The following is a 43,076-nucleotide window of genomic DNA, read 5'->3' on the forward strand; positions in this document are numbered from 1 at the left end:
TCCCTTAACACGACAATTATTTATGATAGACGCGACGAAAAAACACAAAAAGCAGCGATTGAAATGCTGCCTTTTTAACTTTAACCTTTGTGATTACGCCTATCAATTATTGATTCTATTATTGATAGTCGTTTATCAAAATTAGCAATTAAATGATTTAAACGCACTAGGGCATAAACTGAGATAATGACAGGAGCGCTTAAGCCAATTTCGGATAGTTGTTTTAAAATTGGGATTATTTCCAACGTGGCCCCCCTATTTTAACAGCTAAATACATTTGCTCTGCATCGTCTTTATCAACACCACTAGCAAGCATCATATTTAAAAAAACTTTGTGAACTTGCTTGTGTGGTCTTGACTTTGTTTGACAATAAACGTCATGTATTACGCTTGCTTCACGATACTTACCGACAAATGGAGAACCGATATAACGCCAAAAAAAACGCGGAATACTCGCACCGTCAACAATTGAATTTTTTGGCGCTAACCATTCAAGACCATCACCATCTATAAATGAGAAATCTTTCTCTAACCTCATTGTTCGACCGTCTGGTAACCATGTTGCCGTTACATTACCTATGAACTTATTGGTCATCATTTAACCTGTGTTCCTTGCCAGTAATTTTGGTCTTGGTGCGTAATATCGTAAATCCAACCACCTAACGTCCAGTGTTCATTTCCTGTTATATTTCTACCAACAGCTAAAACACCTTGATTAAAAATATTATCTTGATTAGTGGGGTTTATGCTTTGCCCTGCATTATTTATCGTATTACTGATACTTTCATTAAACAGATATATTGCAACAGCGCCAACAGCACCTATGGCTAAAACCATCCCTGTTTTCGTATCTAAAAATTGAGCCGCTTTCATTATGTAAAACCTCTCTCGAATCCTATTTGTATTTGCTCGCTACTGTACGGCTGCTGACCATTCTCATGTTTTATGATTGCAGCAATTAATAGCGGATATTGGTTAAACTCCAACGGTTGCCATGATTGAACGCCAACAATCTGCGATACGTGATTAATATAACTTTGAGTGTCGTTTTCATCTGTCGGTGCCCATCTGTTGATAATTTGATTAATTGAATTTAAACCGTAAATATTTTTATAGGTACTCAGTGTTCGCGCTAATGCTCTTAGACCGTTTTCAGGCGTATCAAAAACAATAAAACCTTGATTTTCACCAATAGCACCCTGCCACTCCTGCCAGTTTCCAGTGGCGCGAATGTTTCCAGGGTTATTATTGCGAATACCAAGAGGTAATGATTTAGTGACCATGTAAAGACCTACGACAGCTAAAATAAAAAATGATGTTAAGTAAAAATTATTATTCATTACCACTCGCTCACATTTTCTTTTCTTGCAACATCATAATCAAACTCGTTACTTATGTTATATATTGCGTGTAATGTTTTTGCGTTGTTTGTTGAAGATGTATTCACATTGTCACATTGATATTCGAGCTTAAAACCCTCTTTAAATTCTAGACAATTACCTTGTGCTGCTGACGCTAAAATAAATGGTAATTCAAAATAAGTGACTTCTGAACTCATAACGCTTCCGAACGACAAAACAAAAACATATTTACTTGACTCTACACCTTGAGTAAATTCATATTCTTTCACTTTGCCATCAATTGTTAATGTAAGTATTGTTTTTGCACCAACCAAATGAACTGGTGAAATTATATGACTAATAAAACCCTCCCCCACTTCATCCACTAACACCTGTTTTGTTGTCACATTTGATGGTGTAATCTCTTTACCACCAACCCTTGACTGATGCCAAGACGGCGTATTCAACTGCAAGCCTGCAACTCTTATCATCGTCTTACTATCTAAAAACGTTTGTCCTATATAAGTCTTTTTGTTTTCTGTTATCGCTAGTGTATTCATTAGAATAATTCATCCATCGAACGCACATCAACTGACCCTGAAACGGGAATCAAACTCATTGATTGTTTATTTGTCCACTGATGCAAACCTGCCGCTAAAATAATACCATTCACTGCATCATTAACGTAACATGGCGCTGAAATATGAAATGTCCCTGATTGCCTTGTTATATTTTCGGGGTATATTTCAGTGATTGAATTAATGTTTTTCACATCATTTTGTATCACTCTGTTAGCACTATCAACACCTACGGCACCAGACAAACTGGAATCATCAACACTGGCAATACCTGCCCAAAATTCTATGTCCTGAGTATTAACAGATTCAAATACTATTTGTTCGCAAGGTGTACCGTACACACTTAAATCTATTGACAACCCTGATTTTATCGACGTTCGTAAATTCCACCCTGAACCCCGAAACTCAGCCGTAGCCGATTCAGCCAAGCGCAAAACTTTAAAAAACCTAGCCGTTACACCTAACTCGGTTGCATTGCTTGATATTTCTTGCCTTAAAATCATTATGCGTACTTCCTTAGTGCCCATGCGCCACCAACCACAGCGGCAGCAATCGAAATATATCTAACCATGTTTTGAATACCCTCAACATTATCATTTAATGCAACATTACCTGCGACCTCTAAAGCCGAGTCTAAGCTTTGCTCTTGAAGATTTGCCATATCTAACATTGATTGATTTAACATACTTGAATTATCAAACAAATAACCACCGAATAATGCAGTTAATTCGCTATTCGCCTGTATTGATTGTTGTGATAAAAAACCGACATCATCGCTATGCTTCTGTGCTTGAACTGCTAAATTATCACCCATCATATTCAATGAATCTTGATGTTGAGTCGTTAGCATATCTGCCGTACTAATTGTTTTATCAACAAGTAACGCATTATTTGTCATTGCAGAATCAGTTAAATACGCTAAATCTGCACCAAATTGACCACCCAAAGCTGATGTTGATGCTATAACAGAATCAGACAAATACGCGCTATTAGCTAGCGAATCAGCAGCGACATTTGTTACATTATTATTCGCCTCGCTAACAGCCATCATAGAACTTTCAGTAATAGCCCTATTGTCAGCACTAATCATACCTAAACCGTCAGCAAATACACTTAACACCCCGTCAACAAGATAAACAGCACTATCAACAGTATTTGCAACTGCATTTGATGCTAAGCTAATAGCATCACCAACAGCACCATAATCAGTGCTTGTTATACTTACGTTTGACGTAACAGCACCAGAAATTTTATTGCTATCACCTAAATCAAAAGATGGCGTTAAAATTGAACCATTTCCGCTTGTCGCGTAGTTACGATTATCAGTAACAGAGCTTTTATCAGCCGTTGAATTACCAATACCGCCCGATGAAAAACTATTTCCCCCACCAAACGGATTTAATCCACTCAAAAGACCCATCCCCTCAACCCCTTTAAATTAACTTAAGCGCTTTCGCGGCAAGCAAAAGACCAATACCGATTAATATTGCATTAGTACTAATGCCGCCTGAGCTTTGTGAGCCGAAGTTTATACCTTGATTGCCGTAGCCCGAGTCACCACCTTGTGACGCCCCTGAGCTACTTGATGCTGAATAACCCATCTTAAACGCCCGCTGATTGTCGCTTGTTATACATACTAATTAAAACTGATGCGACAACCGAAGCGGCCACCGAAGTCAAAAATGTTTTTGTATTCATTTTGAACACCTTACTTTTTAGCTAAAAGATAAACCACGGCCAACGCAAGAACACCACCGACCAAATAAGTTGGGTTTTCTTGCATTGTTTGCATGATATTCGCGTATTGATTACTATTAAGCGGTTGTGGTTGGCTAACATTTGCCATTTGCTCAACCGTATTGTTTAATTGTTGCTGCCCTGCAATCGTCGCATCAGCTTTCGCCTCTTCGGTTCTCCAGTTCAAATAGCCGCTCGCTAGCTCTTGGAAATCATCCCACATAACACACCCCTTTTTTAGATACCGTCAAATGTAGTCAGGTACTCAACAACAATATCAAAAGCACCTGATGTATCTAATGTTGTGCGTATTCTAAAATCATTAGCACCCTGCACAACTAGCGCTTGACTTGGGTCACCCTCAAGCGTGAAATCAACTGATGTGTGTTTTGATGAATTAGGATTGCGCCCATGGTCAACTTGAACACCAGCACCTAAGACTTTGTCAAAGTCATACACTGGACGTTCGTTTACTTCCACTTCTGCCTTGCTAATATCATCTTTAAACAAATGAACTGCAGCAATACGACCCTCTCGGGGGATATTATCAATTTCTTTTAAACCAGATGTGGCTGAACTTGCAGGAAAACGCTTGATTTTTGTAATCATACCTAACGCACTTTGATTTGATTTAACAGCAAAAGCGCTTAATACTGGCGCTGCTGCTGCCGCATCAATATCAACACGCAAATCAAACGTAGCAACGTCTGCTGTACCAATTGCAGTCATTCGACGCAGAGAAACATTATCCATTTCTGGACGCACAAACCACAATGTAAAAACACCGCTTTTTATATTGCGCTTGTAGTGCTTATTAATATCTTGCAAGCGTACTGCATCAATAAAAGATTGAATAACTTTACCGTTGATACGTACTTCAATATTTTTTAATTGTGCAAGCGTTACTCCTGAGTATTTAATGTGAATAGAATCGTAAGTCGCACCTAGCGGCAATTGCAACGTTGCCGTTGAACCTGCTGATACGTTAGAAAAACTGTTTTGTGATTTGAATTGACGAGCCATAATTTAACCCTCAATTAACCAGTTATGCGACGAACGCTAGAAATTTTATTACGTGCCATATCCGCAATAAGCGAACCGACAGCAACGAGTAAAACCATTTTTAATGCGGATTTTGGCATTTTGAAAACTCTCTTTGTTTGTTAAAAAAACTTGTAAATGAGTTTTTACAATCAACCAAAAGTGAATTTTTTCCGAAAAAAAAGCGCCTAAAAACGCTTTGATTCGTTAACGCCTTTTATTTATCAAAGTCTCCCCTAAAAATCATTACAATTACCCATAACCACCAACCAAAAAAGCCGATAAGAGGTAAAACCATCATAATTTGATGAATCATTACGCCTCCATTGTTGCTGCTTTTGATTTATCTAATTTGTATTGGCTTAACGTCTTTTGCCATTTAGCTTTTGAATTACCACGAACAACGGTATTAGTTAGCATATCTCGTTCAAGGTAATCTAGCGCTTGCAACTCGGTTATATCATCCTTGTTAACGTCCAATTCTGCCGCCATATATTTTCGGTCTTTATCGCGAGCCATTCTTCCAACCCAAATACGCGAAATATTGCCGAGAATTGTTTTATCTGACTCGCTCGGCCTCTGTGTTACTGCATAAATCGTTATTCCACGTTTACGGCCACGACTCACTAAAGTGTGCCACCCTGCAGGTGCCTTTCCTGGAGATGTTACCCCTGCTATTTCTTCCGCTACACAAACACAATTACCCCACGTAAAAACAGCTTTCGCCCAAACATTAAAAGCCGCATCTCCGTTTGCAACATAACGCACTTTTAATGCGCCTTTAGGATTACGTTGAACCAATGAAATTAAAGCCTGTGCCGTTCTGACTGTTTGAACACCCTTAACCTCGTTGTATTCATCATCAGGGTCGAAAATAACCAAACGACTAGCATTTTTTATTTTACCCTTAACCTTGTATGACTTACCCGACCCCGAAGAACCACAAAATAATTCTATTTGAGCTTGTCTAGTTGTATCAATTCTTTTATTAGTCAAGGTTAATCTCCTCTACATCGAACGAATTTACACCACTAAAGTCGGCTTTTTTCGTTTGTTTTGGCTTTTCCTGTGGATTAACCTCTTTTTCTTTCTTGTCAGCTAAAACTCGCGGCATACAAATCATACCCGTAGCCATTAGCGCTGTAATTTCAACACAAAAATAATTACCAGCATCAGGAAAATACTTATCTAACAAAGCACCGTATGCCTCTGCTAACGCTTGTTTCTCTTCTTTCCTAACTTTCCAGTGTGGAACCACAATATCAAAACCCATTGCGATAATGGGAAATAGAATTTCGCTTGTTTGCATTTCTGGTTCATTATTTGTGCTATCTTCAATCAGCCCATTTTCGCCAACTTCCCCACCGTCAACGCTCACCGCCTCTAATAATATCGCATCAAACTCTGATTGCTGTTCAATATCATCATTTGATACTGACTGCTCTTGAATGACATCACTCATCATCACCCCCCCAATCATTAAAGAATTCACTTAAAAACGGTCTTTTCTTCGTTACGGGTTCAGGCGTTAACGGCTTTTCAACACGCCTTGGCTCGGGTTCAGGCGTTAACGGCTTTTCAGCGCGTAATGGCTCGCTTTCTTGCGTTAACGTAACAACAGGTGGCGCCCCGTTGTATAACGTTTCAATTCGTATATTTTCAGGCTGACCATCATCCCAAAATACGGTTTTTTGATTTAGCCATTTTTGGCCTTGCGGTAAATTTGGCGCTATTTTTCCGCATTCAGAAAAATAATATAGCTTGCCGCGCTTATCTGCTCTAACAACTGATAACTTATCTGACAAAGGACAAAGAACGTGACCGATATTTTCATTTGCCATAACACACCGCCCGCGCTATTACACCGTTGAAACGCAACTGCAACTTACCCAACCTTTCTAAATGCTTTTTGACTGCAAACAATTGCGCTTTTTCTGCTAATTCTGTTTCTTTACTCATTTCTTGAATAAGAAACAATAATTCTTTCTTTGATTCACTTGCTAACATTTTCGTGTCTCCCGACAGTAAATAAAAAAATACGGGCGTTTCACAACGTGCCGTAAAAAACTAAAAAATCAATTGCCCTCCATATAAAACTTAGCAACACCCTTTTTTATAATTTTCAATCTCAACGAAGCAAAAACAGTCTCATTGTCTTTTATTAAATTAATTTTTGCAGTACGACCATCAAAAGAAATTAAACCGTTGTCTTTTATTACGCTACAAAAATCAAATAAATCATCAATATTGCTTGCAGGCAAAAAATTAGAACCATTTATCTCGTATAATATTTCTTTAACGTTTCTTATATCAAAATAAATGCTATTTGGAGTCTTATCACTACAACGAAGTGGCAGTTCAACCCAATAATTATCACATTCAACATTCCTAAGAAACCTAAACCAACGCGAAAAAACCTTACTCATATTACTCCCCCTTGTATTCCCTTAATTGATTATCTTTTACTTGGTAAACATGACCATCCCCCGTAGAAACTCGATAACCATTACTTAAATAATCCATCTCTTGAGAATTAAAACCAAGCGGCTTAAGTGTCGATGCCTCGGAATCACTAGCCCTAGCCGTACAGTTATTGACAGGACTCCAAGGGAAAACGCTGCCGCGCTTTCTTAAAAGATAAACACCCTCGCGAGTTTCTTCGTAACCCGTAGAGGAAATAAGCCCCTTGATTTTTTTGATTCTTTCACCGTAATCGTTGGTTGATTCTTCATAAGCAAGATTAACCCTACTTGCTTGCATGGCTTTAGTGAATGCGTACCACTTGCCGCTTTTTTCCGTTGTTTCTACTGCTTGCCTGATTTTTTCAATTTCGTCATTTTCAGCGGTTAATGCAAGACGCCTGGCTTCTCGATATATCGTGACAGGCTCCGCTCCAAAAAACTGGAATTGTCGTATGCACCAACGGCTAGCCCAAGCGGTGGCTCGTTTCGCTCCTTCGCTTGCTGACTTACCGCTATCGAAATCGCTTGCGCTATCTTGCTCAGTCTTATTATTTTCAATGTACTCTCCATTTATATTTTTAGATAGATATTTAGCAATATAACCCGTTGCACTACCTTTGTTCGGGTCGATTACTTCAACTGTAAAGCGGTGCTTGTCAGCACCTTTTTCGCAACCATCAACTTGCATTGCGTAATCTTCCATCGTGTAAACAAGCGCGTTTGCTTGCTCAGGCAAAACAAATAAAAGCATATGCCAGTGTGGTGTAGCGTCATGATGCGGCTCAGCCACCCGAACACCATAATAAATTACATTTTTACGTTTTAATTCTGCGCGTATTTTTGACCATGTTTTAACTAAATAAGCTTGTGCATCCTTTGGTGTGCAACCATTCCATTTTTCACTTGATGCATGATATTTACTTGGCGCTGTGATAGTTACAAATAATCCTATATATCCATCGTCAATCGCTAAATTTTCCAATCCGCGACAACGAATCATTAATTCAGTAAAGCGGTTTTTTGGGTTCGAGCTTGAAGCATCGGCCATATCAACCAAACTAACGATGTTTTCGTATTCTGCGCCAGTGTCGGGGCATGTATTAATACTTACAAGCTCCATTGCTTCTAAGTAATCGCGGTTTGCTTTTTGTTGGTTGTTCCACTCGCTTAATGATTGCGCGGAAATGTACGGTGAAACCTTTTTTTGCACTTCACCAATAGCTATTAAGATATGCTCGTTAGTTTGATTTTTGATACGCATGAATTTTCGTAACCACCACTTTTCGCAACTCATACGCAAAATAGCGCATTCAGCGGCTTCTATCATTTCGTGCTTTTCAACTTGATTTTTATATGGCGGTAAAATACCCCAATCAGCGCAATATACCGCCAGTTCACTATAAGCGAATAGTATTGTCTTTTCGTATTCTTCGCTTTTCATTGCTTCACCGACTATTGCAACCATGCTTACACATTCGTCAGCGGCTTTTTTTGCGTACTGCTCCACAACTTCATCACGTCTAAGCGCTTTTGGGTTTTTAAACGGACAATTACTTAATATTTTTTCAACTGGCTTTACAACATCTCTCAACCAGATATTAGCGAATAATTCACTGTTGCGAGTGTTTGCGCGTTTTTTGTTAAAAATCTTAACGTAATGACGTATTAGCCTACGCTTAACGTAACGTGGTAAATTTTCTGTTTTTGCAAAAACAAATTTACGAATTGATTTAAAGTGGGAATTAGTAACAAAAATTTTATGCTTATCTTTGTTACTGTGGTCTTTGATTAGCGGGGTAAGTAACCGCCAAAGTTGGCGGTCTGCTGATACGTTAATCATGGTAAAAGCAACTTTAATTTATTAATTGCCCTTTCTGGATTATCAAAGCACAAATAAACGTATGCATCCTCAAATATCTGTGCCACTTCGTGAGCATTGACAGATTTGAACAGTAATCCATAACCCGTTATTACACCTCGAACCATTGCCTTGTATTCAACATCATCAAGCGTACACGATATTTGATTTATTGCTAACTGTGCTGTTTTTGACTCTATATTGTCCACATGAGTATTATCCATAACTAACACCCCACCGTATTTGTACTACGACGAATCATTGCCGCTAAATCTGCTAATTTATCAGCTTTTTGCTGTGTAATTTTGAATTGATTTTGCTCTTGCTTGTGGGCTTTTAACTTTTCTTTGAATTGCGAAACGTGCGCTTGCACTGTTTCTATACTTGATTTGTTTGCTTGTATAATTTCGTGAGCGCATTCACGAATAAACGCTTCGTGTGCAACTGCATCAAAATTTTTGATTTTGTGTGGTATTTCAATGTGTTCAGTCATTGTTCAGATTCCTTTTAGTATGATGCGCCCCTTAGTAAAAAATTCCGTGGTTTGTTGCAACGCCCCACGGAACAAAAGGGAACTATTAATACTTTCAAGGCTGTAAATGGCATGTTTTAGAGTGCGAACTACAAAAAGCAAAGCAGTAGCAACCCCGAAAGCATTTAAATACTATAACAAGCATTCACATATGACAACTAGCATTCAAGTATAGCAATACTCATTACACTGCTCTATACTTAATACGCGAACTACAGAAAGGTGTAAAAACAATGAACTTCATAGATGTGCTAAACTCAGCAACCACGGGCGTTTCAGATTATGCGCTAGCTAAAAAACTAGCAATAAGTTGTAGTACTGTTTCAGCTTGGCGCAACCGTGGCACAATACCAAGTGATGAAATATTAGAAGTATTATCAGAAATGTCTGGAATACCTATTGAAAAGGTGTTCTACGCTGCATACGCTGAAAAGATACATAACCCTATTGTTGCTGAACTTTTACGAAATAACAGCCACTTAGCAGCATAAACAGCAATAAATATTTATTCTAATTAACAGTAACTTAAAGCAACTTAACTTGTACATAATGAAAGTTATTAACAGTTTTATTTTAGCTTAAATAAAGCAACGAAATCTAATAGATCAGACCATATCTAGACTAAACTAGGTTGTTTCATTAACAAAACAGCCTAGTTTTTACTTCTTTTCTATACCTCACAAGCATTGCACCATCAAAATTTAAAAAACTATTATTTAATCAATAAATAATAATACAAATGTGAATAAATATATTTGTTATGCCCCGAATAACATACTAAAATCCATTTCGCTCAACAGGTAGACATTAATTTTTAAATACTGGCTAAAGACTGTAAAAGAGGGTTATCTATTGTTTTTTGAAGGCGCTGAAAAAAAGGCTCAGATCCAAATTGATATTCAAAAAATATCATTATTAAATGACGTTAACGATCAATTCTGGCAAGCACTTGTTCAATGTTGTAATGCTCAAATACTTTCTTCAATAAATAATGCGCAATGCAAAGCGTTTTTACTGTCTGAATCCAGTTTATTTGTTTGGCATGATAGGCTACTGATTTTAACTTGTGGTGAAACTCAACTTGTGAATTCAATTGAATACTTCATACAACACATTGGTAAAGATACAATACAGCAACTTACCTATCAACGAAAAAACGAATATTTTGCGCATGCGCAACCAAGTTGTTTTAATGATGATGTAAAACTATTATCACAATACCTTAACGGTAGTGTTTATCGTTTTGGTGAACTTGACGGGCACCATAATTATTTATTTAATTACGACAAAAATTTTAATGCAAATCCTGAGGATAAATCTTATGAATTCCTTGCTTATCAAATAAGTGAGAAAGCTTCTGCCCTGTTAACAACCTCTGGAATTTCTGCGAAAAAAATAAGACAGTTTTTATCATTGGAAACAATATTACCTGACTTTACAATTGATGATTTTGTTTTTAAACCCTATGGTTATTCACTCAATGCAATTAAAGATGATAAATATTTAACCGTTCATATAACACCTCAGACAAACAGCAGTTATATCAGCTTTGAATCTAATATTGACTTAATTGCCTTTGCACCACTTTTTATTAATATTTTACAGCCTTTGTCGTTTGATATTCTTAGTTTTAATGAATTTGAGTTTTCAGAGAAAACATCCCCCTATCGAAAGACGAATTATGTGAGTAAAACATTAGTAGAAACGACACTTTCTAATGGATATAAAATAAATTTTGCAAATTTTATACTACCGCAAGTAAGTTTTATTGAACCGATAGCATTAACACTTGAGGGTGAGGGAATTATTGGGAATAAAACCCTATAATTCCCAATAATAGATGAAGGCAATGAACAAAGACTAGTTTTAGTTTAACTATAAACCATTAACTATGGCTTTTATTAACGGTGGTCCTTGATAAATAAAACCAGTATATATTTGAACTAAACTAGCACCAGCCGCTAATTTCTCATTGGCATCATTACTTGAAGCAATACCACCAACACCAATAATTGGAAGCTTATTATCAAGTGCTTTAGCTAATATACGAATAACGGTTGTGCTTTTGTCTTTAACTGGTGCGCCACTTAAGCCACCTTGCTCGTTTCCGTGTTCAAGTTGTTCCACGCCTTCACGAGATAGAGTAGTATTGGTAGCAATAACACCGTCAATCTCATTTTCTAAAAGGCATTGCGCTATAGAAAGTACTTCTTCTTCGGTTAAATCTGGCGCTATTTTAACGGCAATAGGTACATATTTGTTATATTGTTTCGCAAGCGCTTTTTGTTCTATTTTTAATGCTGATAATAATTCGTTTAACGCATCGCCATATTGTAATGCTCTCAAACCTGGCGTGTTTGGTGAAGATATATTCACAGTGATATAGGTAGCAAAGTCATAAACTTTACGCATACAGTGTATATAATCATCTTTCGCGTTTTCTTCTGGCGTGTCTTTGTTTTTACCAATGTTAATGCCAAGCACACCAGTAAATTTAGCAGATCTTACTTGTGATACAAGGTAGTCAACCCCTTTATTATTAAAGCCCATGCGGTTAATAATAGCGTTCGCTTGTGGTAGTCTAAAGATACGTGGTTTATCATTACCAGGTTGTGGACGAGGTGTGACGGTACCAACTTCAATAAAACCAAACCCCATCGCATCAAAGGCATCAATGCATTCGCCATTTTTATCTAACCCTGCGGCTAAACCTAATGGATTAGGAAATTCAATCCCCATAACCTTAACTGGCTTATTAGCTACACGTTGCTTATAAAAAGCGTTTAAAGGTGATGAACCTGTACTTTTCAGTCCTTTAATAGTCAATTCATGAATAGTTTCTGCATCAAATTTAAATAATACTTTACGGATAGCTGGATAAAACATAAAACCTCAAACTCAAGTTAGTTAGGTGTAGCGTAGGAATAAAAAATCCCCGTCTGACTTAATTACATTTACCTAAAGTAAAGAATTTAGTCGCGCGAGGATTTTATCAGCTTACGGATTTTATATAAATTGCTTTTATGGCAAAAGATTAACTTTCTTTAATTAACCTCTGACAGTTTAAGCTTAGCAACATTAATTCACGTAAAGCAACGGAGAATTTAGCAAATTCATGGGTTTGCCCTACTTTAAAATCAGACAGTAAATGTTTCCAGCGTTCTAACGGTTGTGAATTTGTCTCAACCCAAGTATCAAGCATGTTATCAATGTCTTCTTCTTTCGCTGTACAATCACAATGTAAAACCACTGACGTCAATGAACGTTGCTGCCAATCTAACTCTTCTCTAAAAGATGCTCTAGCGAGTGCTTGCCAATGATTTCCTACTGGTTGACGAGTAATTTGATCTAAGAACCAATGTAACTCTAATCGAACACCTAGCTTAAAGTATAAATTAGCAACTAATTCTACGTCCCTACCATCTTCTTCTGCAATTTCGGTAATATCCAATGCAGAAAAAATAGTGCTTAACTGTGAAATACGTACCGCAATGTCTGTTGGTACACCAGCGGCAATCAAATCACCTTCTACACGTTTTAGCTCTTCGGCTTCACGATCAATAATAAAGCTATTAAGTTTTTCCGACATAATTGCAAATGTTGGTTTAAACAGCGCAATTGATTGCGTTATTGATAATGACTTATTACGATGACGTAAGAACCAACGTGTTGCACGTCTTACAGTTCTACGATATTGGAATAACATTTCAGTTTGAATAGCAGTCGGAATTTTATTATTCAATACTTCTATTTTCTTCCAAAATTCTTCAAGTTCAAAAACAGCACAAGCCATGGTATAACTGTTTGCTATTTCAATAACCGTAGCACCTGTTTCTTCCCTCATACGATTAACAAAGTTAAAGCCCATGTCATTGCCAATTTTATTTGCGAGTTTTGTCGCTATAATTTCAGCTCTAAGCGGGTGTTGCTGCATTTGTTCTTGGTATTTATCTTGTAACAGTTGTGGGAATGCATTAATCAATAATTGATTATGATACGGGTTATCCGTTATTTCTGGATGAACAAGATCTTCTTTTAGCACCATTTTGCTATAAGCAAGCAACACGGATAACTCAGGGCGAGTTAAACCTATATTTTTAGACAGTCTATGCGCTATTTCTTCTTCATCAGGTATAAACTCTAATGCTCTATCAAGTTTACCTGTTCGTTCTAATTCTTGAATAAATCGCACTTGCTCTTTTAATTGATTAACACCACGCATGGCTGTAATTGAGAGTGAATGTGTTTGTCGATAACAATCTTCAATCACTAAATCGCCCACAGCATCCGTCATATCATAAAGCAGCTTATTACGCTGTTTAACCGTTAAGTCACCATTTTGTACTAAGCTATTCAGTAATATTTTAATATTAACTTCATTATCACTACAATCAACACCACCTGCATTATCAATAGCATCAGTATTAATGCGGCCACCTTTCGCTGCAAATTCAATGCGTCCAAGTTGAGTAAAGCCTAAATTTCCGCCCTCACCTACCACTTTAGCTTGTAGCTCACACCCATTAATTCTTAAGGCATCATTTGCTCTATCACCTACTTCTAGGTGCGTTTCTTTTGAGCTTTTCACGTATGTGCCTATACCGCCATTCCATAGCAAATCAACTTCCATACATAAGATAGCCTGAATTAAATCATTAGGCGACAAGCTCTGTTTTTGTGTGCCCAACATTTTTTTGATTTGTGGCGTTAATGCTATTGATTTAACATGACGGCTAAAGATACCACCACCAGCAGAAATTAATTTTTTGTTATAGTCTTCCCAACTACAGCCAGGCAAGTTGAACAAACGTTCACGTTCTGCGTGAGATTTTGCTGAATCAGGCGTTGGGTCGATAAATATATGCATATGGTTAAAGGCAGCTTGCAAGCAAATATGTTTAGACAACAGCATACCGTTACCAAACACATCACCCGCCATATCACCAATAGCAATACAGGTAAAATCAGTGCTTTGGCAATCAATATCCATTTCTCTAAAGTGACGTTTAACAGACTCCCAAGCACCACGAGCAGTAATACCCATTGCCTTGTGATCATAACCAACACTACCACCTGAAGCGAATGCATCACCTAACCAGAAGTTATACTCATCAGATATACCATTAGCGACATCTGAAAATGTTGCCGTTCCTTTATCTGCGGCAACCACTAAATAGGCATCATCTTCATCAAGGCGCACTACATCAACTGGTGGTACTATTTCACCATTTACAATATTGTCGGTAATATCAAGCAACGCGCGAATAAACGTACGGTAGCATTCTTTTCCTGCTTCAAATATTTCTTGGCGTGTACCATTAGGCAATTGTTTACAGACAAAGCCACCTTTTGCACCAACGGGTACAATAACACTGTTTTTGACTTGTTGTGCTTTAACTAACCCTAACACTTCTGTACGGAAGTCTTCTCGTCTGTCAGACCAACGTAAACCACCGCGCGCAACTTTGCCACCGCGTAAATGTACCCCTTCAACTTGAGGTGAATACACAAAAATTTCAAATTTAGGTACGGGTTGTGGCATTTCACTTATTTTTGAAGGCGTGAGTTTAAATGATATATAAGGTTTCTCACCCATTAGTTTATCTACTTGGAAGTAGTTAGTTCTAATGGTGGCTAAAATCATTTCAACAAAGCGTCTAATAATTCGATCATCGTCTAGGTTAGCCACATTATCTAATGAACTTTCTATGGTTTCTAAAAGTTTTGTATGTGCTTTTTCTTTCGCACTTTTACTTGATGTATTGCTTGGATCAAACCGTCCAATAAATAAGTTAATTAGTAACTGTGCAATATCAGGATAGCGAGCAAAGGCATCTTCAATATAGCTTTGACTAAAACGACCGCCTATTTGACGTTCATATTTGGCAAAAGCACGTAAAATTGAAACACTTCGTCCTTCTAACCCGGCCCCTAAAATAAGACGATTAAAACCATCATCTTCAAGATCGCCTTGCCATACTTTAGCAAAGGCTTCTTGGAAAAGCGTTTGCACGGTATAAATATCAAAAGCATTATCACCGTTTAACAGCATTGAAAAATCTAATATCCAGAAGGTTTCACCATCTGAGGTTTTAATTGCATAGGGGCTTTCGCCAATAACACGCAAACCAAAATTCTCTAACATGGGTAAAATGTCAGACAGATGGATGGGATCACCTTTATGAAAAAGTTTTAACTTAACAAAACGGCTTCCTGCTTTTTCTTCAACAGGCTGATAAAATAACATTTCTAAACTGTCTGAAAAACTTACCCTTTCAAGTTTTTCAATATCAACAATAGCAGAGCCCGGTAAAGCTTCATCTTTATAAGATTGTGGAAACTTAATGTATTTACTGCATAAAGCTTTAGCGGCTACTTCACCTTTATTCTCAGCAAGTGCGCTGGCTAATTTATCATCCCAGTTACGTGCAGCTTCGTTTAAATTCTTCTCAATTTCTTTCACATCAATATCTGCTTTTGTTGATTTAACTTTAACAATGTAATGCGTTCTCGCTTGCACTGATTCAGAAAAATAAGTGGTAAATTCAACTTCTTCATCACTACCAAAGGCTTCTTGTAGTAAAAGCTGAGTTTCGATACGTAATTTAGTGGTGTAACGCTCACGCGGCACATAAACCATGCAAGAATAAAAACGGTCAAACGCATCTCGTCTTACAAATAAACCACAATAGTCACGTTCTTGCATTTGGAAAATGCCTAATACGTTTTGCAATAATTCTACAACATTACTTTGCAATATTTCGTCACGTGGGAAAGTCTCTAAAATATTAATGAGCGTTTTGTATGCATGCGTGCCTTGAGCAAAACCTGAAGAATCACACACTTGTTGTACTTTAGATTTAATTAGCGGTAAATCCAAAGCGCTGCTTGTATAATAAGAAGAGCCGAACAAGCCAATAAAGCGCTCTTCGCCAATAACATTACCTTTATCATCAAAACGTTTTACACCTATATAATCTAATTGCACAGGTCTATGCACTCGTGAACGAGAATTAGTTTTGGTTAAAATAAGGTGGTTACTGCCTAAAGCAACTTCACGACCTGAAGCACTTAGCGTAGAAATTAACCTGCTCTTAACCGTGCTAGAATTTTTTAACAAACCAAGACTAGAATCAAGCTTCGCTTTAAGTTTAATATCCCCTTTTACCGCTTCAACATCATAAGAACGATACCCCATTAATGTGAAATTATTGTTAGCAAGCCAGGTTAAAAACTCTATTGTGTCTGCTTTTGCTTGTTTGTCACCAGGTAGTTTACCTTTGGTCACTTCTGCAATCGTGTTATTGAGTTGATCAAGCATAGGTTGCCAATCATTCACGGTTAAAGTGATGTCTTCTACAACACTAAGCAACTCTGCTTTAATACTGTCAAGTTCCTGCTGACTAGACTGGCGATCTATTTCTATAAAAAAGACGGTTTCTTGTGAAGTCGCTTTGATTTTTTTATCAATATTAGACGCCATTTCAACAATATTTTTATCTTCATCTCTTACAATTTTTAAAGGCGCATTAAGCATAAGATGAGGAGATAGGCCTAAACGATTTAACGCAATTCGTATAGAATCAACTAAAAAAGGCATATCTTTAACGATCACTTCGATAGTGGTATGGCTTGATTTCCAACCATTTTTACTTACCGAAGGGTTAAAAACATGAATAACAGGTTCATTATCTGTGTGCTCATTAAATGCGCTCCACAAACTTAATGTTGCACCATACATATCACTCTCATTGCGTTCGGTTAAATCAAGCGACGAGATATTTTTATATAAAAGAGATGCAAATTGAGCAACTAAATCAGCTGATTCAGTCGGTACTTTTTTCTTGATCAATTGTGCTACGTTTTTGAGTATAACGGAGGGAGAACCATTCACTAACGCCATGCTATTTTCCTTTGCTATTTTTATACAGAAATAAAAAAAAGCTTGTAATAATTAAAATGAAATATTTTTATTGTTTTAATAATGAGTAAAGAATCACTATTTATAACCACTATGTTCGGAATCACCTAAAACCATAAGTAAAACCTTTTATAGTATAGTACAGATTTTATGAGTAAATTTAAGGTATTGCGAGAATTATTTTTACTTAACTACGAAAATAATTGTAGTTAAGCAGGGCTTGTTTTTACGGAAATTCTTGTTTATTCAGATATGGTAAATAATAATGCTTATTCAACACCGTTTATTGTTTAAATATTCAAATATTTCATAAATACAGTAGATAAATAATTTTATAATTTATTACAATTATTTTTAACCATTTAGCTTTTATTATGGCGAATAGACTAAAAAGCCCTTAACTCGAAAAATTAAGGGCTTTTTAAATGTTAGTTTTTCTTTAAATTAACAAATTTGCATATCAATTTTTCTTATTCGGCCATAAAAATGCAGCTAAAGCTGGAAGTACAATAATAGCGGCCAACATATTTACTAAAAACATAAAGGTTAATAAGATACCCATATCTACTTGAAATTTCAACGCTGAAAAGAACCAAGTAGACACACCAATTGCAAGTGTAACTCCTGTAATCAGTACCGCACTGCCACGCTCTTTCAATGCAGCAAGATACGCATCATGAACATTAGCACCATTTTTAAGTTCGCTGCTCATTGTTGATAAAATATAGATACCATAATCAACCCCAATACCAACACCTAATGCAATTACAGGTAGCGTTGACACTGTTAAACCAATATCAAGTACGGTCATTAGCCACTGGGCTAATGTTGAAACAATATATAATGGTAAAACAACCACAACGGTTGCTCTAATACTTCTAAAACTCAGTAAGCATAATACAATTACAGCACCGTAAACATATAACATCATCGGTAATTGCGCTTCTGCTACGGCTTCATTAGTCGCCGCCATAACACCAACAGGCCCTGATGCTAATTTAAATTGTAATTGTTCACTGCCCAATTCATTAGACGCAACTTTTACTTCTTCAACAACTCGTTCAATCGTATCCGCTTTATGGTCTTCTAAAAACAGAATAACAGGCATAACACTACAATCTCTGTTCAGTAAACCACTCGAAGATGGTATACGAGCTATTGATTGCACTAAGGTTTGTTTATTACGAGGAATGACTCTCCAATTGGGGTTACCTTCGTTATACCCTGCATTAACAACTTTAGAAATAGAAGCTAAACTAACAGCTGATTGCACACCTGGTACGTTTTCCATACGCCATTGGAATCGATCAATAGTATCCATAGTTTCATAATAGGTACAAGCGTCAGGAGTTGATTCAATAATTACCGACATATAATCAACACTAATGGCATAGCGATTAGTAATTAAAAACGTGTCTTGATTATATCGTGACGACTCATGCAAAGCAGGTGCCCCTGCGTGTAATTCTCCAATTTTTAAATTTTGTGAATTTAAAAAACCAGCAGCATAAATAATAACAGTGAAGAATAAAATGATGAAAGCAGGTTTTTTGGTAGCGAAACTCGCCATAAAACGCCAAATACCACTACCTTCACTAATATTACCAGCATGATTTTTTCTGTCTTTAGGTGTAATGGTTAAATAAGAAACCAGTAGTGGTAACAAAATTAAATTGGTTAAAATAATCATTGCCACACCTAATGACGCAGTAACAGCAAGCTCTTTAATAATGCCAATATCAATTGACAATAAAGTCATAAAACCAACGGTATCTGACAATAAGGCAATACCCCCAGGGATTAATAGCGCTCTAAAGCTTGCTTGTGCAGCCGCTTGACTTGAAACCCCTAAACTCACTTGTTTCACAACAGAGTTGATCATTTGTACGCCATGACTAACACCGATAGCAAAAACTAAAAACGGGACTAAGATTGACATAGGATCTAAGCCAAAACCAAGGGTAGACAACATACCCATTTGCCAAATAACAGCGACTAAAGAACATAAAATAGGCAGTAAAGTTAGACTAATAGAATGGCAAAAAAAGTAAACCATAATAGCTGTAATCACTATGGCTATAAGAAAGAAAGTAACGACTCCTTTCGCCCCTTCTGCAACATCTCCAACCATTTTAGAAAAACCAATAATATGAACCGTTATATTATCTTTTTCAAATGACTGGCGAACATCTTCTTCAAGTTGTGCGGCTATAATAAGGGTATCAAGTTTCTCCCCTGTGTCTGGATTAAAATCTAACAATGAAGCTTTAACCATGGCACAACTGTAATCATCAGCAACAATACTGCCGACAATTCCTGCTTTTTCAATATTAGCTTTTACCGTTGCTAAACCATGCTCATTTGGTTGAAAATCTGCTGGAATAACTGGACCACCCGCAAAACCATCTTCTACTACTTCCACAAAGCGAGTACTTGGTGAGTACAAAGATTTCACTTGAATACGATCAACACCTGGAATAAAAAATAACTTATCATGCACTCCTTTTAATGCGCCGAAAAACTCGGGATTAAAAATGTCACCATCACTATTACATACAGAAATTAAAATGTTATTAGCACCACCAAAGTTTTCCCTATGTTTTAAATAGGTTTTCATATAACTATGGTTAAGGGGTATGTTTTTAGTAAATGAGGCACCTAGCTTAATTTGTGATGCCTGAAACAATAAAAAGGCACTGGCAAGTACAAACAACATCAATACTAAAAATTTATGACGAAACAGACCTACTTCTAAACGGTTTGCGAGAGAGATTTTCATAATATTTTGCGATCCAAATTCTTATGGTTTACGTTTTGATCCAATGTAATCCTAACTTTAGGATAATTTAGATATAATTGTGAGACTAATTTATAAAGAAATTATCTTTATGCCTACATCTGATACTGTCACTAATTGTTGCTTGAACCAAACACCTGCAATTAATGCCTTTCCATCTTTTTGCATTCTCAAACGATAAGTTTGACCATCATCAAGACTTTCAAGTAAAACACCATTATTAGCTAATAAGAAAATTCGCTCGTCATCACTTAGCACAATATCATTTATAAGCGCTATTGCATTTGTTTCTCGTGGCTCCCATGGTTTACCATTATTCAAGCTTCTAAAAACATGACCACGTAAACCTGCAATAAGTAAATTACCTTGATGTGTTCTTGAAATATCAAAAAATGAACCTTGATAAATACTGTCGAATGTTATCCAGTTTTTACCAAAATCATTACTTTTAGCGATTAAACCAATCTCACCAACCATATATAAGGTTCTTCCGTCTAAAGCTAGACGGTTAAAATGAGGCAAAATAAATGAAGCTTCATCTAAATAAGCGTCTTCATCTTCTTGCTTTAACTCAGCTAAATATTGTGCATCGTCAGGTAAAAGTATTTCACTATGAAATTCATTTTGCCATGTTTTTCCGCCATCATTTGTACGAAAAGTTTGTCCGTAAGCGCCAATAGCAAGCCCTTCTGTTGGTGATTTAAAAACAATATCAAACAGTGGCTTTTCTAATGCTGGTATGTGTTGTTGTATTTGCCATGTTAAACCACCATCAGTTGAGTTTAATATCGTTGCATCATGGCCTACAGCCCAGCCAAGATAGTCGTTCAAAAAAAACACACTCGTCAAGGTTGTTTGTAATGGAACATCAGCTTGCTGCCAGTTCACCGCATCTGATGATAAAATAATATGACCACGCTCACCAACCGCAACAAGTTTGTCTTGTCCAACTTTAGTGATATCTAATAATAAGGATTTACTCGCTAGACGCGCTTTAACTGACGGATTAATACTAGCTGAGTTATTTACTTTTGAAGGCAACTCGCTAGCAAAGCTAAACTGGCCTAACGTACATAAAAGTAAAATAATTGAAAGTGGGAAAGAAACAAAACGCATTGTTGAAATTCTCGACATTAATGACAAAAAAAGTACAAAAAAACAATCACAATAATAAAGTAAATAGAAAAGCTAAGAACAAAAACGGCTGGCATCAGCCAGCCGTTTCAACATACAAAGTAGTTATCTTCTACCTTCTCGTCTTAATGCTGATGGAGTGAAATCATCATCTTTTAACTTCACAGAAAAATCATACATTTTAGCTTCATTATCTAAGCCCATAGCAATGTAACGTCTAGACTGAAAGTCATGATAAACCTCAAGTGTAGACCATTGTGTAGGAACTTCATAATAATTTAAGCCATGTGCAACAGCAACGCGATATAATTCATCACGGTCATCATAAATATCAGAAATAGCTACTTGCCAACTATCTTCATCAATATAGAAAACACGTTTTTTATAGATATGCCGCGTATTTTCTTTCAAATTAGCTTCAACCACCCAAACACGGTGTTTTTCGTAACGAACTAAGTCTGGGTTAATATGACCCGGTTGAATAATATCCTCATACTTCACTTTGTCGCTATGTAAACGGTAATCATTGTACGGAATAAGCAACTCTTGCTTACCTTTTAATGTCCAATTATATCGGTTTGGTGCGCCGTTATACATATCAAAATCATCAGTTAATCGTAACCCATCTGATGCACTACCAGGGGCGTCATAAGCAACATTTGGTGCACGTCTTACACGACGTTGGCCTGTGTTATATGTCCATGCTTGACGAGGTGTTTTGATTTGATCCATTGTTTCATGAACTAATAAAGCCGTTCCAGCTAAACGTGCTGGTTCTGTGACTTTTTGCTTAAACTTAAATAAAACATTAGTTTTTTCAAGTTCTGCAGGTGTGGTACCTTCAACGTCATAAGGAAGTAATAATTGCTCATCAAAACCTACGTAGGTAAAATCTCCAGAAGCCGTTGGAGCCGTCTGACCGCCTTCCCTAACAATCGCTTCTCCACGATAACGTACTATGTGGTTCCAAATAGCTTCCAATCCATTTTCAGGAATAGGAAAAGGAATACCTACTGCAGCATTTTTAATGCCGTTTCCTTCTTCGACAAGCTCTGCTCTAGTCGAATTAACTTTAACCGCTTTATAAACATGTTCAGGAAATGACGCACTTCTACGTGTTTGATAAACATTCATTCTGAATGTTTCAGGGTAAGTTTCAAATAATTTGATTTGTCCTGGAGTTAGTAAGTCTTTGTACTCTTGAACATTTTTAGCTGATATAGAATATTTTATTTTATCATTTGGATAGGGGTCTAAATGATGATCACCAACATTGTAACCAGCAGGAGCTTTTGTGATACCACCTGTCCACTCAGGAATTGATCCGTCTTTATTCGCCGCCTGTACAGCACCCATAGGTGTTAATTCTTTACCTAATTTAGCTGCATCTTCAGCTGATATTTTGGCCATCGCAACATTTGAGGTAAGAGCAACTGTTACAGCTAATAATATCGTACTTTTCTTCATTTTTATTTGATTGAAGTTATAAGTCTTAAAAATATGATTTTTCATCGTCGTTGCCTTTTCTTAAATTGAATAACTAATACTTAAAGATACATAATCACGATCTTCAATCTGGTTAGTTGTACCCACACCATCGAAGAAGCTATTGTAGTTTATTTCAGCTTTCCACCTGCTTTGATAGTCCATAGTCACTCCCAGAGCCACCGATTTTCTGTCTTCAACAAACAAGAATAATGGATCTGGCGTAATACCTTTAACATCATGAGAGAAAACTACACGAGGACTCATGTTGATACCTGAGAACACATTTGAATAATCTAATTTAGCAACTATTCTATAACCCCAAGCGAATTCAGTTGGGAATGGGTTTGTTTCAATACCATCTTGTAAACCTTTTTCTAAACCTGGTGCAGCTGCAACACCACCATTTCTAGCCGTTCCAGGCCCATTTAGGCGAAGTACATCTTCATCAGGCATATCATTGATATTAATACCACCAATTTCTAACACACCTGCAAACTGGCTTGCCCCAAGCATAGGACCAAACAAATGAGTTATGGTCATTTGCGCCTGTACTGTATCTGACAAAATAAAGCCATCGGCATTTACACCTGACCCAAAAGGTTGTCCTGTAGTAACATCATAATGTTGAGAAATATTATTTAAATCATCTCTAAGACCTGCGTTATATAACTGTTGAGGCATAGCAGCAAAGAGTAATTCAACATCATCAATTTGTAAGGGTTCATCTTGACGATAACTGACTTCACCTGCAACAGCCGTATTACCTAAAGTAGTATTAAAACTTAGCGCATACATTTTAATATCTTCTGGGTATTGTAATTTTACTTGTGAGAAAGTAGAAAGATCATAGAGGTTCTCCTGTGTAATTGGATTGCCTGCCATGTACGTAAGATCTGTACCAATTGAAGTAGCACTAAAATTAGCTGTTTGACCAGCAAATAGAGGTCTACGACTATGATAATTTACATAATAAAGACTTAATTCAGTTTCATTTAATTCTGGTAAATACCAAGAAAAACGTAAACCATATTGACCACCATCATCAGGTTGCCATTCTGCGGTTTCGCCAGGTGAACGTAAAGTGATTTTAGTAGAGTAAGCTAAGTACATTTGTGCCGCTGCATCACTGTTTATTGCGCCAGTTCTTAACAAACCACCAATTTGATTCAAGCCAGCCATTAACGTAGTTACATCAATATCTGGGTTACCAGAGAATCCAAGTTGAACGTTGTTATTATCACCGCCATCACCAGCAAAATCATTGGTTGAAAAGTAACTTCCTGGTGGTGGTAAAATTGTTTTTTCCCACGAATATTGATAAAACGCTTCAATATTGAAGTTGTCAGTAACCCCTAATGAACCCCAAACCGCGCCAAAGGGAATGAAAGCTTCTTTTAACTCAGCGCCCGGTGCTTTTAATCGTGCAATATCTACTGGGTTTATTTCACTGATACCATGACCAATAAGTGTACTCTCTCCCCAGCTTATTACTTGCTGACCAGCACGGATCGAAAACGGCATATCACCTAAATCAAAATTACCATACACGTAAGCATCAAGTAGTCGAACATCGGTACAAACCTGCTTCTTTGCTTCACTGTCGTCACAAGGGTCATTCACTTGACCGCTAATTGGGTTTGTCCAACTGCGATCATTATCCATCATGGCAAAATCGTAGTAGTACATACCACGAACAAAAATACCCATGCCATCATAATGAACATCTAATTCGTGCGTACCTTTAATTAATTGAGAGAAAGATTCGCCTTTATCATAATTTAAATTACCATTATCACCGTTAGAGGAATAACCACCTGCTCCCTGCCATAACGTAACGTTTTTTGGATTTGCATTTAATGCGGCATTGTAATGACTAAAATCAAAACCATTATTTAAGTTATTGGCTTTAGCAACATTATCATTCCAATTACGATTTTCAGTACGCCAGCTTGAGCCAACACTAAATGTAGAGTCAAAACTAACGTCTACATCACCAAAATTCCATCTTGCAGCTTGTGCACTATTTAGACCAGCGCCTAAAAGTGTCATTGAAAGTGCGGCGGCAACACCAACGACTGAAGGTTTTTTTGAAAACCTGCGAGGGCTATTATTCATGTATTTTCTCCCCTGAAGCAAATCAAGTAATATATAACGTTACTCTATTGACTAAACATATCTAAAAGTAACATTTTGAACAAAACTTAAATGATTATTTGTTTTATTATTTATTAACTAACAAATGCGATAGCTAATTCACAATTGACAGTTAAACAATAATTGCATCATTTCAACTCGGTAGCAAGTGTAAAAACAATAGTTAACTGACTGTATTTTAATGATTTGCATTTAACTATCAGTCGAAAACTTTCAATTGTTTAAAACGGGTGTTTTAAATCAAAAAAAGGAGCAGAATTTTATTTCAACTAAGTTAATGAAATATAGCTTATTTGTGACAAAAAAATGTACCAAATAAAACTAATGATGGTCTGACCACTGTTTAAAGCTATTACTCTAGTTGATTTAAAAAAAAGTAAACTAATCTATTTTTATTAAAGATAAAAATTTATTATTTTGTGTTTCCAAGCAGAAATGGCCATAAATTCCACCATTGGTTAAGTGCTTTCGTAAATGCATTGCTGGAAATTTTACCCTTGTCCCTAAATTTGTTGTTACAACAATAGATAATATTTCACCTCGGTAATAAGGTAAAAATTCATTTGCTGATATATTTAACGAAAAATAATACTTCATCTCAGTTTTATCATAGCTTTATGCTAAATCATTCTTTTAAAATATAGACTGATATATCAATAAATGCACATATCAGTCTTGCGTATACATTCAACTAAGACAATTATAATGTCAGTGACGCATCTAATTTTTCTTTCAGATCATTAGATAAATTAGGTAAGCATTGTAATCGTACTAATTGTGCTTTCATTAATTTTTTATGGGGTTCGCCAAAACTATTAAACTGAATGAGTGGTGTGATCAACCGAGAGGCAACTTGCGGGTTAATGGTATTCAGTGCAGCCACATTATTCGCTAAAAACTCATAACCTTTACCAGAGGTACAATGAAAGTATTTAGGGTTATTCATGGCAAAGGCACCAATTAGCGATCTTGCTCGGTTTGGGTTTTTTAAACTGAATAAAGTATGTTCAGTTAAATTGCTTAGGTGAGTAAAAATTTCCTCACTAGCAAGCGTGGCTGAAAGAGAAAACCACTTATCCATAACTAACACCGTATCTTGCCACTGAGACTCAAACTTTTGCATTTGTTGAGTAAAACAACTTAAGTTGTATTTTGCGCTACAGCTTAATGCGGCTAGTGAGTCTGTCATATTATCTGACTCACTAAATTGTTGTTCCACCAATGCAGTATGTTTTTCAAGTGACGCTAAGTAATGCAAACAAATATTTTTTAATGCTTTATTACTTGTAATCTCGGCTTCAGAAAGTTTAGGGTTTTGTAGAATAGTTTTACAATCTTGAAGCTTTTCTAGTAACGCTTGTTCTAATCCTTGCGCTATAAACAAAGTAAGCGTTTGTATTGCAGAAACTAAAGCAAGGGGATCGACTTCGTCAATTATATCAGCCGCTTCATCAAAGCTTGGCAAAATTAGCTGCTCAGCAATAAAAGCCGCATCTTCATTAGCCGACAAAATTTCAGCAAAACACGTTAAAAGTTGTTTTGGTATCTGAAAGTCTGGCATTAAGGTTAGTGATTTCAGGTAAGACATTAATAATTTCTGTCCTGCATCCCATCGACAAAAACTGTTTTTAGCGCTGGCTATAATCGTCAGTAATTCATCGTCATTTTGAGCAAAATTTATTTTTATTGGTGCACTGAAATCTGCTAACAATGCGATGCTAGGTTTTGATTTAAACCCAGAAAATTTAACTACTTGAGATTTTTCTGTTAACTCAATCATATGCTTTTGTACATCGATTGCATCACGGTGATCTCCAATTAGCTCAATTTTAATTGGAATATGTAACGCTTCTGGAGCAACTTGAACTTTAGTTACTGGCGACTTCTGCGATAGAGTTAAACTGTATATTGATTCAACATCATCAAAATGTTCACTTACGCTGACGGTAGGTGTTCCTGCTTGACTATACCAACGCTTAAATTGCGTTAAATTTTTACCTGACGCGTCACTCATTGCATTAATAAAGTCATCACAGGTAACAGCCATACCATCGAATCGTTTAAAATAAAGATCCATTCCTGCTCTAAAGTTATCTTTACCTAGCAAGGTATGTAACATTCGGATAACTTCAGCACCCTTCTCATATACCGTTAACGTGTAAAAATTATTCATTTCCAAGACTTTTTCAGGGCGAATAGGGTGTGACATTGGCCCTGCATCTTCAGCAAATTGTTGTGAGCGTAATACTCGTACGTTTTGAATTCGTGTTACAGCACTCGAATGCATATCAGCACTAAATTGTTGGTCGCGAAAAACTGTTAGCCCTTCTTTCAAGCTTAATTGGAACCAATCTCGGCAAGTAACCCTGTTTCCTGTCCAATTATGAAAATATTCATGCGCTATAACTGCTTCAACATTAAAGTAATCAGTATCTGTCGCACAGGCTTTATCAGCTAAAACATATTTACTGTTAAAAACGTTCAAGCCTTTATTTTCCATTGCTCCCATATTGAAAAAATCTACGGCGACAATCATGTAAATATCTAAATCATATTCTAGGCCAAAGGTTTCTTCATCCCATTGCATTGATTTTTTTAGCGAAGCCATGGCATGTTCAGCTTTATGGCAATTTCCCTTATCTACAAATATTTCTAACGCCACTTCTTTATTTGAACACGTTATAAAGGTGTCTGTTAGTAAATCAAAATCACCTGCAACTAACGCAAAAAGGTAGCAAGGCTTTGGAAAGGGGTCAAACCAAGTGACAAAGTGTTTGTTATTATCTAAATCACCTTGCGATATTTTGTTACCATTAGAGAGTAAATACGGATATAAAGTTTTATCTGCTATCACTTTTGTAGTAAAAACCGCCATTACGTCAGGTCTATCAAGATAATAGCTGATACGGCGAAACCCTTCTGCTTCACATTGTGTACAAAAAGCATTTCCTGATTTAAACAAGCCTTCAAGCGACGTATTATCAGCAGGGTTGATTTGGGTAACAATGGTTAACGTAAACTTATCTTCACCTGTGAGTAACGTTAGGTTGTTCTCTGATATTGTATATTGCTCTGTTGAAAGCACCTTGTTATTAATTGACACTGAGAGCAAGGTTTGTTGTTCACCATCGAGAACAAGTGGTTCATTATGTTCACCTTGGCGAGATACTAACATTTCATTAATAACTTCAGTACTAGTATCGTTTAATTCAACAGTCAATTGGACAGAATGGATTGTATAAAATGTTGGCGTATAATCCGCTAAAAATCGTGAAGTTGTTTGAGTCATAAAAATCCAAATTTAGATAAAAACAATAATTCAATTCATAAAGACATTTGTTAACGTCGGTAGTAAATTAATTATTATGCAGTATTAGTCAGTTTTTTAATTTTAAAACCTGTATATGCATATATTACCGCAATTATGGGGTTTATTAGATTAAAAAAACAATAAAATATATAGTCATAAGACGTCAATGCTAATGCACCAAACATAAACGCACCACAGGTATTCCAAGGTATTAACGGCGATGTGATGGTACCAGAATCTTCAAGGGTTCTACTTAATACGGTAGGATGCAAGCCACGACGCTGATATTCTTCTTTAAACATTCTACCAGGCATCACAATTGCCATGTACTGATCTGCCGTAATTAAATTAGTGCCTATACAAGTCATAATGGTACTAGTAATTAAACTGCCTACTGATTTAGCTGTTTTTAATATAGATTCAACAAACTTAGCTAACATACCTAAGTGCTCTAATACTGCACCAAAACTTAATGCACACATAACTAACCAAATAGTATTTAGCATACTTGACATGCCACCACGGCTAAGTAATTTATCAATTTCCTGATTACCAGTATTAACAACAATGCCATCAAAAAAAGCGGTCCAAATAACGGTAATATAGGCCGTTGTATTAGAAACCCCTTCTTTCGCCATTGTTAGAATTAATTCTTGCTGAAAAATACCAGACCAAATAGCACCAATAATTGCACCTATTGCAACAGCGGGAAAAGCGGGCATTTTTTTAAAAGCGAGTATGAGTAAAATCAACAAAGGTACTAAATTTATTACTGAAATATCATAAGTAGCTTCTAAGGTAGCGGTCAGCGCTTCAATACTGTCTGTATTTTCTATATTAGGTGATGAATGATTAAAACCAATAATCAAGAACAAGAGTAAAGCAATAGAAATAGAAGGAATTGTTGTCCATAGCATGTACCGTATATGGTCAAACAGTTCACTGCCCGCAACGGCGGGTGCAAGATTTGTCGTTTCTGAAAGAGGTGATAACTTATCACCAAAATAAGCACCAGAAATGACCGCTCCTGCCGTAACAGCCGTAGACATTTCAAAACCATTTGAAATCCCAATAAAAGCAACCCCAACGGTAGCTGCAGTTGTCCAAGAACTGCCAATGCTCATGGCAACAATACCACAAACAATACAACATGCTGCATAAAACCAATTAGGATCTATTATTTGTAAGCCATAATAAATCATTGTTGGAACAGTTCCAGACAGTAACCAAGTACCGATTAATGCACCAACCGTTAACAAAATTAATAATGCCCCCAAGGACAGAGAAATCCCCTTAACCATCGCTTTTTCAATACCATCCCATTGATAACCATTTTTCAGGCCAATTACAATAGCAATACCCATGGCTAATAAAAGTGCTATTTGATTTGGTCCAAAAGAAGAGTTATCTGAAAAGTAACCTACCGATGCAGTTAGCATTATCACCAGCGATACTAGAGGAATAGTAGCATCTAGCATACTAGGAGCTTTTGGTGATTTGCTTTTTATTGGTGCTTTATTTGACATTTTATGAAATTACCCTTTTATAATAGTTGTTATATAATTCATACTCATCGAGTTGATTATTTATTCATTTTATTTAAATATAAATACCTATATTAAAATACAAGAAAGCCGCCCTTAGGGCGGCTTTCTTATTGATATATTCTTTTACTTTTTAGCTATTTTCCCCAAACTAACTAGGTCAAAAGTAATCCGTACCGTTTCATCTAAAAATGGATCAAGTTCATCTAAATCATCGGGTAAATCTTCAAGATCCTCAACTTGCTTTTTCCCTAACTTAGCAAGTCGTTCATTAGTTCGAATTAATCGCTTACTCTTACGCTCTTCACGTTCAGCTTTACGCGTTTCTAAATTCAAAGAAATGACTTTATCATCTTTCTCTGCTTTATACGTTTCAATATCATCAAGTAGATAATTAAACTCGCTATTCTCTTTAATACGTTCTTTATATAAAGAAGTTAAGTAGGTTACATCTGTTTCTACATTATTCAATTTAGCGTAATCAGCTCTATTAATTTGATCCCAAGGTAATGCATTCTCTTCTTTACTTTCCCCCCAATCTTCAGGGTCTACCGCAGTAGGAAAAGCTATATCAGGTAAAACACCTCTATGTTGAGTGCTACCGCCATTTATACGGTAAAACTTAGCAATAGTATATTGAATACTTCCTAATGGGTGTTCATATAAATCATAAACACGTCCTAAACCTCGATGCTGTTGCACAGTCCCTTTACCAAAAGTGTGTTCACCTACAATAATTCCACGACCGTAATCTTGAATTGCAGCAGCAAAAATTTCAGATGCTGAGGCACTGTAACGATCAACCATAACTGTTAACGGGCCATCGTAATAACTAATACCATCTTTATCTCGATGAACATCTACGCGGTTTGCACCGTTTCTAATTTGAACAACTGGGCCTTTATCAATAAATAACCCCGTTAATAATGTTGCTTCTGGTAAAGAGCCACCACCGTTACCACGCAGGTCGACAATAATTCCCTCTACTTCTTGCTCTTTAAGCTTGGCAATTTCTTTTTTAACGTCACGAGAGAGATTATTATAAAAACTAGGGATTGTAATAATACCTAATTTTTTGCCTTGCTTAGTTGTATCTTCTTTAACTGTATTTTCTGTTTCTTCGGTATCTTTTTCTAATTTTTCAATACCAATACCTTCAAAGTACACTTCAGATTTAGCCGCTTTATTCTCTAATTTTATTTTGTCTCGAACGATAGTTACTTCTTTAATATCAGAAATATCATCTGATTCACCAGACAATACTTGTAGTCTAACTGTTGTACCTTTAGGTCCTTTGATTTTATCGACAACGTCATCTAAACGCCAACCAATAACATCTTCAAAATCTTTTTCACCTTGGGCTACCCCCACAATGCGATCTTTAGGCTTTAAGCCTTTCGACATATCAGCAGGACCACCGCTAATAACACTCTGAATAACGGTGTAATCTTCTTCTGCACGAAGCACGGCACCAATACCTTCAAGTGATAAGTTCATTTCCATTTGGAAACGTTCTGCATTGCGTGGAGATAAATAAGAAGTATGAGGCTCAACTACACGAGCAAAGCTATTCATGACCAGCTGAAAAACATCTTCGCTCTCGCTTTGCTTAATTCTTTTAACCGCATATTTATAACGTTTAATCAGTACTTCTTTCGCTTTAGGCCATTCTTTACCTGCCAACAGTAAATTTAACACATCAGATTTAACCTTAATGCGCCATAATTCATCTAGTTCAGCCGTTGAAGTTGCCCAAGGAGCATCTTCTCGGTCGTATTCAAAAACTTCATCTTTACTAAAATCAAAGGGAGTTTCTGGTGAATTTTTATCCTCTGTTTTATTAGAAATAACAGGTGAATTAAGTAAGTCAAGGGCAAACTGGTACCGTTCTAAACGTCGTTGCATATTTAAATTATAAATATCGTACGCAGCTGACAACTTTCCTCGAGCAAATACATCATCAAACCCATCACTGTTTTTTTCTAATGTTGTAATGTCTGAGGCTAAAAAAATATTGCGTGAATAATCAAGCTGTTTTATATAGCGGTCAAATACTTCTTTCGATAACGCGTCATTAATTTTAATTTTTTTATAGTGCCCTCGGGTAAAGCTTGCTGCAATTCGTTTACTCGCTGTTGCATGTTGGCTTTCAGGGCTGAGTACAGGTAGGGGGGTATCTTTGGTTGTATCATCAAATGCAAACGCATTATAGCTACTTAATGAAAAACTTACCGACAATGATACGGCAAGTGCTATACGACAAAATTTTTGCATGCACGCTACTCCAAACGATGATAAACATTCAAGCCTAACAATTAGAAAAGATAAGTTGTTAAACTTTAATTCTCTTTGTAAGGCGACTTTTAACCACTAACGGCATAAAAGCCCCCACAAATAATGTACTATTTTTACTGATTAAAAATACATAAACATATTAAATTATGAATATATATTTTGCATCTGTGTTTTAATTGTCATGCCAGAATCAAGTTGCACACTAACATCTTTACCAGCAATTTCTGTAATAGTTGCATTCATAGGTGCATTACCTAACTGAACTTTAACTTTACTACCTATTTTTATTGTAGCGGAATCTACTTGTTTCAATGGTGGTAATTCTTTTTTCACCGATTGACGTTTGACGGATTTAACAGATTTAAACTTTTCAGCGTCACGTTTATCTGCCCCCTCCCCTTTGTTTTTGCTAGTTTTAGATGGTTTTTTATCATCTTTTTCTTGCGGTTTTTTATTGGGTGAAGAATTGTTACCAAATTTTTCTTGGCTTTCTTTTAATGTTTTACTGGCGTAATTTGCTTGTTCTTCATCTATTTCAGCAACGGTATTACCATCAATATCTACACGAAAAGCGCCTACCTTAATTGCTTTAAGATAACGCCAACTACTCGTATAATGTCTTAATGCTTGGCGTAAGCGAGTTTTGCTAATGGTTTCATCATCATTCAGTTTTTCAGCTAAATCTTGAAAAATTCCAATTTTCAATGGTTTTACTGGTCCTTTTAGCGAAAAACATGCAGGAAATTTTTCGACTAAATAGGTAATAACATCTTTGGTGCTTATTCGTTTAATTTGAGTTTCCATAAATACACTTTTATACAGTTTCAGTTAAATAGTTTAAATTAATAATCTTGGGGTTGTAGGTGTTGGTCTCTGTTTTCTAATACGTGTCGACACCAATCGTAAATATCTTCAGATGCTAAATCAGGCAATTCTTCCTGCCCAATCCATGTATCCCATATCAAAGCCAATAGCTGCTCTAATACTTCAGTTTCTATATCTTCTTCCGCTAAATCATAGAACGTATGGTAAAACTCATTGATTTTCTCTACAACTTGTTCTTCCTGACCATCCCAATCACCAACAATGGCTTCTGTGACTAGATAATCATGTATTACTACAAATTCTTTCATGGTGTTAATACTTCATTACGCTAATTTCACTTTTCTAATAACAAGCTTTGCTCGAACATTGCAACGATGGCTTCTAAACCATCTTGATCTTCTTGGTCAAAACGTTGAAAACTAACGCTATCAACATCCAAAACCGCTATTATATCACCGTTAAGTTGAACGGGGATAACAATTTCAGAATTCGTTGCTGCATCGCAAGCAATATGTCCGTCAAATTGATGAACATCATCGATACGTTGTGTTGTTTTTGTTTGAGCTGCCGTTCCACAGACCCCTTTCCCTAAGGGAATTCGAATACAAGCAACTTTACCTTGAAACGGTCCTAAAACAAGTTCTTCTTCAATGATTCGATAAAAACCAAGCCAATTCACTTGTTCTAACGCGTCAAAAAGTAAGGCGGAGATATTTGCCATATTGGCGATAGGGTCTGTTTCATCATGTATTAATGCTTTTGTTTGCATTAATAATTCTTGATAAAACGCTGTTTTACTAACCAAGGAGATATACCAACAATTAAAATGTAGCTTAAAAAGGCATAACATACCCTGAAAGCTACCTTAATTAAAGCTTTTATATTGATGAAACTATAATTTACTCTCATTTAGTCGTTTGAGCACTCTCGCTACTCAATTGAATAATTCACCAAAACACTTGCGCTAATTTCTTTTGTACCAACTTGTGAGCTATGTTCAAAAGACGATTTAACCATCATTGACTCGTTGTATCGTGCTCTGTAATGATTGTTACTGACTTCTTTAAGATAGACCAACTTACCTAATTGATGTCCTGCTTGATTAGCAATGTTTGATGCTTTTAATTTTGCATTATTAATCGCCAACAATAATGCTTGTTGATAATATTTATCTGTGTCATCTACAGTCATAGCAAGAGGAGAAATATGCGTAACGCCAATTTTTATCACTGCATTCAAAAATCGATCATAATCGTCGATATCAGAAAAGTTAACCGTAATATTTCTACTTAATTCAAAATACTGTGGCAGAACATGCTCAACATAGGAAGATGTACTTGTACCCACATGAACCTTACTTTTTTGATTGTTCGCTAATGGCTCGTTAACTTCCAATCCGCGAACATTTATTTTCGATTCTTCTTCAATAATACGCAAATATACCCGTGCAGAGTTAATGTTATTGGCTTTAACACCTAAGCTTTTTGCAACATCAATCACTTGATTACTTTTACTATCCACAATGGCTCTAATTTTATCGGTAAAGTGACCTTTTTCAGCTATTGATAAAGTTAAAGAAAACTGATTAGGCTCAACCAAAATTGTGCCTTGTCCTGTCACTTCAATTCCTGATTCTTGCGTAACCGCATATACATTATTAGATAAAATCAAACATGCGCTAATAGCAAATGCATTTATAATAAGTGATGTGTTAATTTTGAGCATATTTTTTCCTATGTATTTAATCCATTGTATTTATAAACTTTTTAAAATGCTTCTTTTCTTCTTCTGAAGCATTTTGCCACCAGTATTTTAACATGGGTAGTGCATTAATCTGTATCAATTTGTTATTCAGATCATTTGTTGTGGTAGGTGGTGTAGTAGGAATGGTTGTTTGGCTTAAAGACTGAACTTTAGAAATGATTGCTTTTTTATCATGATTAATAGCTTGTTGATTAGTATAAGAACTAATTGCCGACTCTACTTGTTCTGCAATTTTATAATCAGCTACGCTTTCCAACTCAATAGGTAACTCTTGGTTATTTTCATCTGTTAAAATAAGTGTGGGTGATTTAGAAAAGGCTTCTGATTGTGCTAAATTTTTGATAGTCGAGGTTTTTAAACTAAGTGTTTTTTGTTGATCAACTAAGAGTTTTACAACAAAATCTTTCGATTTTACTACTCTATCTTCTGCAAAATTTAGATCTTCAAAAACATCTTTATAGTGTATCACTAAGGCATATTGACCAGGTTTTAGTGAAAATTTAGTCGTGTGGTTAAGAAAACCATGATCAACTATTTTGTTATTAATGTGACTGACAATTAAGTTATCAGATACTGTTAACGTTGTTGCCCACAGTGAAAATGAAATAGTAGTATTTAGTAAAAATAAACCTAACGCCAAAATAAACCTAGTCAAAATAAAATTCCTTATACAATAATTATAAGTTCATTTATAAACTGACTAGGCTTGAATGCAAACCTTTATTTAACTAATTTAGGCTAAAGTACTAGTGGGATGTATTAACAAAGCGCTAGAAACTGTCTGCTGGAATTCTAACCCAACCTTCCATCAAAACTCTGGCACTTCGACTCATAACAACCTTATTTACAGTCCACTTCCCTGCTACCTCAATTGCTTCAGCTCCTACTTTTAATGTACCTGAAGGGTGACCAAATATAACGCTTTGCTTGTCACCTCCACCAGCAGCCAAGTTAACAAGCGTTCCAGGAATAGCCGCAGCGGTACCTATGGCAACTGCTGCTGTTCCCATCATGGCATGATGCAATTTCCCCATAGAAAGCGCACGAACGTGTAAGTCAATATCTTTTGAAGACACGGCTTTACCACTTGATGTTGTGTAACCTTGAGACGGTGATACAAAGGCAATTTTAGGGGTATGTTGGCGGCCTTGCGCCTCAGATAATTTTTTAATTAAGCCCATTTTAAGCGCACCATAAGCTCGAATCGTTTCAAAACGTGCTAGCGCAGCGTCATCACTATTAATCGCTTCTTGTAGCTCAGTCCCTGTATAACCAATCTCATCGGCGTTCAAAAAGATAGTAGGAATACCAGCCGTGATCATAGTTGCTTTAAATGTTCCAACATCAGGAACAACCAAATCATCAACAACATTGCCAGTAGGAAACATAGCTTCACTGGGATCAACAGGGGCTATGAATGCTACAGGCACCTCGGCTGCGGGGAAAGTTACGCCATCAAGCTCAAAATCACCAGTTTCTTGCACTTCCCCACCAACAATAGGTACTTGCGCAATAATAGTTTTTGAAATATTTTTTTGCCAAATATGAACGGCACAAACACCATTTTCTGGAATACGTTCTTTATCAACTAAACCCGAGCTAATAGCAAATGAGCCAACCGCAGCCGTTAAATTTCCGCAATTTCCACTCCAATCGACAAAGGCTTTATCAATGGCAACTTGGCCAAACAAATAATCAACATCGTGATCTTTTTTTTCTGATTTAGCTAATATAACCGTTTTACTCGTACTTGACGTTGCACCACCCATTCCATCAGTTTGTTTGCCATAAGGATCTGGGCTACCAATAACACGTAATAATAAATTATCACGGGCAGTACCCGGTACTTGAGCACTTTCAGGTAAATCTGTTAAATTAAAAAATACACCTTTAGATGTACCACCACGCATATAGGTAGCAGGAACTTTTACTTGAGGTAAGTGTACATGAGGAACGTCAGACATCTCGTTCTCCTTTATTTTTGTTAAATAAAAAGCGGTACCAACATAATGTTAAGTACCGCTTAAATTGATTATTTTAGCGAAACTTAACTAGCGTTTGACTCTAAAAAATCATTCGCAAATTTTTGAAGTACGCCGCCTGCAGCATAAACAGAAACTTCTTCAGCTGTATCTAAACGACATTTGACAGGAATTTCAACAACTTCACCATTCTTACGAGTCATTACCACAGTCATAATAGCACCTGGTGCGGTTGTGCCTGTCACATCATACGTTTCAGTACCGTCAATATTGTAAGTATGGCGAGTTTCGCCATTAACAAATTGTAGCGGTAACACACCCATGCCAACTAAATTGGTACGGTGAATTCGTTCAAAACCTTCTGCAACAATCACTTCAACACCTGCTAAACGAACCCCTTTTGCGGCCCAATCACGTGAAGAACCTTGACCGTAGTCAGCACCAGCAATAATAATCAAGGGTTGCTTGCGTTCCATATACGTTTCAATAGCTTCCCACATACGTGACTCTTTACCTTCAGGCTCAATGCGTGCTAAAGAACCTTGTTTTACTTCACCCTTATCATCCTTACACATTTCATTGAATAATTTCGGGTTAGCAAAGGTTGCACGTTGTGCTGTTAAGTGATCACCACGATGGGTTGCATAAGAGTTAAAGTCAGCTTCGGGTAAGCCCATTTTATCTAAGTATGCTCCTGCCGCAGAGTTCAATTGAATAGCATTAGACGGAGATAAATGATCCGTGGTTATGTTGTCACCAAGCACAGCTAACGGTCGCATACCTTTCATGGTACGTTCGCCAGCTAAAGCACCTTCCCAATAGGGTGGACGACGAATATAAGTACTCGATAAATCCCAATCATATAATGGGCTTTCTGCAGGCTCAAATGCGCCTAAATCAAACATTGGCGTATAAACTTTTTTGAACTGCTCTGGTTTAACGCTTGCTGCTACAATGGCATCAATTTCTTCATCACTCGGCCAAATATCTTTCAAGGTAATATCATTGCCCTGTTGATCTTGTCCTAAAATGTCTTTTTCAATATCAAAACGTATAGTACCAGCAATAGCATAGGCAACAACTAATGGCGGTGATGCTAAAAATGCCTGTTTGGCATAAGGGTGAATACGTCCATCAAAATTACGGTTACCTGACAAAACAGCTGTTGCGTATAAATCTCGATCAATAATTTCTTGTTGAATTTTAGGATCTAACGCCCCTGACATTCCGTTACAGGTAGTACATGCATAACCCACAATACCAAAACCTAATTTTTCCATTTCAGGTAACAAGCCTGAATCTTCTAGATAAAGTTTGGCAACTTTAGACCCTGGAGCAAAGGATGTTTTCACCCATGGCTTGCGTACTAAACCTAATTCATTAGCGCGTTTGGCAATTAAACCAGCAGCAACAACATTACGAGGGTTTGAGGTATTAGTACATGAGGTAATTGCCGCAATAATTACTGCACCGTCTGGCATTTCGCCTTTGGCTTCTTGCGCTTTACAGCTGTCTAAATTTTTTGCAATATGCTTTGAGGTCAAATCTGCTGTCGCTAAACGACGATGTGGATTAGAAGGGCCCGCTAAATTACGGCATATTGTAGATAAATCAAATTCAAGTACACGCGGGTACTGAGCTTCAGTTAGATCATCAGCCCATAAACCTGTCTGTTTTGCATAGTTTTCTACTAACGCAACTTGTTCTGGCTCACGGCCTGTCATTTTTAAATAATCAATGGTTTGTTCATCAATATAAAACATACCTGCAGACGCGCCATATTCTGGTGTCATATTTGAGATCGTTGCACGATCACCTATGGTTAACTCTTTTGTACCTTCACCAAAAAACTCTAGATAGGATGAAACAACTTTTTCATTACGTAAAAATTCAGTTATTGCTAAAACCATATCAGTAGCAGTAATACCTGGTTTACGTTTGCCCGTTAATTTAACGCCAATAATGTCTGGTAAGCGCATCATCGATGGACGACCAAGCATGACTGTTTCGGCTTCTAAACCACCTACACCTATTGCAATAACACCTAGTGCATCAATATGCGGCGTATGGCTGTCTGTGCCTACACAAGTATCAGGAAATGCAACACCATCACGAGCTTGAATAACAGGTGACATTTTCTCTAAGTTAATTTGGTGCATAATGCCGTTTCCAGCAGGTATTACATCAACATTTTTAAAGGCTGTTTTAGTCCACTCAATAAAATGAAAACGATGTTCATTACGATGATCTTCTATCGCGCGGTTTTTATCGAAAGCGTCTGGATCAAAACCTGGGGCTTCTACGGCTAATGAATGGTCAACAATTAACTGTGTTGGAACAACAGGATTTACTTTTGAAGGATCGCCACCTTGGTCAGCAATTGCATCCCTAAGCCCTGCTAAATCAACCAGTGCTGTTTGGCCTAAAATATCGTGACAAACAACACGTGCAGGATACCAAGGAAAATCAAGGTCTTGTTTGCCTTCAATGATTTGCTTTAATGAGTCTGTTAATGTTTCAGGGTCACAACGGCGAACTAACTGTTCTGCTAACACGCGCGAAGTATAAGGTAATTTTGCATAAGCACCTGTGCTTATGTCCTCTATTGCTGATCGGGTGTCAAAATAATCTATATTAGCACCCGGCAATGGTTTTCGATAATTGTAATTCATAATGTCATCTCTAAATAAAAGAGTGAGTAAGATACGAGAGACAAGCATCAAGCTAAACTTCGCAACTTGATGCTCGAAACTCTGGACTAGATTTATCTTTGTGCTATTGGTGTAACAGTACGAGGCTCTGCACCTACATAGTCTGCTGACGGACGAATAATACGGTTATTAGCGCGTTGTTCCATAACATGCGCAGCCCAACCAGTTAAACGTGAGCAAACAAAAATAGGGGTAAATAACTTAGTTGGTATACCCATATAGTTGTATGTAGACGCATGGAAAAAGTCGGCATTACAGAATAATTTTTTGGTATCCCACATAAACTCTTCACAAGCAACAGAGATATCATAAAGTGAAGTATCACCATTTTCTTCAGCTAGTTTTTCAGACCATGCCTTGATGATAACGTTACGTGGATCAGAGGTACGATATATTGCATGACCAAAGCCCATAATTTTTTCTTTACGTTCTAACATGCCTGCCATTTGAACTTTAGCATCTTCAGGCGACTTAAATTTTTCAATCATATCCATAGCAGCTTCATTCGCACCACCATGAAGAGGACCACGCAATGTACCAATAGCACCAGTAATACATGAGAACATATCAGATAACGTTGAAGCACAAACACGTGCTGTAAAGGTAGATGCATTAAATTCGTGCTCAGCATATAAGATCAAAGATACATCCATAACACGTTCATGTTGTGCTGAAGGACTTTCGTCATTCAATAAACGCAAGAAATGACCACCTAATGAGCTTTCATCACTCATACAATCTATTTCAACGTCCTCATGTGAATATTTATACCAAAAACACATAATCGCAGGGAAAGCTGCCAACAAACGGTTTGCCGCTTTATTTTGTTGTGAAAAATCAGTTTCTGGCTCAACATTACCTAAGAATGAACAACCTGTACGCATAACATCCATAGGATGTGCTTCTTTGGGGATAAGTTTCAATACTTCTTTTAGTGCTTGTGGAATATCACGCATAGCAAGCAATTCAGCTTTATACTCAGCTAACTCACTTGACGTTGGTAATTCACCGTTAAAAAGTAAATAAGCGACTTCTTCAAAGGTTGCATTTTCTGCCAAATCAGCCACATCATAACCACAATAGGTTAAACCACTACCAGATTTACCAACCGTACATAGTGATGTTTCACCTGCACTTTGACCACGCAATCCTGCGCCACTTAGTTTCTTATCAATAGCTTTATCAGTCATTATTCTCTCCTCATTCTTTATATGTATAATATTGTTCAAAGTTCAAACTTTTATTTACAATTGATTTTAACTTAGCATTAGTTTGCTCTCGTTCATAAAAGAGCACTAAGTTGATGCCTATCATTAAGCACTTTTTCATTATTAAATTGAGCTAAATAACAATAAATTTACTTATTTTTTCCTTCAGCAAACAATGAATCTAATTTTTGTTCATAATCGTGATAACCAAGATAATCGTATAAATCCATACGTGTTTGCATATTATCGATTTCTGCTTTTTGATCGCCATCAGTTAATAATGTTCTGTATACAGACTCTGCTGCTTTGTTCATTGCTCTAAAGGCAGACAATGGGTAAAGCACCATTGCACAGCCCCACTCACCTAACTGTTCTTTATTCCATAATTCAGTTTGCCCAAACTCAGTAATATTTGCTAAAACAGGCACATCTAATGTCTGTGTAAAGGCACGGTAATGCTCTTCTGTTTGAATAGCTTCAGCGAAAATACCATCAGCTCCTGCGGCAACATACGCTTTAGCACGTTCAAGGGCTGATTCTAAGCCTTCTTGAGCAAAAGCATCAGTACGCGCCATAATAAAAAAATCAGGGTCTATACGTGCATCTACGGCAGCTCGAATACGATCAACCATTTCTTCAGTTGAAACAATTTCTTTATTTGGGCGATGTCCACAACGTTTTTGTGCTACTTGATCTTCTATATGAACAGCAGCTGCGCCTGCTTTTTCCATATCGCGTATTGTTTTAGCAATATTGAAAGCACCGCCCCAACCTGTATCAATATCAACTAATAAAGGCAATGAAGATGCTGCTGTAATACGTGCTACATCGGCAACCACATCATTTAATGACGTCATACCTAAGTCAGGTAGACCATATGAAGCATTGGCAACACCACCACCCGATAAATAAATAGCTTGGTGACCTAATTTTTCAGCCATCATTGCGCAATATGCGTTGATAGTACCAACAACTTGCAGTGGTTTATTATTCGTTAATGCTTGGCGAAATTTAGCACCTGCAGACATTGGCTTAGACACTGATGAATCTTTAGACATAATATTTCCTCTACTTATTTTCGTTAAGTTCTGATAATTCTAGTTGTGAAATTTTGTTTTCTATATTTTTCCTTGATGCGGCAATATGACGACGCATTAATAATTCAGCCAATTCACCATCTCTATCACTAATGGCCTGAATAATTTGAGAGTGCTCATTAAACGCACGACTAGCTCTAGGGCTATTCATACCAAATTGACAACGGTACATACGCACTAAGTGATATAGCTGACCACAGATCAAATTAATTAACTGTTTATTATGGCTGCCTAAAATAACTTTATAATGAAAATCAAGATCACCCTCTTCTTGATAGTAAGCAACGCCATCTTTTAACTCTTGTGTTTGGCTATGAAGTTTAAGCATAGCTTTCATATTATCAATTTCAACATCAGTCATATTTAATGCTGCTTGACGACATGCCATACCTTCAAGTGCTTCTCGAGTAATATAAAGTTCAAGTAAACCTTCAATTGTACAATCAACAACCCTTGAACCAACATTGGCTTTACGCTCAATTAAATGACACTTCTCTAAACGATTTAACGCTTCGCGCAGAGTAGAACGACTAATTTGATACCGTTTAGCTAATTCAGGCTCACTGATTTTGCTCCCCGCAGGAATATTGCCTTCAACAATAGCGTATTGTATTTGTTCAAAAACTTTATCAGCGGTAGTTACAGCTTCAGGCTGAGTAGGATTTATTAAGTACATAGTGGTAAAACCTTGCTTATGATATTGTAATTATTTTGATTACTGCCAGCCTTTAATTGTCGACATATTTTATTTTACACAAGAATAATAACGTGTTTTTATTAAATTGCAAGTAGACTTAAGTATTATTGTCGACAATTTGGTTTTATTGCTGTTTTGAAGGCACAAAAAAGCCCACGCAATACATTACTATTGCGTGGGCTTTCTATTTTTCACTTTATGTACACTGTCTTTTAAGAAAAGAAAGTGGCATCCCTAAGGGGATTCGAACCCCTGTTACCGCCGTGAAAGGGCGGTGTCCTAGGCCTCTAGACGATAGGGACACTGAATTAACTTAACACTAAGTTAATACAAACTATCTACCAGATTACTCTGATGATTCAGCTAATTGTATCTTATTAGATATAAAAAACAAAAGCTCAAACTCTAAATTCTTATTTATCATTTATTAAAAATAAATATCAGTATAAGAGACTGTTTCACTTTTTATATGCACTTTCTAAATGAAAGTGGCATCCCTAAGGGGATTCGAACCCCTGTTACCGCCGTGAAAGGGCGGTGTCCTAGGCCTCTCGACGATAGGGACACTAAAACTGATAATTTCCCAATTTATATAACAACG

At 36.7% G+C, this 43,076-nt stretch carries 39 protein-coding genes and 2 tRNA genes; 2 read left to right on the forward strand and 39 right to left on the reverse strand.

The window, feature by feature from the left end; genetic code table 11:
- Window positions 1-235 precede the first annotated feature (235 nt).
- The 17 genes from ACE1OF_RS15660 to ACE1OF_RS15740 form a co-directional block, all read right to left on the reverse strand.
- The gene (locus ACE1OF_RS15660) at window positions 236-598 is read right to left on the reverse strand and encodes a DUF1353 domain-containing protein (RefSeq protein WP_448895584.1); all 363 of its coding nucleotides are present in this window, start codon (window positions 596-598) and stop codon (window positions 236-238) included.
- Window positions 595-873, reverse strand: coding sequence for a hypothetical protein (locus ACE1OF_RS15665; protein ID WP_448895585.1), 279 nt, complete (start codon window positions 871-873; stop codon window positions 595-597). Before ACE1OF_RS15665 ends, ACE1OF_RS15660 begins: the two co-directional genes overlap by 4 nt.
- A complete protein-coding gene (locus ACE1OF_RS15670; protein ID WP_448895586.1) occupies window positions 873-1,283 on the reverse strand; it encodes a virion protein in 411 nt (136 codons plus the stop codon). The genes ACE1OF_RS15665 and ACE1OF_RS15670 overlap by 1 nt, the downstream gene beginning before the upstream one ends.
- 56 nt (window positions 1,284-1,339) lie before the next feature.
- A complete protein-coding gene (locus tag ACE1OF_RS15675; protein ID WP_448895587.1) occupies window positions 1,340-1,900 on the reverse strand; it encodes a hypothetical protein in 561 nt (186 codons plus the stop codon).
- On the reverse strand, window positions 1,900-2,421 hold the full coding sequence (locus ACE1OF_RS15680) for a hypothetical protein (RefSeq protein WP_448895588.1): 522 nt from the start codon (window positions 2,419-2,421) through the stop codon (window positions 1,900-1,902). The genes ACE1OF_RS15675 and ACE1OF_RS15680 overlap by 1 nt, the downstream gene beginning before the upstream one ends.
- Window positions 2,421-3,338 (reverse strand): hypothetical protein, encoded by a 918-nt coding sequence (locus tag ACE1OF_RS15685; RefSeq protein WP_448895589.1) that lies wholly within the window; start codon window positions 3,336-3,338, stop codon window positions 2,421-2,423. Before ACE1OF_RS15685 ends, ACE1OF_RS15680 begins: the two co-directional genes overlap by 1 nt.
- A 13-nt stretch (window positions 3,339-3,351) precedes the next feature.
- Window positions 3,352-3,519, reverse strand: a complete 168-nt coding sequence (locus tag ACE1OF_RS15690) for a hypothetical protein (protein ID WP_448895590.1) — start codon at window positions 3,517-3,519, stop codon at window positions 3,352-3,354.
- A gap of 107 nt (window positions 3,520-3,626) precedes the next feature.
- Window positions 3,627-3,878 carry a hypothetical protein gene (locus ACE1OF_RS15695; RefSeq protein WP_448895591.1) on the reverse strand — a complete coding sequence of 84 codons (252 nt, stop codon included), beginning with the start codon at window positions 3,876-3,878 and terminating at the stop codon, window positions 3,627-3,629.
- A 14-nt stretch (window positions 3,879-3,892) separates the two neighbouring features.
- Complete coding sequence (locus ACE1OF_RS15700) at window positions 3,893-4,678, reverse strand: major capsid protein P2 (RefSeq protein WP_448895592.1); 786 nt, start codon at window positions 4,676-4,678, stop codon at window positions 3,893-3,895.
- Between the two features lie 333 nt (window positions 4,679-5,011).
- The gene (locus tag ACE1OF_RS15705; RefSeq protein WP_448895593.1) at window positions 5,012-5,692 is read right to left on the reverse strand and encodes a hypothetical protein; all 681 of its coding nucleotides are present in this window, start codon (window positions 5,690-5,692) and stop codon (window positions 5,012-5,014) included.
- Complete coding sequence (locus ACE1OF_RS15710; RefSeq protein ID WP_448895594.1) at window positions 5,685-6,188, reverse strand: hypothetical protein; 504 nt, start codon at window positions 6,186-6,188, stop codon at window positions 5,685-5,687. Before ACE1OF_RS15710 ends, ACE1OF_RS15705 begins: the two co-directional genes overlap by 8 nt.
- On the reverse strand, window positions 6,151-6,537 hold the full coding sequence (locus ACE1OF_RS15715; protein WP_448895595.1) for a hypothetical protein: 387 nt from the start codon (window positions 6,535-6,537) through the stop codon (window positions 6,151-6,153). Before ACE1OF_RS15715 ends, ACE1OF_RS15710 begins: the two co-directional genes overlap by 38 nt.
- Window positions 6,527-6,703, reverse strand: a complete 177-nt coding sequence (locus tag ACE1OF_RS15720) for a hypothetical protein (RefSeq protein WP_448895596.1) — start codon at window positions 6,701-6,703, stop codon at window positions 6,527-6,529. The genes ACE1OF_RS15715 and ACE1OF_RS15720 overlap by 11 nt, the downstream gene beginning before the upstream one ends.
- Window positions 6,704-6,771: 68 nt before the next feature.
- Window positions 6,772-7,122 carry a hypothetical protein gene (locus ACE1OF_RS15725; RefSeq protein ID WP_448895597.1) on the reverse strand — a complete coding sequence of 117 codons (351 nt, stop codon included), beginning with the start codon at window positions 7,120-7,122 and terminating at the stop codon, window positions 6,772-6,774.
- Window position 7,123: 1 nt separating this feature from the next.
- Window positions 7,124-8,998, reverse strand: coding sequence for a replication endonuclease (locus tag ACE1OF_RS15730; RefSeq protein WP_448895598.1), 1,875 nt, complete (start codon window positions 8,996-8,998; stop codon window positions 7,124-7,126).
- Window positions 8,995-9,240, reverse strand: a complete 246-nt coding sequence (locus tag ACE1OF_RS15735; protein ID WP_448895599.1) for a hypothetical protein — start codon at window positions 9,238-9,240, stop codon at window positions 8,995-8,997. The genes ACE1OF_RS15730 and ACE1OF_RS15735 overlap by 4 nt, the downstream gene beginning before the upstream one ends.
- 2 nt (window positions 9,241-9,242) lie before the next feature.
- On the reverse strand, window positions 9,243-9,509 hold the full coding sequence (locus tag ACE1OF_RS15740; RefSeq protein WP_448895600.1) for a hypothetical protein: 267 nt from the start codon (window positions 9,507-9,509) through the stop codon (window positions 9,243-9,245).
- Window positions 9,510-9,781: 272 nt separating this feature from the next.
- On the opposite strand from ACE1OF_RS15740, the gene ACE1OF_RS15745 reads away from it, so the two are divergent.
- Together ACE1OF_RS15745 and ACE1OF_RS15750 are read left to right on the forward strand one after the other, a co-directional pair.
- Window positions 9,782-10,039 (forward strand): helix-turn-helix domain-containing protein, encoded by a 258-nt coding sequence (locus tag ACE1OF_RS15745; RefSeq protein ID WP_448895601.1) that lies wholly within the window; start codon window positions 9,782-9,784, stop codon window positions 10,037-10,039.
- A gap of 361 nt (window positions 10,040-10,400) precedes the next feature.
- On the forward strand, window positions 10,401-11,375 hold the full coding sequence (locus ACE1OF_RS15750; RefSeq protein WP_448895602.1) for an adenosylmethionine decarboxylase: 975 nt from the start codon (window positions 10,401-10,403) through the stop codon (window positions 11,373-11,375).
- A 48-nt stretch (window positions 11,376-11,423) separates the two neighbouring features.
- Here the strand turns inward: ACE1OF_RS15750 and pyrD are convergent, their stop codons facing one another.
- From pyrD to ACE1OF_RS15860, 22 genes are all read right to left on the reverse strand, one after another.
- Window positions 11,424-12,434 carry a quinone-dependent dihydroorotate dehydrogenase gene (pyrD, locus tag ACE1OF_RS15755; RefSeq protein ID WP_448895603.1) on the reverse strand — a complete coding sequence of 337 codons (1,011 nt, stop codon included), beginning with the start codon at window positions 12,432-12,434 and terminating at the stop codon, window positions 11,424-11,426.
- A gap of 148 nt (window positions 12,435-12,582) precedes the next feature.
- Entirely contained in the window at window positions 12,583-17,451 is a 4,869-nt protein-coding gene (locus ACE1OF_RS15760; RefSeq protein WP_448895604.1) for an NAD-glutamate dehydrogenase, read from the reverse strand.
- A 478-nt stretch (window positions 17,452-17,929) separates the two neighbouring features.
- Window positions 17,930-20,248, reverse strand: coding sequence for an efflux RND transporter permease subunit (locus ACE1OF_RS15765; protein WP_448895605.1), 2,319 nt, complete (start codon window positions 20,246-20,248; stop codon window positions 17,930-17,932).
- A gap of 90 nt (window positions 20,249-20,338) precedes the next feature.
- Window positions 20,339-21,382 carry a WD40/YVTN/BNR-like repeat-containing protein gene (locus ACE1OF_RS15770; protein WP_448895606.1) on the reverse strand — a complete coding sequence of 348 codons (1,044 nt, stop codon included), beginning with the start codon at window positions 21,380-21,382 and terminating at the stop codon, window positions 20,339-20,341.
- 123 nt (window positions 21,383-21,505) lie between these two features.
- Complete coding sequence (locus ACE1OF_RS15775; protein WP_448895621.1) at window positions 21,506-22,867, reverse strand: DUF1329 domain-containing protein; 1,362 nt, start codon at window positions 22,865-22,867, stop codon at window positions 21,506-21,508.
- Window positions 22,868-22,927: 60 nt separating this feature from the next.
- A complete protein-coding gene (locus ACE1OF_RS15780) occupies window positions 22,928-25,003 on the reverse strand; it encodes a DUF1302 domain-containing protein (RefSeq protein WP_448895607.1) in 2,076 nt (691 codons plus the stop codon).
- Window positions 25,004-25,423: 420 nt separating this feature from the next.
- Window positions 25,424-25,639 (reverse strand): DUF2835 domain-containing protein, encoded by a 216-nt coding sequence (locus ACE1OF_RS15785; protein ID WP_448895608.1) that lies wholly within the window; start codon window positions 25,637-25,639, stop codon window positions 25,424-25,426.
- 103 nt (window positions 25,640-25,742) lie between these two features.
- A complete protein-coding gene (pepN, locus tag ACE1OF_RS15790; RefSeq protein ID WP_448895609.1) occupies window positions 25,743-28,331 on the reverse strand; it encodes an aminopeptidase N in 2,589 nt (862 codons plus the stop codon).
- Between the two features lie 74 nt (window positions 28,332-28,405).
- The gene (gene nhaC, locus ACE1OF_RS15795; RefSeq protein WP_448895610.1) at window positions 28,406-29,878 is read right to left on the reverse strand and encodes a Na+/H+ antiporter NhaC; all 1,473 of its coding nucleotides are present in this window, start codon (window positions 29,876-29,878) and stop codon (window positions 28,406-28,408) included.
- A 144-nt stretch (window positions 29,879-30,022) separates the two neighbouring features.
- Complete coding sequence (gene prc / locus ACE1OF_RS15800) at window positions 30,023-32,170, reverse strand: carboxy terminal-processing peptidase (RefSeq protein ID WP_448895611.1); 2,148 nt, start codon at window positions 32,168-32,170, stop codon at window positions 30,023-30,025.
- 165 nt (window positions 32,171-32,335) lie between these two features.
- Window positions 32,336-32,995, reverse strand: a complete 660-nt coding sequence (proQ, locus tag ACE1OF_RS15805; protein WP_448895612.1) for an RNA chaperone ProQ — start codon at window positions 32,993-32,995, stop codon at window positions 32,336-32,338.
- A 38-nt stretch (window positions 32,996-33,033) separates the two neighbouring features.
- The gene (locus ACE1OF_RS15810; RefSeq protein ID WP_448895613.1) at window positions 33,034-33,324 is read right to left on the reverse strand and encodes a hypothetical protein; all 291 of its coding nucleotides are present in this window, start codon (window positions 33,322-33,324) and stop codon (window positions 33,034-33,036) included.
- 26 nt (window positions 33,325-33,350) lie between these two features.
- On the reverse strand, window positions 33,351-33,785 hold the full coding sequence (locus ACE1OF_RS15815) for a GAF domain-containing protein (protein WP_448895614.1): 435 nt from the start codon (window positions 33,783-33,785) through the stop codon (window positions 33,351-33,353).
- 161 nt (window positions 33,786-33,946) lie between these two features.
- Window positions 33,947-34,741: an SIMPL domain-containing protein gene (locus tag ACE1OF_RS15820; RefSeq protein WP_448895615.1), complete on the reverse strand. Its 795-nt coding sequence runs from the start codon at window positions 34,739-34,741 to the stop codon at window positions 33,947-33,949.
- 16 nt (window positions 34,742-34,757) lie between these two features.
- Complete coding sequence (locus ACE1OF_RS15825; RefSeq protein WP_448895616.1) at window positions 34,758-35,435, reverse strand: YccT family protein; 678 nt, start codon at window positions 35,433-35,435, stop codon at window positions 34,758-34,760.
- 115 nt (window positions 35,436-35,550) lie between these two features.
- Window positions 35,551-36,744 (reverse strand): 2-methylaconitate cis-trans isomerase PrpF, encoded by a 1,194-nt coding sequence (prpF, locus tag ACE1OF_RS15830; protein ID WP_448895617.1) that lies wholly within the window; start codon window positions 36,742-36,744, stop codon window positions 35,551-35,553.
- An 83-nt stretch (window positions 36,745-36,827) separates the two neighbouring features.
- Window positions 36,828-39,434, reverse strand: a complete 2,607-nt coding sequence (acnD, locus tag ACE1OF_RS15835; protein ID WP_448895618.1) for a Fe/S-dependent 2-methylisocitrate dehydratase AcnD — start codon at window positions 39,432-39,434, stop codon at window positions 36,828-36,830.
- 92 nt (window positions 39,435-39,526) lie between these two features.
- On the reverse strand, window positions 39,527-40,663 hold the full coding sequence (gene prpC / locus ACE1OF_RS15840) for a bifunctional 2-methylcitrate synthase/citrate synthase (RefSeq protein WP_448895619.1): 1,137 nt from the start codon (window positions 40,661-40,663) through the stop codon (window positions 39,527-39,529).
- Between the two features lie 167 nt (window positions 40,664-40,830).
- Complete coding sequence (prpB, locus tag ACE1OF_RS15845) at window positions 40,831-41,709, reverse strand: methylisocitrate lyase (RefSeq protein ID WP_448895622.1); 879 nt, start codon at window positions 41,707-41,709, stop codon at window positions 40,831-40,833.
- 40 nt (window positions 41,710-41,749) lie between these two features.
- Window positions 41,750-42,454 carry a GntR family transcriptional regulator gene (locus ACE1OF_RS15850; RefSeq protein ID WP_448895620.1) on the reverse strand — a complete coding sequence of 235 codons (705 nt, stop codon included), beginning with the start codon at window positions 42,452-42,454 and terminating at the stop codon, window positions 41,750-41,752.
- A 247-nt stretch (window positions 42,455-42,701) separates the two neighbouring features.
- A tRNA-Glu gene (locus ACE1OF_RS15855) sits at window positions 42,702-42,777 on the reverse strand.
- A gap of 187 nt (window positions 42,778-42,964) precedes the next feature.
- Window positions 42,965-43,040, reverse strand: a tRNA-Glu gene (locus tag ACE1OF_RS15860).
- Between the last annotated feature and the right edge of the window lie 36 nt (window positions 43,041-43,076).

The sequence above is a fragment of the Colwellia sp. E150_009 genome, from assembly GCF_053543955.1.

Bases quoted from the DNA above. Each gene is read 5' to 3' on its own strand.
- ACE1OF_RS15745 (WP_448895601.1), top strand. From the start codon at position 9,782: ATGAACTTCATAGATGTGCTAAACTCAGCAACCACGGGCGTTTCAGAT.
- ACE1OF_RS15780 (WP_448895607.1), bottom strand. From the start codon at position 25,003: ATGAATAATAGCCCTCGCAGGTTTTCAAAAAAACCTTCAGTCGTTGGT.
- pepN (WP_448895609.1), bottom strand. From the start codon at position 28,331: ATGACTCAAACAACTTCACGATTTTTAGCGGATTATACGCCAACATTT.
- ACE1OF_RS15725 (WP_448895597.1), bottom strand. From the start codon at position 7,122: ATGAGTAAGGTTTTTTCGCGTTGGTTTAGGTTTCTTAGGAATGTTGAA.
- acnD (WP_448895618.1), bottom strand. From the start codon at position 39,434: ATGAATTACAATTATCGAAAACCATTGCCGGGTGCTAATATAGATTAT.
- prc (WP_448895611.1), bottom strand. From the start codon at position 32,170: ATGCAAAAATTTTGTCGTATAGCACTTGCCGTATCATTGTCGGTAAGT.
- ACE1OF_RS15850 (WP_448895620.1), bottom strand. From the start codon at position 42,454: ATGTACTTAATAAATCCTACTCAGCCTGAAGCTGTAACTACCGCTGAT.
- prpB (WP_448895622.1), bottom strand. From the start codon at position 41,709: ATGTCTGCAGGTGCTAAATTTCGCCAAGCATTAACGAATAATAAACCA.
- ACE1OF_RS15815 (WP_448895614.1), bottom strand. From the start codon at position 33,785: ATGCAAACAAAAGCATTAATACATGATGAAACAGACCCTATCGCCAAT.
- ACE1OF_RS15760 (WP_448895604.1), bottom strand. From the start codon at position 17,451: ATGGCGTTAGTGAATGGTTCTCCCTCCGTTATACTCAAAAACGTAGCA.
- ACE1OF_RS15700 (WP_448895592.1), bottom strand. From the start codon at position 4,678: ATGGCTCGTCAATTCAAATCACAAAACAGTTTTTCTAACGTATCAGCA.
- ACE1OF_RS15720 (WP_448895596.1), bottom strand. From the start codon at position 6,703: ATGTTAGCAAGTGAATCAAAGAAAGAATTATTGTTTCTTATTCAAGAA.
- ACE1OF_RS15740 (WP_448895600.1), bottom strand. From the start codon at position 9,509: ATGACTGAACACATTGAAATACCACACAAAATCAAAAATTTTGATGCA.
- ACE1OF_RS15785 (WP_448895608.1), bottom strand. From the start codon at position 25,639: ATGAAGTATTATTTTTCGTTAAATATATCAGCAAATGAATTTTTACCT.
- ACE1OF_RS15695 (WP_448895591.1), bottom strand. From the start codon at position 3,878: ATGTGGGATGATTTCCAAGAGCTAGCGAGCGGCTATTTGAACTGGAGA.
- ACE1OF_RS15810 (WP_448895613.1), bottom strand. From the start codon at position 33,324: ATGAAAGAATTTGTAGTAATACATGATTATCTAGTCACAGAAGCCATT.
- ACE1OF_RS15770 (WP_448895606.1), bottom strand. From the start codon at position 21,382: ATGCGTTTTGTTTCTTTCCCACTTTCAATTATTTTACTTTTATGTACG.
- ACE1OF_RS15675 (WP_448895587.1), bottom strand. From the start codon at position 1,900: ATGAATACACTAGCGATAACAGAAAACAAAAAGACTTATATAGGACAA.
- nhaC (WP_448895610.1), bottom strand. From the start codon at position 29,878: ATGTCAAATAAAGCACCAATAAAAAGCAAATCACCAAAAGCTCCTAGT.
- ACE1OF_RS15775 (WP_448895621.1), bottom strand. From the start codon at position 22,867: ATGAAGAAAAGTACGATATTATTAGCTGTAACAGTTGCTCTTACCTCA.
- ACE1OF_RS15680 (WP_448895588.1), bottom strand. From the start codon at position 2,421: ATGATTTTAAGGCAAGAAATATCAAGCAATGCAACCGAGTTAGGTGTA.
- ACE1OF_RS15715 (WP_448895595.1), bottom strand. From the start codon at position 6,537: ATGGCAAATGAAAATATCGGTCACGTTCTTTGTCCTTTGTCAGATAAG.
- prpF (WP_448895617.1), bottom strand. From the start codon at position 36,744: ATGTCTGACGTTCCTCATGTACACTTACCTCAAGTAAAAGTTCCTGCT.
- prpC (WP_448895619.1), bottom strand. From the start codon at position 40,663: ATGACTGATAAAGCTATTGATAAGAAACTAAGTGGCGCAGGATTGCGT.
- proQ (WP_448895612.1), bottom strand. From the start codon at position 32,995: ATGGAAACTCAAATTAAACGAATAAGCACCAAAGATGTTATTACCTAT.
- ACE1OF_RS15765 (WP_448895605.1), bottom strand. From the start codon at position 20,248: ATGAAAATCTCTCTCGCAAACCGTTTAGAAGTAGGTCTGTTTCGTCAT.
- ACE1OF_RS15820 (WP_448895615.1), bottom strand. From the start codon at position 34,741: ATGCTCAAAATTAACACATCACTTATTATAAATGCATTTGCTATTAGC.
- ACE1OF_RS15670 (WP_448895586.1), bottom strand. From the start codon at position 1,283: ATGGTCACTAAATCATTACCTCTTGGTATTCGCAATAATAACCCTGGA.
- ACE1OF_RS15685 (WP_448895589.1), bottom strand. From the start codon at position 3,338: ATGGGTCTTTTGAGTGGATTAAATCCGTTTGGTGGGGGAAATAGTTTT.
- ACE1OF_RS15735 (WP_448895599.1), bottom strand. From the start codon at position 9,240: ATGGATAATACTCATGTGGACAATATAGAGTCAAAAACAGCACAGTTA.
- ACE1OF_RS15690 (WP_448895590.1), bottom strand. From the start codon at position 3,519: ATGGGTTATTCAGCATCAAGTAGCTCAGGGGCGTCACAAGGTGGTGAC.
- pyrD (WP_448895603.1), bottom strand. From the start codon at position 12,434: ATGTTTTATCCAGCTATCCGTAAAGTATTATTTAAATTTGATGCAGAA.
- ACE1OF_RS15660 (WP_448895584.1), bottom strand. From the start codon at position 598: ATGATGACCAATAAGTTCATAGGTAATGTAACGGCAACATGGTTACCA.
- ACE1OF_RS15730 (WP_448895598.1), bottom strand. From the start codon at position 8,998: ATGATTAACGTATCAGCAGACCGCCAACTTTGGCGGTTACTTACCCCG.
- ACE1OF_RS15665 (WP_448895585.1), bottom strand. From the start codon at position 873: ATGAAAGCGGCTCAATTTTTAGATACGAAAACAGGGATGGTTTTAGCC.